The following is a 56,395-nucleotide window of genomic DNA, read 5'->3' as shown; positions in this document are numbered from 1 at the left end:
TCGAGCGCCTCGCGCTTCTGATCGAGCGTCACCAGTTCGAGATTGACGCCCAGCCGGATGCTGCCGCTGTCTGGCTTGAGCTGTCCGGTGAGGATGTTCAGCAGCGTGGTCTTGCCCGCGCCGTTCGGACCGACGATGCCAAGCCGGTCGCCGCGCTGCACCTTCAGGCTGACATCCTGCAGCACGAGCTGATCGCCATAAGATTTCGAAATCCCCTTCGCCTCGACGATCAGCTTCGAAGAGGTTTCGGCCTCACTGACCGTCAGCGTGACATTGCCGGCGACCTTGCGCTGTTCACGGCGCTGCTTGCGCAGATCCATCAGCGCCCGCACGCGGCCCATATTGCGCTTGCGCCGGGCCGAGATGCCGTGCCGCAGCCAGTCGGTCTCGGCGGCGATCTTGCGATCCAGCTTGTGGCGCTCGGTTTCTTCCTGCTCAAGCAAGGCGTCGCGCCAATCCTCGAATGCCGCAAAGCCCTGGTCCAGGCGGCGCGTGTTGCCGCGGTCGAGCCAGATCGTGGCGCGGGTAAGGTTGCTTAAGAAACGCCGGTCATGGCTGATCAGCACGAGCGCCGAACGGATGCGCTGCAGCTCGCCTTCCAGCCATTCGATGGCCGGCAGATCGAGATGGTTGGTCGGCTCGTCCAGCAGCAGGATGTCCGGCTCGGGCGCCAGCACACGGGCAAGGGCCGCGCGGCGCGCCTCGCCGCCGGACAGCTGCTTCGGGCTCTCGTTGCCGGTCAGGCCGAGCGCTTCCAGCAAGGTCCGTGCCCGGTGCGGATCGTCACCCGGCGCCAGCCCGTCAAGCACATAGGACAGGGTGTCGCTGAAGCCGGAGAGATCCGGCTCCTGTGGCAGGTAGCGCATGGTCACGCCGCTTTGCACCACGCGCTCGCCGCTTTCCGGCTGCACCATGCCGGCGGCGACTTTCAGGAGCGTGGATTTGCCCGAGCCGTTGCGGCCGACCAGGCAGAGCCGGTCGCCTTCCGAAACCGACAGTTCCGCCGCATCCAGCAGCGGCGTGCCACCAAAGGTGAGGTGGATGTTACGCAGAATCAGAAACGGGGGTGCCATGGCAATCCTCAATCAGGCCAGCGTGATAGCAACCTCCGCCAGCAGCGGGAAGCACCGGGGGCGGCTGGTCGCGAGGAGAGAGCGCCCGCCAATGGTCCGCACACGTCATCATGATTTTGTATTTATTCATTTCTATCTGTGGTTGCCATTCGATAACGGATCTACCTTAAGCTGCACATTCCTCCGTTACTCCGCCCCAAAACCCAGGCTTTCCCAGCGGTATTCCCAAGGAGGGGATAGTGTGATGAAGAACCTGCGTCTGGCGCCCCGCTTCTGGATCATTGTCGTGATCGGCGTGATCGGCCTTTTTCTGATGGGCGCGCTGGGGCTTTGGCGTCTGCACGGCGTTCTGCTCGAAGACCGCATGATCAAGACGCGCCAGCTCACCGAGGTGGCCCATAGCGTGATCGCGCGCTATCACGCCCGCGTCCAGGCCGGCGAATTGAGCGAAGCCGATGCCAAGCGGCTGGCGCTCGCCGACCTCGAAGTCATGCGTTACGACGAAAAGGAATATTTCTGGGTCAACGACATGGGCCCGGCGATGGTGATGCATCCCTTCGCCAAGCAGCTCAACGGCACGGATCTGCGCGAAAACAAGGACCCGAACGGCAAACGCCTGTTCGTCGAGATGGTCGATGTCGTGAAGAAGGATGGCGCCGGCTATGTCGATTATCTCTGGCCCAAGCCCGGCCTTGATCATCCCGTGCCGAAGATTTCCTATGTGAAGGGCTTCGCGCCCTGGGGCTGGATCGTCGGCACCGGCATCTACATCGACGACGTGGATGCGATCTTCCGTGAGCAGCTGATCGTCAATGGCGTCATCATCGGCGTCGGCATTCTGCTGCTGGTCGGCTTAAGCTGGGTGATGATGCGCAGCATCGGCATTCCGCTGAAGGCTCTGACAGACACGCTGGGCCGTCTGGCCAAGCGCGACTGGCAGGCCGAGGTGGAAGGCCAGGACCGCGGCGACGAGGTGGGCGACATCGCCCGCGCCGTGGCCGTGCTGAAGGAAAACAGCGTCGCGGCCGACCGCCTGCAGGCCGAAATCGAGGCCGAGCGCAAACGCAACGAAGAAAACCGCGCCGCCCAGGAAGCGACGCTGGACCGCGCCATCGGCCAGGTGGTGGCAGCGGCTTGCGCCGGGCAGCTCGATCAGCGCATCGACACCTCGGCACTGGCCGGTGTGACGGCAAAGATCGGCAACCAGATGAACAGCCTGCTGGATACGCTGAGCGAAGCGATTGCCAATGTGAAGGCCACCGTGGCCGCTTTGGCCAAAGGCGATCTGCGCAGCCGCATGCAGGGTCAGTATCAGGGTGTGTTCGCCGAACTGCAAGCCGACCTGAACGGCATGGCCGATACGCTGACCGGCGTGGTGCTCAACATCACGCAAGCCGTGGAGGCGCAGAGCAGCGCAGCAGCGGAGATTTCAGCCGGCAGCCAGGATCTCGCCGGCCGCACCGAGCAGCAGGCGGCAGCGCTGGAGCAGACCGCCGCCTCGATGCATGAAGTCACCACCACGGTGAAGCAGAATGCCGACAATGCGCAGGCCGCCAACCAACTGGCGATGGCCGCGCGCGATACCGCCGAGAAGGGCGGCAGCGTGGTGCAGGAAGCCGTCCAGGCAGTGACTCAGATTGAGGAAAGCGCGCAGAAGATTTCCGACATCGTCTCGCTGATCGACGAAATCGCCTTCCAGACCAACCTGCTGGCGCTCAATGCCAGCGTGGAAGCCGCGCGTGCGGGTGAAGCCGGCAAGGGCTTCGCCGTCGTCGCCCAGGAAGTGCGCGCGCTGGCGCAGCGCTCAGCCAATGCGTCGAAGGAGATCAAGGCTCTGATCACGGAGTCGAACCAGCAGGTGAAAACCGGCGCCGCATTGGTCAATCAGGCAGGCGTGGCGCTGACCGAGATTGTCACTGCGATCAAGAAGGTAAGCGACATTGTCGCCGAGATCGCCGCTGCCAGCCGCGAGCAGGCCACCGGCCTGGAAGAGGTCAATATCGCGGTCGGCAATATGGACGAAATGACGCAGCGCAACGGCGCCCTGGTCGAGCAGACCTCGGCTTCGGCCCAGTCGCTGTCGAGCCAGGCGCGCCAACTGTCGCAGCTAGTCGCTTTCTTCCGCACCGCTTAAGCCTTACAGCCTGGCTGGTCAAAAGCCCGGCTTTGGGGGAACATGGCAGGCAACGGCAACCAGGACCGGAGCCTGCCATGACCGTCGACCTGAAAATGCTGATCGCCAGCGCGGTACTGACCGTGCTGCTGGCCCTGCCATACACTGTGGGTTTCCTGTTCACGCGCGGCCTGTTCGTGATGGCCGGCAACCGCGAGGATTTCCCGCCCGGCAAAGGCTGGATCGGGCGAGCGCATCGCGCCCATCTCAACATGGTGGAGAATATGGTGCCCTTCGCGGCGCTCGTGCTGGCGGCAGCGGCGAGCGGCCGGATGGATGCCTGGACGGCGCTTGGCGCTCAGGTCTTCTTCTACAGCCGGGTCGTGCATGCCGTGGTTTACACGCTTGGCATCCCGTGGCTGCGCACGCTCGCCTATCTGGGCGGCCTGGCCGGCATGGCGATGATCGCCTATGCGCTGATCCGTTGAAGATCAGTCGATCTTCACACGGCAGCTTTCGCCGACTTGTACGTCTGCATTCCTTGCCGGCACCGAGAGGCGGCATTTCAGCCGCCTCTGGGCCGCTTTGGGATTCTCGGAAATCTCAACCATGATGCCCTCGGGCTTGCGCGGCACATAGCAGTAGCGCTCGCCCGGCTTCAGCCCGTAGCGCGCATCGACCGGCATCGGCTGGCCGCCGGAATGGATGTCGATGGGATGCTTGCCGGCATTGACGACGCAGAAGGCGAAAGCTGGGCTGGCGGTGAATGCCGCCAGCAGCGTGACAACGGCAATCGTCAGAACCCCGTCCCGCATAATGCCAATCGTTACAGCTTCGCCGTCGTGCAACTGGCCTGCGCCGGCGTGCCGGTGACGCGCAGCACCTGACCGTTCTTCACGGTCGCCTGGCAGACCTGGCGCGTGGCGCCGCCTGCAGGCTGCGCCTGCACGGAGATCTGGTAACCTGACGGCGACGGGTTGTCCTTGCAGAAGGTCACGCAGCAGGCATTCTGCCCGGCCGGCAACTGCACCTTGGTTGCGGCCTTGCCCGCCTTGATCTCTGCCGTCAGCGGCGCACCCGGAAATTCGTTGACGATGCAGAAGGCCGGGCGCTGCAGCGGCTGGCTGGATTGCTGGGCCCAGCCTGGCGCGATTGAAACGATGACGCCGACGGCCAAAGCGGCGGAAGCCATCAGAAGGCTTTGGGAAACAGGGGAAGCCATTGTTATGTCTCCTTTGGCGCCGCTTCGTATCGCAACGGCGGCCTAGCGTACAAAGCTAAAGCCCCGGCGTCAGCCGACCAGCTTAGTGCAGCATTGTCGCTGCATAAATGGTAGTGCAGCAAAAACGCCGCCGGTCAGGCCGTAAAACCTGCGCCGACGGCGTTTCCGCTTCCCTGGGCCGGCCGGCTGAACGGCCGGAACCAGATAGGATCAGGCTTTCGCGGCCGCGACGGCGGGCGCGTCCGACAGCGGATGCTCCAGCCGCGAGACCATTTCCTTTGGGCAGACCTGCCAGAATTTCGTGCGGGCGGTCTCCCAATCCGCAAAGAGGTTGTTGGCGAAGACCGAATGGGTCTCGCGCACATGCTCTTCGATCATGCCGCGCAGCACGCCTTCCCAGTAGCTGGAGGCCAGCCGCTGGTAGACCACGCTTTCGTCGTTGATCGCGATCGGCAGCAGCTCGTCGGGATCGTAGACGAAGGCCATGCCGCCGGTCATGCCGGCGGCGAAGTTGTCGCCGACATTGCCCAGGATGGCGACGCAGCCGCCGGTCATGTATTCGCAGCCATTCGAGCCGCAGCCTTCGATCACCGCAATCGCGCCCGAATTGCGCACCGCGAAACGCTCGCCCGCCTGGCCGGCCGCAAAAAGCTTGCCGCCGGTAGCGCCGTAGAGCACCGTGTTGCCGATGATGGTGTTTTCGTTGGTCCTGGCCATCAGCGGCGAAGACGGCGACGGCCGGACCACGATCATGCCGCCCGACAGGCCCTTGCCGACATAGTCGTTGGCATCGCCGAAGACTTCGAGCTTCAGACCCTGGACGGCGAAGGCGCCGAGCGACTGGCCGGCCGAGCCGGTAAGACGCACGGTGATATGGCCCGGCTTGAGTCCCTTCATGCCGAACTTGCGCACCAGATGCGACGACAGCCGCGTGCCGATGGCGCGATGCGTGTTCCGGATGTTGTAGGCGAGCTGCATCTTCTCGCCATGGCTGAAGACCGGCGCCGCATCGTCGAGCATCTGCGCGTCCAGCGTATCCGGCACCTCGTTACGGCCTTCCAGCGTGCAATAGCGCGCATAGCCGCCGGCATCGGCCTGGGCGAGAATCGGGTTGAGATCCAGGTCGTCGAGATGCGCCCAGCCGCGGCTGACCTGGGTCAGCAGGTCGGTGCGGCCGATCACCTCTTCCAGCGACCGCACGCCGAGGCTGGCGAGAATCTCGCGCACCTCTTCGGCGATGAAGCTGAACAGGTTGACCACCTTCTCCGGCGTGCCGGTGAACTTCTTGCGCAGGGCTTCGTTCTGCGTGCAGATGCCGACCGGGCAGGTATTGGAATGGCACTGGCGCACCATGATGCAGCCCATCGCCACCAGCGCCGCCGTGCCGATGCCGTATTCCTCGGCGCCGAGCATCGCGGCGATGACGATGTCGCGGCCCGATTTCAGGCCGCCATCGGTACGCAGCTTCACGCGATGCCGCAGCTTGTTCAGCGTCAGCACCTGATTGACTTCCGACAGGCCCATTTCCCAGGGCGTGCCCGCATACTTCACCGAGGTCTGCGGCGACGCGCCGGTGCCGCCGACATGGCCCGACACCAGGATGACGTCGGCCTTCGCCTTGGCGACGCCGGCGGCAATGGTGCCGATGCCCGCCTCGGAGACCAGCTTCACGCAGACCTGCGCATCCGGGTTGATCTGCTTCAGATCGTAGATGAGCTGCGCCAGATCCTCGATCGAGTAGATGTCGTGATGCGGCGGCGGCGAGATCAGCGTCACGCCCGGCGTCGCATGGCGGCGCTTGGCGATCAGCTCGGTGACCTTGAAGCCGGGCAGCTGGCCGCCCTCGCCGGGCTTGGCGCCCTGCGCGACCTTGATCTCCAGCTCACGGCAATTGTTCAGATATTCCGCGGTGACGCCGAAGCGGCCGGAGGCAACCTGCTTGATCGCCGAATTGGCGTTGTCGCCATTGGGACGTGGCTTGAAATTCTCCGGCGCCTCGCCGCCTTCGCCGGAATCCGACTTGGCGCCGATGCGGTTCATCGCGATGGTCAGCGTCTCATGCGCTTCAGGCCCGAGCGCGCCGAGCGACATGCCCGGGGTGATGAAGCGCTTGCGGATCTCGGTGACGCTTTCGACCTGTTCGATCGGGATCGCCTCGCCGGCCGGCTTGATCTCCAGGAGATCGCGCACGGAGATCGGCGGCAGGTCGCGCAGACCGGCAGTGTACTTCTTGAACAGCGCGTAATTCTCGGTGGCGACCGCCGTCTGCATCATATGGATGAGATTGGCTTCCCAGGCATGCGCCTCGCCGCCGCGGCGATACTTGTAGATGCCGCCGACCGGCAGAGCGAGCACATCCGAGCGGAAGGCCTTCTTGTGCAGTTCCAGAACCTTCTTCTGGATACCCAAAAGACCGATACCGGAAATGCGCGACGGCATGCCGGGGAAGAGATCGGCCACCAGGGAGCGCGACAGGCCGAGCGCCTCGAAATTGTAGCCGCCGCGATAGCTCGAGATCACCGAGATGCCCATCTTGGACATGATCTTGAGCAGGCCGCCATCGACGGCCTCCTTGAAGCGGCTGATCGCCTCTTCCGCGCTGAGCTTGCCCAGCAGCCCGCGGTTGACGCGGTCGATCAGGCAGGCTTCGGCCAGATAGGCGTTCACCGTGGTGGCGCCGACCCCGATCAGCACGGCGAAGTAATGCACATCCAGGCATTCGCCGGAGCGCACGGTGAGCGAGGTGAAGGTGCGCAGGCCCTGGCGCACCAGATGGCTGTGCACCGCGCCGGTGGCGAGGATCATCGGGATCGCCGCGCGGCTGTCGGAGATGTCCTCATCCGTCAGCACGATATGGGCGGCGCCGCCGCGCACGGCATTCTCGGCTTCGGTGCGGATGCGCTTTAAGGCATCGCGCAGCGCACCGGGATTGGACTCATCGGCAGGGAAGGTGCAGTCGATGCGGGCGGTGGTCTTTTCCGCATACTTCATCACCTTCGCCAGATCGGCGTTCGACAGGACCGGGCTTTCCAGCAGCAGGATGTGAACCTGATGCGCGTCCTCGTCCAGCACGTTGGTCAGGTTGCCCATGCGGGTGCGCAGCGACATCACGCGCTTCTCGCGCAGGCTGTCGATGGGCGGGTTGGTGACCTGGCTGAACTGCTGGCGGAAGAAATGATGCAGGCCGCGATACTGCTCGGACAGCACGGCAATCGGCGTGTCGTCGCCCATCGAGCCGACCGCTTCCTTGGCGTCCTCGGCCATCGGATGCAGGATCAGCTCCATATCCTCCAGCGTCAGGCCGAAGGCAAGCTGGCGGCGGCGCAGCTCGTCGCGGGTGAAGTCGCGCGCAACGCTTGGCGCATCCTTGATCTTGTCGAGCGTGACGATGTTCTTGACCCACTCGCCGTAAGGATGCTCGGCGGCGAGGCGATCCTTGATCTCGCGGTCGTTGAACATGCGGCCCTTCTTGAGGTCGACCGCGATCATCTCGCCCGGACCGACGCGGCCCTTCTTGACCACCTTGTGCTCGGGCACCGGCACCATGCCGGTTTCGGAGCCGACGATCAGCAGATTGTCGGTGGTGATCGTGTAGCGCATCGGACGCAGGCCGTTGCGATCCATGCCCGCGATGGCCCAGCGGCCGTCGGTGGCGCAGATCGCCGCCGGGCCGTCCCAAGGCTCCATGATCGAGTTGCAGTAGGAATACAGATCGCGATGCGCCTGCGGCATCAGCGGCTTGTTGGATGCGCTTTCCGGAATCAGCAGCGTCTTCACCATCGGCGCGGTGCGGCCGGCGCGCACCAGCACCTCGAAGACGGCGTCCAGCGCGGCGGAATCGGACGAGCCTGACTGCACGATCGGCTTGATGTCGTCGGAGAGATCGCCGAAGGCTTCAGAAGCCATCTTGATCTCGTGGCTCTTCATCCAGTTGACGTTGCCGCGCAGCGTGTTGATCTCGCCGTTATGGGCGAGCATGCGGAAGGGCTGCGCCAGACGCCAGGTCGGGAAGGTGTTGGTGGAATAGCGCTGGTGATAGATCGCAAAAGTCGAGACGAAACGCTCGTCCTTCAGATCGGGATAGAAATTGTCGAGCTGTTCGGCCAGGAACATGCCCTTGTAGATCACCGAACGGCAGCTCAGCGAGCAGATGTAGAATTCGCTGATATGCGCGGCCAGCGCCTGCTTCTCGATGCGGCGGCGAATCAGGAAGAGATCGCGCTCGAAATCATGATCATCCTTGCCGAGCCGGTTCTCGACCAGCACCTGCTCGATTTCGGGCCGCGTCGCATTGGCCTTCTCGCCGATGATGGTGGCATCCACCGGCACCTGGCGCCAGCCATAGATGCCGTAGCCGAAATCGAGGATCGCGGTTTCGACGATGGTGCGGCAGGTTTCCTGCGCGGCGAGGTCGGTCTTGGGCAGGAAGACCATGCCGAGGCCGAGCTTGCCCTCGCCCGGCTCGAAACCGGTCTTGCGCACATATTCGCGGAAGAAGTCCTGCGGAATCTGGACATGGATGCCGGCGCCGTCGCCGGTCTTGCCATCGGCATCCACCGCGCCGCGATGCCACAGGGCCTTCAGCGCATTGATGCCGGCCGCCACCACGCTGCGGCGCGGCTGGCCATCCAGCGAGGCGATCAGGCCGACACCGCAGGCGTCATGCTCTTCCTCCGGCCGGTACATGCCGGCCTCGGAGAGGCGCTTGGTCTCGTCCTGCCATTGCTCGACGTAGGTCTTCAGCATGTCGGTCATGGTCGGACTCCTCTCACTCTGCCGCGGCGGCAGCGGCCGGCTGAGCGGCCTTGGCCTGGATGTATTGATGGATCGCGTCGGCGCAGTCGCGGCCATCGCGGATGGCCCAGACGACGAGGCTGGCGCCGCGCACGATATCGCCGGCGGCAAAGACGCCCGGGATATTGGTCATCTTGCTGCGGCCGCCGATCTTCACGGTGCCCCAGCGGGTGACTTCCAGGTTCGGCGCCTTGAAATGCTGCGGCAGGTCTTCCGGATCGAAGCCCAGCGCCTTGACGACGAGATCGGCCGGCTGGTCGAAATCGGCGCCTTCGATCTCCACCGGCATCTGGCGGCCGGAGGCATCGGCGGGGCCGAGCTTCATGCGGCCGGCATGAACGGCCGTGACCTTGCCTTCGCCGCGGAAGCTTTTCGGCAGGCTGAGCCAGACGAACTCGACACCCTCTTCCTCGGCATTCTTCACTTCACGCATCGAGCCCGGCATGTTCGCCTTGTCGCGGCGATAGAGGCAATGCACCGACGTGGCACCCTGGCGGATCGCCGTGCGCACGCAATCCATCGCGGTATCGCCACCGCCGATGACGACGACGCGTTTGCCCTTGGCATTCAGCGCGCCGTTTTCAAATTCCGCCACCTTGTCGCCAAGGCCATGCTTGTTGGAGGCGGTGAGATAGGTCATCGCCGGCACGATATTGCCAAGGCCCGAGCCCGGCGCCTGGATGTCGCGCGCCTTGTAGACGCCGGTGGCGATCAGCACGGCATCGTGCTTCTTGCGCAGCTCGTCCAACGTGGCGTCGCGGCCGACCTCGAAATTGAGATGGAACTGCACACCCGCTTCGGCCAGCAGCTTGGAGCGGCGCTCGACGACGTCCTTCTCCAGCTTGAAATTCGGAATGCCGTAGATCAGCAGGCCGCCGGGACGGTCGTAGCGGTCATAGACATGCACCTGATAGCCAAGCCGGCGCAGCTTGTCGGCGGCCGCCAGGCCCGCCGGACCGGCGCCGATGATGCCGATGCTTTCGCTGCGCTCCTTCGCCACCGGCTTGGGCGCCTTCACCCAGCCCGAGGCCCAGGCGGTTTCGGTGATGTATTTCTCGATCGCGCCGATGGTGACGGTGCCATGGCCCGACTGCTCGATGACGCAGTTGCCTTCGCAAAGGCGGTCCTGCGGGCAGATGCGGCCACAGACTTCGGGGAAGGTGTTGGTCGCCGAGGACAGCTCGTAGGCTTCCTCAAGGCGGCCCTCGGCGGTCATGCGCAGCCAGTCGGGGATATTGTTGTGCAGCGGACAATGGACCTGGCAGAAGGGCACGCCGCATTGCGAGCAGCGCGAGGCCTGCTCGGCCGCCTTCTGGGCGGCGAATTCCCGATAGATCTCGTCGAAATCGTTGGCGCGTTCCTCGGCCCTGCGCTTCTCCGGCATCGCCTGCGGGGTCTGCACGAATTTCAACATCTTCTCGGCCATGACGCGCGCTCCTCGGGACCAGCGGTTCCGCAGCGGGACTTCCTGCTGGCGAAAGTAGGACCCCAGAGCGACTGGAAAGGACCGCGGCCGGGGCGGAGGGCTACTTTTATTGTTCGAAGCCCCGGCTAGCAAGCAAATTTTTGTCGATAGGTCACGTTTGTTGACCTTTAATTTTATTTCGCGGTCGTTTTAAAGAGCAGGGGGCTAGAGAAGCGGGTTTAAGGAGTCTAAATGGGACCGATTTGGAACTAATTGTTCTATAAATCGCTGAATCTTAACGATTTCAGTTTTGGCTGTGCGCAAGCCGGCTGTCTTCGGGCGCCTCTCCCCGCTCCTGCAGGCTGTAATCGCGCAGTACGCTGGCAACCCGAAGGCGGTAGTCGGCGAAGAGGCAGGCGCGACCGGCAGTCTGGGCGGCGCGATGTTCGGCCAGGTTACGCCAGGCCATTACTGTCGCCTTGTCGCGGAAGAAGGAGAGCGAAAGGATCTTGCCCGGATTGCTCAGGCTCTCGAACCGCTCGACCGAAATGAAGCCGTCGATCTGCTCCAGCTTCGGCCGCAGGCTGGCGGCGATGTCGAGATAGGCCTGGCGGCGGCCCTCGGCGGGGATCACCTCGAAGATCACGGCAATCATGATGTCACCTCCCTAAACAGCGTCTCGTCCTTGAACATCGGAATACGGGCATTGACCGACGGGCGATAGGCCGCAGGCGTCGGCAGCTTCCTTAAATCGAGACCGCCATCCAGCAACGCCTCGGTGGCAGCGGCGGCGGACGCCATCGCGATCCGCTCGCCCGGGCAGGCATGCTGGCCGCGGCCGAAGATGAACAGGCGGCGCGGATTGCGGCCGAGCAGAAAGCGGTCCGGCTCGGCATTCGTGGCCGGATCGCGATTGGCGGCTGCCAGCACGACCAGGATCGCATCGCCGGCTTTCACCGATTGATCCAGGATCATGCCATCTTCGGCAACGAAACGCCGCGTATTCTGGATCGGCGCATCATGGCGCAGGACTTCCAGGATGAAATCGGGCAGCAGGGCGCGATCGTTTATGATGGCACGGCAGAGATCCGCATTGGCATGCAAGGCAAGAAGTGCATTGCCGATCAGCCCGGCAGTTGCATCGTAGCTTTGCATCAGCAGGCCGATGGCATTGGCGGTCACCGCATCGGGACGATCAATGGCTGCATCCTGAAGCCGCCACAGCAATCCGTCGCAAAGACTGGGATCGCGGCTGGCCAGCAAAGCCTCAAACATCCGGCGCAGCTCTGTTACAGCATCGTTTGCCTGCCGCACCGCCTGCGGCGTTGCGTTGGGGGCGACGCCGCGCACGAAGACGCCGGTCCATGCGGCAACTTTTATGCGCAGCCGCTCCGGAATCCCGAGCAAGGCCGCCACCGTATGAACCGGCAGGGCGAAAAGAAAATCATCAAGACTGAGCGCGCCGTCCTTCAGCATGGCGCGCGCGCAGTACCAGGCCTGTCCGGCGATGTAGTCCTGTTGCAGCGGTGAAAGAACGGAAAGGATCGCCTGCTTGATGGCGGCCTGATCCGGTCCATCGGTCATGCGCGCAAGCCGGCCGAAGATCTGCTCTGCCGCGCCGCCACGCAAGCCGTGCGGGATTGGCTCAGCCGGTGGACGCACGCGGCATAAAGGCGACTGCAGCACCGCCTCCACCGCTTCGGCCGAACTCGCGATCCAGAGATTGAGCGCAGGGTCGAAGTGGAACGGCCGCTTTCGTATCAGCTCGGCGTAATAGGGGTAGGGATCGGGATGGGTGACGGCGGCGACGGGATCGGACGGGAGATCCATGGCATTTCAAGCTGAGAATAGACGACGCAGATTGTTGACCCGCGCAATCTAATCCACCTGATCGCTGCGATGTTTCGGTCGCGGCCGAAATATTCAATGCCTACTGCGCGCTGGCACGCCGCAGCCGCACCATTGGCACCTCGGTCCGCAGGCCAAAAAGCGGCCGCAGCCAGCCGATCCGCTTGACGATCTCATAGCCGGCGACGCAGCCGATCGTGGTGACGGCAATCAGCAGCAGGGCTTCGCCTCCAGCCGTCAGTTCAAGGGGACGAAGATGATGCCCTGCCACGACGATGATCGTCTGATGCAGGATGTAGAAGGGAAACACCGCATCGGTGAGATAGCGGCGCGCGGGGCCATCGCGATTGAGCCAGCGCCGCGCAAAACCCAGCAGCATGACGATCCAGACCCACTGATCCAGCGCCCAGACCGCATCGCGCAGCATCCGCCAGGGAATGCCGCTCTGCGGCAGGCCTTGCCAGTTCAGCATCAGCACCACGAGCGCCGCATAGCAGACCACCGCCAGAAGGAGCGCAACATGGCGCAGCCGGTCGATCGCGGCCCAGACCGGCTCGGCCTTGGCGATGCCATAGCCGAACAGGAAGACGCTGAAATAGACCGCGTGCAGATACCAGTCATCCAGCAGTGCATGGGTCTGGCCAAAAACCGGCCGCAAGGTGATCCGCAAAAGGATGAGCAAAGCCGCCGGCCACAGGATCACGCCCCAGCCTGTGAACGGAGCCACGAACCAGGCAGGCGCTTTCCTCAGCCAAGGCTGCAGAAGGATGATCACCATCGTGTAGACCCAGAGATAGGCGACGAACCACAGATGGTTCCAGGTCGGCACGATCAGCAGATTGCCATCGGGGCGCCAGCCATCGAAGCCGGTGGCGTATCTGGCATAGAAGGCAAGCCAGCCTTCACCATAGGACAGTTTTTCGACGATCTCGTAATAGGTCTGCGGCGGCACGATCACAGCCATGCCGAAGACAAGCGGCAGCAGCAGACGCCAGGACCGCAAAGCGGCCAGGCGGCCCGAAGACGTGCGATCCGCCATGTAGCGCGTGGCGATGCCGGCGATCAGAAACAGCAGGGTCAGGCGCCAGGGACTGCTCAGCAGCATCAGCGGTTGAATCGCCGGGCCGGCATACTGGCTTTTGACATGCCAGTCCCATGTGACGAAAAACATGCCGATGTGGTAAAGGATCAGCAGGCCGAAGGCGATGATCCGCAGCCAGTCGAGATCATAACGCCGTTGCGATTTACTCGGGGCGACAGCCATGACGGTCTCCTCTTCCACCTGACCTGCGACCCGATCTGCCACCGATGACAGTACAAGGAAATCGCGCAGGGACCAGCCGCAGGCAGGCTGCCACAAATGGCGGAGGGCCATGAACGGACCTGGGACGAATGGCGGATCGGAAGTGACGAATGGCGGCGCGGAAAACCGCCTTCGCTTCCGGTTTCCGCCCTGGCTCTGGGTGGCTTATGCCTGTGTCCTGATCGCCGTTTCGGCTGTCATCGGCTCATCCTACTGGCTGGAGGCAAGACGCTTCGGCGCCGAGCTGCCGGCCTGGCGCGTTGTCGTCGATGAAGCGACCAGCATCACCGTCGTCTTCCTCATCACGCCGCTCGTCTTTTCCTGGGCCGAGCGGCTGCATCCGCGCCGGATCGGCTGGCTGAAAACCGGCCTTGGCCATCTCGCCGGTCTCGTTGCCTTCAGTGCTGCCCATATCGGTGGCATGACCCTGCTGCGTGTTCTCGTCTATCCGATGTTCGGCGGCAGCTACGGCATCGACTGGTCCAATCTTCCCATCGGGCTTTTTTATGAAGGCCGCAAGGATGCGCTCGCCTATATCGGAATGGTGATCGGCGCCCGGCTGCTGGCCAAGGCCTTGCGCAAGCCGGCGATCAAGGTCGTGCCAGCGCCCGCATCATCACCTGCCACACCTCGCCGGATCGAAATCCGTGACGGCGCGCGGCGCATCTGGGTGGAGCCCGATGAGATTCTATGGATTGAGGCCGCCGGCAATTATGTCGAGCTGCATCTGGCCGGCCGCAGCCTGTTGCAGCGGCAGACTCTCTCGGCGCTGGAAAACGAACTGGCGGATCTCGGCTTCGTGCGCATCCATCGCTCGCGGCTGGTCAACCGCAAGCATGTGCGCGCCACCGCCAGCAATGACAGTGGCGATTTCACCGTCACCTTGAGCGACGGACGCCAGATCGCCGGCGGCCGCCGATGGCGCGATGCAATTACCGACGAACCGACTGGTTAACGCTGTCGGCACTTAGGTGCCAGCTGATATACCACCTTGAATCTATAGAGGCGGCAGCGTCACGTCTGGCATGCTCTTCTAACTCACCAGATGATACTTTTATGTGATTGTACTTAGTCGCACCACCTGAGAGCTTTGCCCGGGAAAGGTACTCCCTTGGCTGGTTCGTTATCTTTCGCATCAACCCTCCTGTTCCTGCAAGGAGGATTTGATCCGAAATGAGCGAGCAGAGCCCACCAAATCGGTTGAATCGCGATCTGGTTCAGCAAGTTAGCTGCATCTGAACTTGGATTGCTGAGATTCTCGATTGCTCGCCAAAAATGCAAAGGGCTCGACCGACCGGCCGAGCCCTTAATTCACTCAAATCCGCGAGACTCAGGTGAGCGCTTCTAGACCCTTCCGGTCAATGAGATCGAGAAGCTTTGCAGCTGCGCCGCTCGGCTTTTTGGTCCCCTGTTCCCAAGCAGCCACAGTCGATTTGCGGACATTCATGAAGGCACCGAACACAGCCTGGCTGGCCTTCACCTTGCGCCGAATTTTCGTCACCTGGGTACTGGTGAATTCTGGGACCGGCGGCAGGCAGAGGGCATCGAACTCGCGCATGGTGAGATCGCTCATGCCCCCAGAGGCATGCAGACCGCGAGCAGTTTCATGAACTGCCTTCAGGATCTTGCTCATTTCTCCACCTCCATCAATTCGCCGTCTTTCAACCACTTTGCCAGGACCGCATCAGTGGAACCTATCAACACATCACCCAACTTATGCAGGGCTTTTAATTCTCTCTCGCCGATATTCTCTCGCTCGTTCTTGTCGAATCCGAACAGAAAGAAAATCTTCGCCCCTTGCCGGTATGCCATGATCGTGCGGTAGCTTCCGCGCTTCCCATGTCCAGGCTTTGCCACTCGCTTCTTGATCAGAAAGCCGCCGAGATTCGCCTCGTATAAGCCATCTTCGACCTCCTGAACCGCCACCTTCAGCATCTTATTGGTGACGCCTTCTTTGCGGCACCACTTATTGAAGTGACGGCTCTTGAAGATCCTGATAGCCATATGTATTACTCCGTTGCATACTACGCAAGAGTATAGTTAGCCAAAATGGATGACAAATACCGCGATGGAATTTAGCGGTTTTTCACCGGATTTTCGATAAATTTTCAGATGACCGCGAACATTGCCAGGCCTTCCGAATCCTCGACGCTCTCGTTTGCCAGATTTGCAGGAAGACTGCCGGTAGCGAATGCAAATTAGCAGGGCTTCCGACCTGACTCCCATCGACCTTCCACCGCGGAAATATGGCCGCTTGGCCATAACATGTTCGGCTGGTACGTGAAGGCGGATATGGCCGATGACCAGGTCGCCGAATGGTGGAGTGAGGCCCTGGAAGCCAACCACAACAAGGAACGCCAGTTGAAGCTGGCGCGCGCCATCCTTGATCGCTGCCCTGAGCAACATTGGCGAACTGACCATCGTCGGATACTGCTGCGATTCCCTGCCCGAGCGCCTGGTAATTCCACGACAGGCGGTCCTTATCGGCACCCGCGTTTGGGCGAAGGCGCTCAGCGGTGAAATCGAGGTCCACTGGTGGAAGGAACTGGGGACGCGGAACTATATGCGAGCGATTGCCACATATGCGGCCACGCTACGCGAAGCTGGTATTCATGCCGATGCAGATCGCTGCTTTGCCAAGTCTAACTGGATGGAGCGTGGCGGTCACCTCACTCAGGAGAATACTTCTTTTCAGTGTGCGGAGTCCAAACAAGCACACCCCAAAACGGATGCCGCTCCGCGTCAGATTTACATCGTCATAAGCCAGGCAATAACATCCGGGGTCCGAGGTTCCGAGGAATAATGACACTGACAGAAGCAATCGAGCGCTATGATCAGATTTCCGACTGTTTCATCGATGTCGAAGCGGAAGAACTGAATCCGAAGCCCGGCGGGATTGGATGGGGCGTCTGGAAGTTCGATGATCGCCATCCGGACATGGATTTCGAGTGGCGGGCGGTGAATAGATGGTCCTTGATCGAATCCGGGAAAATCATCGACTGGCAGACGCGCTTCAGCCGCTCACGGCGCTTCACCGCCACCAGCGGCCGTGGCTTGTAGTCCGAGGCGTACATCAGGATCTCGCGGACCTCCGTGGGGCCGTTGAAGCGACCATCCAGGCTACGCAATGCCTTGTGCAGGCCGGAGATCTTGTTGGAGTTCCTCGCGCTTGCGATCGCGTTCCGCCAGCTCAGTGAAATGGCTGTCGCTCTTGGCCCGCAGGGCCGCAATAATGGCTTGGTCGTCCGGTATTTCCTCGTCCGGGGTGGAGAGGAAAGGATAACTTTTCTCACGCCGCTAGTTTGGTGGCGTTTGCTCGCTCATTTCGAAAAATTCTATCAAAACTATTTTCGTTGCGCATTAGGTGATTAGCTGAAGCGCGGCTGGAAGCGGCCGCCGCCGCGGCGATAGTGGTAGAGATAGCTTTCGATGATGCCCTCAACCGGCACCGGATGATCGATGCCAAGATCGGCCAGGGTCTTCGCGCCGGCGCTGACCACGTTGTCCGACTTCAGCAGCTCGATCTGATCGCGCGTGATCGGCGGCGCGAAAAGCGGCTGCAATTCCATCAGCAAGGCAGCAGGCTTGAGCAGCGCGCCGGGGACCGGCAGCAGCAGGCGCTTCTTCTTGATCTCGGCCAGCGTCAGCTCCATCAGCTCCTTGAAGCTGTAGACCTTCGGGCCGCCGATCTCATAGGTCTGGCCGGCAGCGGCGGGATCGAACAGCGCGCGCACGATGGCTTCCGCCACATCGCCCACATAGACCGGCTGCATCCTGGTGTGGCCGCCATCGACCAGCGGCAGGACCGGCGAAATGCCGGCCAGGCGGGCGAAGCGGTTGAAGAAGTCATCCTCGGGCCCGAAGATCACCGAGGGACGGATAATGGCGGCCTGCGGCATATGGCGGCGCACACCGGCCTCGCCGGCCGCCTTGGCCTTGGCATAGCCCGAGCGGCTTTCCGCATCGGCGCCGATGGCCGAAACCTGAACCATATGCTGAATGCCGGCTTCCTTGGCGCAGAGCGCGACGATCTCGGCGCCACGGCCGACGACGGTGCTGAATTTCTGCGGGCCGCGCTCATAGAGGATGCCGACCAGATTGATCACCGCATCGGCGCCGGTCAGCGCCGACTGCACCGAACGCGGCACCCGCACATTCGCCTGCACGATATCGATCTGGCCGACCGCGCCCATCGGCTTGAGGAACAGTCCCTCATCGGGACGGCGGATCGCCACCCGGACCCGGGCGCCTTGCTGCACCAGGCGCTTGACCACGTAGCGGCCGACGAAGCCGGAACCGCCGAACACGGTGACGAGCTTGGTGTGGAGCGACATGACCCTGTTTCCCTGCCTAAAACGCCAGATGGCCGGACTATACCCATTTCCCGGCCCCAGCCAATGCTTTGCCAGCCAAGGGCTTACAAAACCAGGGGGCTTACAAAACCAGGCCATCCGCTTAAGCTGCGCCCATGGGTGCCGGATTTCCAACCTTGGTCGGCCTGCTGTTGGTGGCGACCGTATACTTTCTGCCCAGCCTGCTGGCCTGGCGGCGGGCCCATCCCTGGCGGCAGAAAATCCTGCTGGCCAATGCCGCCACCGGCTGGACCTTGCTCGGCTGGATCATCTGCATGGTGTTGAGCCTGCGCCAGCCGCGCCGCTGAGCCGGCCTAGTCTTCCAGCTCATCCTTCCAGAAGGGTTTGGTTTCGGTAAAGGCCTCCCAGGCCTCGCCCAGATGGCCAAGCTGCAGTTCCTGCCGTCCGGCGAACCAGGCGATGATGGCGGCTGCCGCCGGATCCCGGTCCGGCGGGCCGAGCACGTCGCGCGTCAGCTCGGCGCCGACCGCAGCGTCGTTCAGCGCGCCGAGGCAATCCTGCAGTTCGGCCAGGGCGGCAAGGAATTTACGCGTCTGCTTGCGCGCAAAAAGCGGGCGGAAGAATTCCGCCGCATAGCGCAGCTTCTTGGTGCGGATGCGCAGCCGGTGCAGCGCCTCGGTATCCAGGCTTTCATGCCGCTTGCCGAGTTTCTTCACCTTCTTGCGCCGGTGTTGCAGCACGCTGGCCGCAAAGCGCGCGGCAGGCAGGCTGGCCCGGGCCTGCAGATCCTCGTCGCCGGTTTCGGCGATCCGCTGCTCCAGGCTGTCGAGGCAGGCGGCGAATTGCAGCCGCCAGGCAGCGCAGCGCGACGAGCGCAGCGCAAAATCCAGCGCCTGCTGCGCCGCCTGCCGGCGGTCTTCGATCACCGTGGTGAGATCCTTCAGCCCCCTGGCGGCGGAATCCGCGCGGCCAAGCGGAGCAAGCGTCTCCGACAGGAAAACGTCCAGATCGCGCTTGCGCCCCAGCGGCGCATTGAGCCAGCGCAGATCCTCCAGCAACGGCGCGACCATCTTGTCCGGCAGGATTGGCGCGAAGACATCCAGCGCAGAGCGCAGACGCCGCAAGGCCACGCGCATCTGATGCACGCCTTCGATATCCTGATTGCGCAGCACCGGCAGCAGATTGGCATCGAACTGTGCCAGGCAATGCCGGGCGACAGCGGCGAAGGCCGCGCTGGCTGTTGGATCTTCTGGCATCGCAAAGGCAACTTGCCCCGCGCGCTGCGGCGCGGGCCGATAGAGATCCAGGTCCGAAGCCGCGGCCAGCAGCGGCAAAGTGCCATGCCATTGCACCGGCAGATCGCGCGCAAGCGCGGCCGCCAGCGCGCTCAGCGGCGCCGCACCGCCATCCTGAGCCCGTAATGCGATTTCCTCAAAACCCGCCTCTGACTTGCGGTGTTGCAGCCGCACCGCGACGAACTGCACCTCCAGGGCATAGCCATCGTATTCCACCTGAACCGTCGCGATGTCGGCGCGGCCTTCGGCCAGCAGTTGCAGCGCGGCCTCGGCCGGCTCGTTTGCTGCGGCGCCGGTCGGCAGCACCTCGCGGCGGACGGAAGCACCCTCTTCCACGCTCAGGCAAAGCCAGTTCGGCCGCGCCGGATCGCCCAAGAGGCGCAGAATCTGTTCGCTGCGGCGCGGCCGCTGCTGCGCAACCAGGAGGGGATGACGCCGGGCCTGCCGCAGGCCATCGGCCGCAAGGCCCAGGCGCAGCATGGCGGGCGTTTCGCTCATGGCTGGGGACTTTATCGGAGGCTCAGGAAAATAGTCAATCAACTCAGTTATTTACGATTGTTACAGTTCTGCGAAATCGAGCACGGTTAAGCTGGCTGCCTCAATTCCGCCCCTTTTGGCTGCGTATAGTTGCCTAACTTAAACAGGCATCCAGTCAGCAGGCCTGTTCGGGCCGCTCGGTCTTCCCCTCCCCCCGGGACCTGCCGAGCGGCCCACCTCCTCTCCGCGTCCTTTCACAGCGCCTTTCACTGCGCCTGTCCCGCGCCGCCATCTCTTTTCGGCTCTGTCCGCATGTTTGCGACGGCACAGGTTTGCGACGCACGGGCGCGTGGCGCGTTTTCTTCCGGCAGCTCGAAAACACAGAAACAGCGAGGCCGCCATGGCAGAAGCGATCGCAGATCAGAAAGACAGGACCAAAGGCGCTGCCCGGGCGAAGCTGGTATTGCGCAACGCCACGCATGGCGACATTCCGGCAATCCGCGCGCTGACCGCACGGGCCTATGCCGCGCTCGGCAGCGACGGCGCCTATTCCGAGGCGCAATTGCGCGGCCATCAGCATCATTTCCCCGAGGGGCAGTTCGTCGCCGTCTATGAGGATGTCATCGTCGGCTATTGCGCCACGTTCCGCATCTCGGAGGATCTCGCGCTCAAGCCGCATGACTGGGAGACGATTACCGGCCGCGGCTATGCCTCGCGCCACGATCCGGCGGGCGAGTATCTCTATGGCATGGAGGTCTGCGTCGATCCCCAATACCGGGGCCTGCGTATCGGCCAGCGGCTCTACAATGCGCGCAAGCAGCTCTGCCAGCGCCTGCATCTGAAAGGCATCGTCTTCGGCGGCCGACTGCCGGGACTGAACCGGCGCTGGACGCAGGTCGGCTCGCCCGAGCGCTATGTCGAACTGGTGCGCGAAGGCCGGCTGCGCGATCCGGTGATGAATTTCCAGCTGCGCAACGGCTTCGAACCTGTCGGCCTGCTGCGCGGCTATCTCGGCTCCGATCATGAATCGCGCGGCTATGCCACCCATATGCTGTGGCGCAACCCGCAAGTCGTCGAAGAAGGCCCTCTGGTCGCCGCGCCGGCCCTGCCGCGCCTCAGCCTGGTGCGGGTCGCCTGCGTGCAGTATCAGCAGCGCGCCGTGGCCTCGTTCGAGGAATTCGCGCGGCAGGTGGAATATTTCGTCGATGCGGTCGCCGATTACAAAGCCGATTTCGTCGTCTTTCCCGAACTCTTCACCCTGCAGCTTCTTTCGATCGAGAACCGCCAGGTGCCGCCGGCCGAAGCGGTTGCTGCACTGACGGCCTATACCGAGCAGATCAAGGCTTTGTTCAGCGAACTGGCCGTCAGCTACAACATCAACATCATTGGCGGCAGCCATCCCCATCGCGACAGCAGCGACGGACAGGTCTACAACACCTGCTATGTCTGCCTGCGCGATGGCGCGATCCACGAGCAGCGCAAGCTGCACCCCACGCCGAACGAGCGCTACTGGTGGAACATCACCGGCGGCAGCACGATGAATGCCATCCCCACCGATTGCGGTCTGATCGGCGTGACGATCTGCTATGATGCGGAATTCCCGGAAACCGCGCGGCATCTGGTCGACCAGGGCGCGCAGATCCTGTTCATCCCCTTCTGCACGGACGAGCGGCAGAGCTATCTGCGCGTGCGCTACTCCGCTCAGGCCCGTGCGGTGGAGAACCAGTGCTATGTGGCGATGGCCGGCAATGTCGGCAATCTGCCGAATGTCGAGAATATGGATATCCAGTATGCCCAGAGCTGCGTGCTGACGCCATGCGACTTTTCGTTTGCCCGCGACGGCATCGCCGCCGACACCACGCCTAATGTGGAGATGGTGGCGATTGCCGATCTGCAGCTCGACAATCTTGCGGCGGCGCGTCAGGCCGGCACGGTGCGCAATCTGAAGGACCGGCGCTTCGACCTTTACACCGTGAACTGGAAGGATGCGCGGCCGGGCTAGAGCCTGCGGCACTCACATCGCCATCCGGCCCAGTGCGACGGCAAGCAGCCAGATCGCCGTGATCAGCATCATGGCAATGGTCAGCGTTATGCCGACGACGCGGCCGAAAGTCAGCCCGGCCGAAGTGGACAGGCCAATCGCATGCAGGATGCGGCCAAGCAGCAGGCAGAGGCCCAGAGCATGCAGAGCCCAGACTGGCGCCTGACGGCTTAATTCCAGCAGGAAGAGCAGCAGCAGCGCCAGCGGCACGTATTCGACGAAGTTGCCCTGCGCGCGGATCGCCTTCTGCAACACCCGCTCACCGCCATCGCCGAGCGCCACTTGCAGTTTGTTGCGCAGCCGCGCGACCCGCAGCGACAGCACAACCAGCAGTATGGCGCAGAGCGCGGCGTATAATGGCGTGACAGCAAATGGCGGCATGACAGGTCCCGTGAGATATCGGTTGCGATCGGGCTTCGGTACGGGGAAGCTTTGCTGGGATTCTTGCTGAAAATCATATCGGATTTACGGCATCCCGGCCATGCGCTTCGCCTTGCAGGCCAGACGAAGACTGCAAAGCTCTGCTTCGGCGCTCCTTGGTAATGCCTGTCTTGGAGTGATGTCCGCGTCTTGGAGTGATGCCCGCGTCCTGGCTTGCGCGTTCCAGGGGCGCATTAAATTTTGATAACCCGGTTTCCGGATTACGCGGCGAAACATGCAGCGATGGCTATTCCTGCATGCTTTCTGCGTTCAAAACAGGCAATTGGCACGCTGCCGCCTGATCAATCAACATCACTGCAAACCTTTGCAGCATCGTCACAATTGCCGCGTGAGCAATCATCGCGTTGCCGATGGACGGCAACATCGTCCGCCAATTCAGGACGGATGACAGCGCTATCGACGACATTTGACGCTAATCAAAAACCCTGAACCTCTACGAACGTAGAGTTGATTTAGATCGAAGTCATCCAGTGCGTATTGGAAGAAGCTTCGATTGTTGATGTCGGAGCTCGTCATGTTGCATTCCATTCGTAATCGCATCCTCATTGCTTTAATGATTCCAAGCTTGGCGCTGCTGGGTTTCGCCGCCGTCATGATCGAAGCGCGGCTGGCGGTGCAGCGCGAGGCGGGCCAGGTGCTGGCTGCAGCAGAAGCCGCTGAGCAATCCGGCATCCTCGTTCACGAGTTGCAGAAGGAGCGCGGCAGCAGCGCGCTGTTCCTCAATAGCGGCGGCAAGCAGTTCCGTACGGAGCTGCAGACCCAGCGCGAGGCAACCGACCGCGCCGTCGGCAACGACATCGCAATGGCGGAGCAACTGGGGTCGATGCGCCGGCGTATCGACAGCCTGTCCGTCCCGCCCTCTGAGTCGTTCAGCTTCTATACCGGCATCATCTCGGCGGAGCTCAAGGAAATCCGCGAGGGCATGGACGCGCAGCGCGATTCCCGCATCGCCCGCGCCGCCAATGCCTATTACGCTGCGCTGCTGGCCAAGGAACTGGCCGGCCAGGAACGTGGTCTGGGCGCCGGCGCATTTGCAGCCGGGAAATTCGTACCGCCCCTGCATCGCCGCTTCGTCTCCCTCGGCGCGCTGCAGGAGCAGTATCTGGACGACATCGCCCAGCAGGCCCGGCCCGATCAGGTCGCCCTGCTGCAGCAATGGCGCAACGATCCGCGCGTGGCCGAAGCCACCAGTCTGCGCCAGATCGCCTATGACAGCGGCTATACCGGCGATACCGGTAATGTCGCGGGGCCGCGCTGGTTCGCCGTCATGACCGGCTATATCGATGGTCTGCGCGTCGTCGAAGAGGCACTGGCGCGCGACCTGGCCCAGCAGGCCGCAGCCCTGCATGCCGGCGCCCGGCGCCAGGTGATGCTGGCTGCTGCCGTAATCGCCGTCCTGCTGCTGGCGACCGGTGTGACGGGCTGGCTGTTCCTGCGCTCGACGACGCGTCCGCTATTGGCGCTGACCGCTGTGATGCGCCGCCTGGCTGCCGGTGAGATCGAAGTCGAAGTGCCGGCGCAGACGCGGCGGGACGAACTGGGCGCCATGGCCAAGGCCGTGGAAGTCTTCAAGGAAAATGCGCATGAGAAGCGCCGCCTGGAGGCCGCGGCCGAGCGCGAGCGGCAGGCAGCCGACGAAGCCCGGCGCTTGCGCGAGGAGCGCGAGGCCAAGGCTGCCGCCGAGATCGCCGCGCTGTGCGAGCAGATCGCGGATGGCGATCTTGCCAGCCGCCTGAGCGAAGACGGCAAGGAGGGCTTCCTGCTGACCCTGAGCCAGCGGCTGAACCAGCTTGCCGCCAGCCTGCAGGGCATCACCAGCGAACTGGCCGACAACATGCAGGCGATGAGCCGCGGCGATCTCACCCGGCAGGTGCGCGGCAATTATCGCGGTGTTTTTGCGGCGCTGAAGGACAGCGCCAATGAAATGGCCGCGCAGCTGACTGCCATCGCGGCCCGGCTGGGAACCAGCGCACATACTGTGCGCGATGCCGCCAACGAGATTTCGGTAGGCAGCCTGGATCTGGCGCAGCGCACCGAAAGCCAGGCCGCTTCCATCGAAGAGACGGCCGCCTCGATGCATGAGATCACCACCACGGTGAAGCAGAATGCCGACAATGCGCAGTCCGCCAGCCGGCTCGCGGCCTCGGCGCGCAGCGCTGCCGAACAGGGCGGCCAGATCGTCGGCGAAGCAGTGACGGCGATGGCCGCCATCGAAAACAGCGCACAGAAGATCGGCGACATCGTCGGCCTGATCGACGAGATCGCCTTCCAGACCAACCTTCTGGCCTTGAATGCAAGCGTTGAAGCCGCGCGGGCGGGCGAAGCGGGCAAGGGGTTCGCTGTCGTCGCCCAGGAAGTGCGTGCGCTGGCGCAGCGTTCCGCCAATGCCTCGAAGGACATCAAGGCGCTGATCCAGCAGTCCAGCGCCCAGGTGCTGGATGGCGCCGGACTGGTGCAGCGCGCAGGCGAGGCGCTGGGCGAGATCGTCGCCGGCATTGCGCAGGTCTCGGATCTGGTGGCGGAGATCGCCACCGCCAGCCGCGAGCAGGCGACCGGCCTGGAGCAGATCAATACCGCCGTCGCCAGCATGGACGAGATGACCCAGCGCAACGGCGCCCTGGTGGAAGAGACTTCGGCCTCGGCACAGGCGCTGGCGGATCAGGCGCGCCAGATGGCCGAGCTGGTTGGCTTCTTCACAATCGCCGATTCGCGCAGCTCGAAGCCCTATCTTTCGCTGGCAGCGGAATGAGCAGAGCCATGCTCATCCGTCCGTCAGTATGCGGTTTTTCGCGAGTCGGTCGATAGAAGTGCCGCTTCTACACGCCAAATGATTCCTAGGAGAAAGATTTCCCAGGCCGGATAAAAAAGCACGATTTACCGCTCCAGCTTTGCAAGTTACGCTAGAAACAAACAGGGGGAAGGGCGTTGATGAAGAGCTGGAAGACTGGTGCCCGGCTGGCTGCCGGGTTTGGCGCCGTATGTATAATCCTGGCTATCGCCGTCGGCGTCGCTTTGTGGGAATCCCGTAAAATCGAGCAGGATGTCGACGCCATCTCAAGGCTGCACCTGCCCTTGACCTTGGCGACGATGGAGGTCTCGGCCGATCTGAACGGCTCGCTGGCCGCGCTGCGCGGCTTCATGCTGACCAATGATCCGCAACTGCGCCAGGAGCGCGCAGCCGCCTGGGCTGCGCTGGACAAGGTGACCGGGCAGGTCGACCAGCTGCTGGCTGAGCAGAAGAACGGCGGCGACACCGCCGCACGCTGGGCGGAGATCAAGCCACTGCTGACGCGGCTGCACCAGGTGCAGGACAAGGTTGAGGAGGCTGCCGGCCGCGGCGAACGCGAACAGGCGACGGCGCTGCTGCGCGGCGAAGCGCTGCCGCTGGTGCGGCAGCTGCAGACGATCCTCCGCGGCGCCAATCATGGGGATGGCCTGCGCGCCGAGCAGCAGAAAGCGCTTTTGAAAAGCAGCGCCGCTGCGCTGGCGAATATCGTGGAGATGAACCGCATCCTGCTCGCTTTGCTGGTGGCCGGCATCCTGCTGGCGATTGGCATCGCCTTCATGATCACCCGCGATATCGCCCCGCCTCTGGCGCGGCTGGCGCAGGCGATCAAACGGATTGCTGCCGGCGCGAGCGATGTCGTCATCGAAGGCAGCGGGCGTCGCGACGAGATCGGCGAGATCGCCAGTGCCGCGATCGAATTGCAGAAGGTGACGGTCATCGCGGCGCAGGCGGAAAGCGCGCTGATCAACGTTACGTCCAGCATCATGATGGCCGACAATGACGGCTGTATCGTCTTCTGCAACAAATCGGCCACCGAACTGTTCAACCGGCTGGAAGCGGAACTGCGCCGCGAAATGCCGGGCTTCGATGCCGCCCGCATCGTCGGGACGAATATCGATCGGTTCCACAAGCATCCGCAGCATCAGCGCGATATGCTGAAAAATCTTTCGGCGCCGCACCGCGCCCGCATCACGCTGGGCGGTCGCAGCTTCGATCTGGTGGTCAGCCCGGCCTACAACAAGCAGGGCGAGCGGGTCGGCAGCTCGGTGGAATGGACCGATGTCACCGAGCAGCTCGCGATCGAGCGGGAAGTGGCAAAGATTGTCGAGGCGGGCGCGGCGGGCGATTTCTCGCGGCGCCTGTCGCTGGAAGGCAAGCAGGGCTTCATGGAGCAGCTTGCAAAGGGCATCAATTCGCTGGTGGATACGACAGAGCGCTGCACCCGCGCGGTGGCATCGTCCGTCGCCGCGCTGGCAAAGGGCGATCTGACGCATGAGATCCAGGAGGATTTCCACGGCCTGTTCGGCGAACTGAAGCAGAATGTGAATTCGACGATCCACACGCTGCGCGAACTGGCCGCGATCCTGTCATCCACCGCAGTTGCCGTGCGCGATGCCTCCGCCGAGATCTCGTCCGGCAGCCACGAGCTCGCGCAGCGCACCGAGAGCCAGGCCTCCAGCCTGGAGCAGACCGCGGCGGCGATGCAGCAGATCACCACCACGGTGAAGCAGAATGCCGACAACGCCCAGGCCGCCAATCACCTGGCGACCGTGGCGCGCGACGCCGCGCAGCAGGGCGGCAGCGTCGTGAGCGACGCAGTGGCGGCCATGACGCAGATCGAGGAAAGCGCGCGCAGGATCGGCGACATTGTCGGGCTGATCGATGAGATCGCCTTCCAGACAAACCTGCTGGCGCTCAATGCCTCGGTGGAAGCCGCGCGCGCGGGCGAAGCGGGCAAGGGCTTTGCCGTCGTCGCTCAGGAGGTGCGCGCACTGGCGCAGCGCTCGGCCAATGCGTCGAAGGAGATCAAGACGCTGATCACGGAGTCGAATTCTCAGGTGAAGACCGGTGCGGATCTCGTCCAGCAGACCGGCAAGTCGCTGGACGAGATCATCACCGCGATCAAGAAGGTGTTCGACATCGTCGCCGAGATTGCGGCCGCCTCGGGCGAGCAGGCGCGCGGCCTGGAGGAGGTCAACGAGGCGGTGGCGCAGATGGACGAGGTCACGCAGCGCAACGGCGCGATGGCAGAAGAAACCTCGGCTTCGGCCCAGGCGCTGTCGGATCAGGCAAAGCGACTGGCCGAACTCGTCAGCTTCTTCCGCACCGAAACGCAGCCCCGCATGGCGGCGTAACCGGATTGAAGCGCCGCCGGGCTTACAGATCGTAGCGCCCGGCACGCTCGGGCTGGTAGGCGACCTTATGCACGGTGATGCGGCGCTCCTCGCCGCTGGCCATGCGCCAGCCGATGCTCTGGCCCTCGCGCAGGCCGATCAGCGCGGCACCGACCGGGGTGGCGACCGAGATCTTCGCCATGTCGAGATCGGCTTCCCCCGGATAGACGAGCGTCAGCCAGTGGCTGCGCTGGTTATGGGCGTAGCCGAAGACGACATGGCTGCGCATCGTCACCACATCGCCCGGCACATCGGTGGGCGGCAGGATGGTGGCGCGCTCGACCTCATCCTCCAGCATGTCGGCGACATGGGGCTGGCGGTGGCGAAGCTGGGCGGCGAGCTGCAGCAGCTTCTCGCTGTCGGGCTCGGTCATCATGATCGGCGGACGCGGATTGATGAATGGCATGACGGTCTCCATGGGATAATGCGACGCCATTCCTCAAAGGAATGCGCCGCTAAATCAGGTTTTGCTTGAAAATGGGGCCTTTTAACGGTCCCGGGTTCGAGCCCCGGGCGTCATGCAGGCGAAAAGCCGCGCACGTCCGGGGCCCAGGCGCCTGCGTGGAGGCGGCTGGCGCGGCAAAACAGGGCGAGATGGCGCGCGCGGATCATGGCTCTAATATGGGCCGCCTGTTGCGGGTGTTCAACACCTATTAGCGGGGCGGCCTTGCCGCCCTCACCCCCAGTCTCTCCCGCCAGCGGGAGAGGGAGCAGAAACCCGCCGTTTACTCGGCCTCTTAACTCCGGCCTTATTCCGCCGCGGCCTTATGCTGCTGGCGGATCATGGCGAGGATTTCGGCCGCAGCCTTCGGGATGTTGGTGCCCGGGCCGTAGATGCCGGCCACCCCGGCGGCCTTGAGGAAATCGTAATCCTGCGGCGGAATGACGCCGCCGGTGATCACCAGAATGTCGCCCGCGCCACGCTCGCGTAAAGCCTTGATCAGCTCCGGCACCAGCGTCTTGTGGCCCGCCGCCTGGCTGGAGACGCCAACCACATGCACGTCGTTGTCGATGGCGTCTTTGGCGGCTTCTTCCGGCGTCTGGAACAGCGGGCCGACATCGACGTCGAAGCCGAGATCGGCAAAGGCGGTGGCAATCACCTTCGCGCCGCGGTCATGGCCGTCCTGGCCGAGCTTGACGACCAGCATGCGCGGACGGCGGCCTTCCTCGGCGGCGAAGGCCTCGATCTCCTTCTGGATGTTCATGAAGCCCTCGTCATTCGCATAGGCCGCGCCATAGACACCGTTGATCGAGCGGATGGTGGCCTGATGGCGGGTGAACACGCGCTCCATCGCATCGGACATCTCGCCCACCGTGACCCGCGCCCGCGCAGCTTCAACGCAGAGCGCCAGCAGGTTTGCATTGCCGCGCGCGCCTTCCTCCAGCGCCTTGATCGCGGCCTCGGCCTTCGCCTTGTCGCGGGTGGCGCGGATCTTGTTGAGCCGCGCAATCTGCTGCTCGCGCACGCGGGTATTGTCGACTTCGAGAATTTCCGGGATGTCCTGCTTGGCCGGGCGGTATTTGTTGACGCCGACGATGACATCCTCGCCGCGGTCCACGCGCGCCTGGCGCCGCGCTGCCGCTTCTTCGATGCGCAGCTTCGGCATGCCGCTTTCGACCGCCTTGGTCATGCCGCCCATCGCTTCGACTTCCTGGATCAGCGCCCAGGCATGGGTGGCAAGCGCATGGGTCAGCGCCTCGACATAGTAGGAGCCCGCCAGCGGATCGACGACCTTGGTGACATAGGTCTCTTCCTGGATGATGAGCTGTGTGTTACGGGCGATGCGCGCGGAGAATTCGCTGGGCAGCGCAATCGCCTCGTCCAGCGCATTGGTATGCAGCGACTGCGTGCCGCCAAGCACGGCCGCCATCGCCTCGATCGCGGTGCGCACGACGTTGTTATAGGGGTCCTGCTCGGTGAGCGACACGCCGGACGTCTGGCAATGCGTGCGCAGCATCAGCGAGCCCGGCTTCTTCGGATTGAACTGCTTCATGATGCGCGCCCACAAAAAGCGCGCTGCACGCAGCTTGGCGATCTCCATGAAGAAGTTCATGCCGATGGCGAAGAAGAAGGACAGGCGGCCGGCAAACGCATCGACATCCATGCCGCTGTTGATCGCAGTGCGGACATATTCGAGGCCGTCGGCGAGCGTAAACGCCAGCTCCTGTACCGCGGTCGCGCCGGCTTCCTGCATATGGTAGCCGGAGATCGAGATGGAGTTGAATTTCGGCATGTGCTGCGCCGTGTAGGCGATGATGTCCGACACGATGCGCATGCTGGGGCCCGGCGGATAGATATAGGTGTTCCGGACCATGAACTCTTTCAGGATGTCGTTCTGGATCGTGCCCGAAAGCTGCTCCGGTCTCACACCCTGCTCTTCCGCGGCGACGATATAGGAGGCCATGACCGGCAGCACGGCACCGTTCATGGTCATCGATACGCTCATCTTGTCCAGCGGAATGCCGTCGAAGAGGATCTTCATGTCCTCGACGGAATCGATGGCAACGCCGGCCTTGCCGACATCGCCGACGACGCGCGGATGATCGGAATCGTAGCCACGATGCGTGGCGAGGTCGAAGGCGACCGAGACGCCCTGCTGGCCGGCGGCAAGATTCTTGCGGTAGAAGGCGTTGGATTCTTCTGCCGTGGAGAAGCCGGCATACTGGCGGATCGTCCAGGGCCGGTTGGCATACATGGTGGCGCGCACGCCGCGGGTGAAGGGTTCAAAGCCTGGCAGCGAGCCGAGCGTTTCCAGCCCTTCCAGATCGGCTGCGGTGTAAAGCGGCTTGACCGTGATGCCTTCGGGCGTTTCCCACAGAAGCTCCGAGAGCGGCTTGTCGCCGAGCTCCTTCTGGGCGAGCTTGGCCCAGGCTTCGGGGAAGGAAATCTGTTCAGTCTTCGACTTCTCGGTCATTGTCGTATCCGCCCTGCACCGGGTCTGGTCACATTCTCTTGCGGTGCAGCATTGAGTATGACGGCGAATGAAGCAGTGTCAATTTGCCGTCCCGATCCTGTTCAACTGGCCTGTTCGGCCTGCCTGCTCAACCCGCCAGCGCGGCCGGCGGCCACTCTATTACAGTCACCCTATATATAACTGTCTTCCAGCAAACTCATCGCCGGGCCTTATTCGGCGGGATCGATTGGCGGCTGGTTTGGTCCCGTTCGAGTTCAGTTCGAGCCTGTTTAAGAACATATGTGGCACAAATGCCCGAAGATCGACGCGCACACCCCGTTATCGGCCAAAAATTGGCCCACCATACTCGGTGTTTTTGCTCAACTGCCTATCGCTCTGCGCGGTTGTTATCCGCCTTTCAAAGACGGAGGGCATCACCGCCGCAGCACGGAAAGCCCCGTCAATCTCGCACCAGACGCCACCGCAATTCCGAGCAGCACTGCCGCAAGGCCCAGCATGAGATCGGCGCCGATGGGCTCATCGAGCAGCAGAAGCCCGATGATCGACGCCGTCACCGGGTTGACGGCCACCGAGACCACAACGAGCGTCGGGGCAGCCCGGTCCAGCGCATAGGCCCACAAAAAGAAGATCAGCGCGCCGCAGATGGCGGCGAGATAGGCCACCGCCGCCCATTGTACCGGTGGCAATGCGGCCAAGCGTGCAAAGCCGATGGCTGGCCCATCCGTCAGCAGCACCAGCAAAGCCAGAGCAGCCGCGCCCACCGCCATGCCAAAGACGGTGAAGACGATCAGGCCTGAGCGCGCAATGAAGGGGCGCGACCACACGTTATAAAGCGCCATGCACAAAGCAGCGGCGATCATCAGCACGTCGCCGCGCCAGGCATCAGGCGGCGCGATATCCAGGCTGGCATTCAGCGCCAGCGCCACGCCGGCAATGGCGATCAGCACGCCGATAAGCTTGCGCGCCGTCGGCGGCTCCACCCGCAGCAGCGCGCCCGCTGCCATGGTGAGCAAAGGCAAGGTGGAGAGCGCCAGCGCGCCGCGCGCCGCCGTGGTGTAGCTGAGGGAGGCATTGAACAGCACCGGAAACAGGCCAAAGAACAAAAGGCCCAGCGCCGCGATGCCGAGCCAGTCGCGCCGCGGCGGCCAGGGTTCGCGGCCCAGCAAGGCGAAAGGCGCCAGCACCAGCACGCCGCCGCCGAAGCGCAGCAGGCCGATGGTGACGGGATCGAGGCTGGCCGCGAGATAACGCGTCGCACCGACCGCCGTGCCGCCCAGGCCTGAGGAGAGGATTGCCGCCAGAACACCCCAAGCCTGCATGCCGCCTTTCGCCTTTCATGTCGCGCCGCGCCTGTAACGGGACCGGAACCCGTTACGGAAGCAGGCTAGAGAGGCGGCCTTCACAAATGAATCGAATAATCCTGATGAAGCTCATAAGATCACATTATGAGTGCGCCGCTTCTCGATCCGGAACTGCTGCAGGCCTTCGTCGCCGTGGCCGAGCGGCTGTCCTTCACCCGCGCGGCCGAGCAGCTCAACCGCACCCAGGCTGCGGTGAGCCTGCAGGTCCGCCGCCTGGAGGAGCGTCTGGGCGTGCCGCTGTTCCGCCGCTCGACCGCGCGCGTCGAACTGACGGCGGCGGGCGAAGACTTCCTGGCCGATGCCAAGCGCATCCTGTCGGTCAACGAGCAGGTGCTGGCGAAACTCACAGGCCGGCAGATGGCCGGCCGCGTGCGGCTTGGCGTGATGGAGGATTACGGCACCAGGCTGCTGCCGAAACTGCTGGCCGATGCGGCGGAGCGCTTCCCGCTGGTGCAGATCGACATGCAGACGGGGCTGACCGCGCTGATGCTCAAACAGATCGGCAAGACCTTCGATGCGGTGATCGCGATGCATCCGGAAGGCAGCCATGACGGCGACCTGATCTGCCGCGAGAAGGCGGTCTGGGTGGCAAGCGCCGGCCACCGGCCGGAAGAGCGCGCGCCGCTGCCGCTTGCGCTCTCGACGCCGGACTGCCTGTTCCGCCAATGGGCGACGCAGGCGCTGGATGAAGCCGGAAGGCCCTGGCGGCTCGCCTATGTCAGCCCCAGCCTTGCCGCCGTCGAGGCCATCGTGCGGCAGGGCCTGGCGGTGACGGTGGTGAAAAGCAGCATGGTGACGCCCGGCCTGCGCATCCTGCCCGAGGGGCTGCTGCCGCCTTTGCCGGGTGCAGAAATCCGTCTGCATCGCGCGGCGGGCTGCTCGGCGCTGACTGATATGATGGCCGAGCATCTGGCGCAGGCCCTGCGCGGGCAGCGGATGCAGCCGGTGCATGCGGGCAACATGAAAGCGGCTATGCTGTAAAGCTGCGGTGTTTGCAAAAATTTCGGTCGCGCCTGTCGGCCCGTGCCGCCCTCATCCGTCTTCCAGACAGCAGCAGCCCGCAGCATGAGAGGTGAGAGATGCGCAAGGTGATTGCAGCCGCTTTCGTCAGTCTGGATGGCGTCATGCAGGCACCGGGCGGCGCGAAGGAAGATACAAGCAGCGGGTTTTCGCTGGGCGGCTGGGTCTGGCCCTATTCCGATGCCGTGACGCAGGCGGCAGTCATGTCACTGTTCGCGCAGCCTTTCGAGCTGCTGCTGGGGCGCAGGACTTACGACATCTTCGCAGCCTACTGGCCGAAGGCGGCAGAGGATCATCCGATCGGCGGGCCGTTCAACCGCACGCGCAAATATGTGGCGAGCCGCAATCCGAAGCTTAAGCTCGCCTGGCGGAACAGCCATGCGCTGATCGATACATCGCGCGGCGCGGATGCCATTGCCGCAGTGCGGGCCCTGAGAAGCGAGGATGGCCCCGATCTGCTGACGCAGGGATCGGCCGATTTCCTCAAGACGCTGTTCCGGCTCGATCTGGTCGATGAAATGCAGGTGATGATCTTTCCCATCACGCTGGGGACGGGAAAGCGGCTGTTCGGCGAAGACGGGTCGCCCGGCGCTTGGCGACTCTTGCGCGCAGAGGTTTCTGGAACCGGCGTTGCCGTTCACCGCTATGCGCGGGCGGGCGCAGTGGTGACCGGCGAAGCGCCTGCGTGATGCCGTTTTCCCCAGCATTATAAAATGGATACGTCCGGATATTCTCTCTGACATCGGCGGCGCGCCAGCCTATTCTGGCTGCGGGGAGGATGAGCCGCGATGAAAGCACCGGCGGGACTGCCGCATTTCACGCTGGAGGTCGGCGCTTGCGAGATCGCCGCCATTCCCGATGCGCGGCTGCGCGAGCTGGCCGCGTACTGGTTTGCGCGCTGTCCCGCGCCCGGCGCCGTGCCGCCGCGCAGCGCCATCGATCCGCTGGATTTCCCCGACCTGCTGCCGAACGTCATGATGGTGGATTGCGTTGCCAGTCATAGGGCCGGCGATGCCGTCAGCGACGATGGCGGCCTGCGCTACCGCTTCCGCCTGGCGGGCGAAGCAGTGACCTATGCGGCGGGGCGCAGGCTGGCCGGACATTTCCTGGACGAGGTGCTGCCGGAAGGCTATCGCGATTATGTCATGCTGCTGAACCGCGTCGCCATCGATCAGAGACGGCCGGTTTATTCCGCCAGCCTGTTCCATGACGAAGGCAATGTGGTGAACGGCCTGACCTACCGGCTGGTGATGCCGCTGTACCGTCCGCCGGATGGCGCTGCGCACACGCAAGCCGACAGGGCACCGAACGCTATTTTCGTCTGCCAGTTCTGGCAGAAGCGCGCCGATGGCGGCTGGTGGGATGGCGACTGGCTTCAGATCAAGCCGGAAATCCACGTGGTCGCGCCGCCGGCATTCAGATGGCGATGACCGCCTCGCATAAGCCCGGACAGCGCATCACGAAACCATCCGGCGCGAGATCGATCTGCGCGGCATAGCCGGTCTGCGGCGATTCATGCCAGATTTCCATCGTGCCGGTGCGGGTGAAAATCTGCGGCGCCTCGATGAGCTGGCCGCTTTCGATATCGAGCCGCGCCACCGGCAGGGTGCGCGTCTCATGCAGCCGCGGCGCGGCGCGCTTGAGCAGCATCAGATAGCTGGCCGGCGTGAAGCCGAGATCAAAATCACACAGATGCTCCAGCCCCGATACGGGCATCTCGTTGAGCAGCCACATGCCTTCATAGCGATTGACGTGGAATTCGATGTTGCGCGCGCCGATCATGCCATAGACCGCCGCCGACACGATTTCCCAGGACGGGTCGCAATCGACCACATAGGTCAGGCTGGCAGGGCCCTGGGGATGGCGGAACACGGTCATGCCGGTCAGGCACCAGCCGACGCCGTCGATCTTCTCGAGCCGGGCGGTATCGTGGCCCGGCAGATCGACGCGGCGCCAGAAGGCGGACGCCACCGGCATGGACATCACCGGGGAGGGCATGATCAAGGTCATTGGCGCGAACTTCCTGGTGTAAGGCTGGCTGGTGGTGAATTGGGTGCAGCGGGTTAAATGGGGACACGCGGTGTAAGTTCGTTACGTAGGGTGAAACCGTGACGCGGTGTGAAATCGGTGAGTCTTTTTCGCACTGCACGGCCGCCGTCATGAAGCGCGGCTTCACGGCAAAAGACATCCCATTACGGTGCGGCAGCGCCATGTCTGACATTCACCGGCGTTAAAAATTGGGCGGCTCCATGCTAGAACCGGTCCGGTGACCGGCATGATGCCGCATGTGACAGGGTGACTACGACGTGTGACATACGACGGCCGGTCCGCGGGACAAGCACGACCTATGAAAGAAAAACGTGACATCTCACACCAGCATGTGACCGGGCGTGTGGCTGGGCGCGGGACAGAGGTGAAGAGCGGCAAATCCAGACGCGCAGCAGCAAAGAAAGCTGCGACCAAGAGTGGTGGATCGAAGAGCAAGACCACTGCCGGCGACGGCGGCAGCCTGCGCCTGCGCCTGATGCTGGGCCGCGAGATCGCGATGGGGCCGGGCAAGGCGGATCTCTTGGACGGCATTGCCGCAACCGGCTCGATCTCGGCCGCCGGGCGCAGACTCGGCATGAGCTACAAACGCGCCTGGCTGCTGGTGGATACGATGAACCGCTGCTTTGCCGCGCCGCTGGTGGTGGGCGAAAGCGGCGGCAAGGCGGGCGGCGGCGCGGCGCTCACCGCTCTGGGCAAAGAGGTGCTGCAGCGCTTCCGCCGCATGCAGGTGATGACGGCAAAAGCCTGCGCCGCTGATCTGAAGGCGTTGCAGGGCAAGCTGCGGAAGGGTTGAGGGTTTCGCTCTTCTGGAGCTCACTCTCCTTACACACTCCCCTCTCCAAGCATCCGCTCACCCTCCCGTTGCTGCCACGATATGCCTCTCCCACCAGCGGGAGATGGGAAAAGAATGATGCGGCTTTCCTTGCCATTTCTTCCTCTTCCGCCAATGGGAAAGCGACACGATGCCGGCCGCCGCCTCCCCCTTCCGCGCCGGCAGGAGAAGGAGGCCGGGAGGGTGAAGGGGGAGAAGTAAAATTTGCACCAATCCGCCCGCGGGATGATTTTTGTCACATTCCGCCTGTTGCGCGGCGTGGCCGCTGCTGCTCCACCATTGCGCCAGCCGTGATGGCATCGTTATAGTCGAAAGGTCATAACGATACCGCCTCATGCCGCATCCATGGAGGCCGCCATGGCATTCCTTTTGCGCCTTGCCGTTCTGCTGCTGGGTCTTGTGCTTTCCCTGCCCGTTCAGGCGCAGGAGCTGCTGATCTTTGCCGCGGCGAGCCTGAAGACCGCGCTGGACGAGATCAATGCGGGCTGGACGACAAGGAAAGGCGGCGTGAAAGCCTCTTACGCGGGCTCGTCGGCGCTGGCGCGGCAGATCGAAGCTGGCGCGCCGGCGGACATCTTTTTCTCTGCCGATCTCGACTGGATGGATTACCTGCAAAAGCGCAGCCTGCTGAAAGCCGGCAGCCGCACATCGCTGCTGAGCAACCGCATCGTGCTGATCGCGCCGGCGGACTCAAAGGCGCAGGTGACAATTGCACCGGGCTTTGCGCTGAGCGAACTTCTGGGCCGCGACGGACGGCTGGCGATGGCCGATGTGAATGCCGTGCCGGCCGGAAAATACGGCAAGGCAGCGCTGGAAAGCCTTGATCTATGGTCTAGCGTGCAGGCGCGGATCGCGCAGGCAGAAAACGTGCGCGCGGCGCTGATGCTGGTATCACGCGGCGAAGCGCCGGCCGGCATCGTCTATGAGACCGATGCGGCGACCGAGAAAAGCGTGCGCATCCTCGATCGCTTCCCGGAAAACACGCATCCGCCGATCATTTATCCGGCGGCCGTGCTGGCTGCATCGCAGCATCCCCAGGCCGTGGCCTATCTGAGCCATTTACGCAGCGCGGCAGGCAGGACGGTGTTCGAGAAACATGGCTTCACTCTCCTGGCACCGCAGGCGGCGGTGAATTGAGAGGACAAGATGCGCCATGCGTCATTATCCTCCTCATGCCATGGCCTGGCCTTGGCACCCACGCGTTCTTTTTCGGTGGCAGCAAAAGCAAACTCGTGGATGGCACGCCTGAAGCGTGCCATGACAGAGTGATGCGGCCAGCCGTGGCATGACGACATGACATAAGACATGCTCCCCCTCTCCCCGGAAGAAATCACCGCGATCCTGCTCAGCCTCAAAGTGGCGAGCGTGGCCACGCTCGGCAGCCTGCCGGTGGCGATCCTTGTTGCCTGGCTGCTGGCGCGGGGCCGTTTTCCGGGCAAGCTGGCGCTGGACACGCTGGTGCATCTGCCGCTGGTGATGCCGCCGGTGGTGACGGGCTATCTGCTGCTGCTGCTGTTCGGGCGTAAAGGCCTGCTGGGCGGCTTCCTGGCCGAGCATCTTGGGATCGTCTTTGCCTTTCGCTGGACCGGCGCGGCCCTGGCCTGTGCGGTGATGGGCTTTCCGCTGATGGTGCGCGCGATCCGCCTGTCTCTGGAAGCCGTCGATGCAAAACTGGAAGAAGCGGCCGGCACTTTGGGCGCAGCGCCGGTTTTCGTCTTTCTCACCGTCACGCTGCCGCTGATGCTGCCCGGCATCCTGGTCGGGATCGTGCTTGGCTTTGCCCGCGCCTTCGGCGAGTTCGGCGCGACGATCACCTTCGTGTCCAACATCCCCGGCGAGACGCAGACCCTGCCGACCGCGATCTATGCCTTCACGCAGGTACCCGGCGGCGATGCGCAGGCGTTGCGGCTGACGGCGATCTCGGTTGCCATAGCGGCAGCAGCACTGATTGCATCCGAGCTGCTGGCGCGGCGCATCGCGAAGCGGGCGCAGGCATGAGCCTGGCGGTCGACATCCATCATCGTCTGGGCGGCTTCACGCTGCAGGCGCAGTTTAAGTGCCAGCCGGGCATCACGGCCCTGTTCGGCCGCTCGGGTACCGGCAAGACGACCCTGATCAATCTGATCGCCGGCCTGCTGCGCCCGCAGCAGGGCCGCATCAGCATCGACGGCCGCGTGCTGGTGGATACAGAACAGCGTGTCTTCGTTGCGCCGCATCGCCGTCGCATCGGCTATGTCTTTCAGGAGGCGCGGCTGTTTCCGCATCTCAATGTGCGCCATAACCTGCTGTACGGACGCTTCTTCGCCCGCCACCGTGCGGACAGGATCGCTTTCGATCATGTGGTCGATCTGCTTGGGATCGCGCCGCTGCTGCCGCGCCGGCCGGCCAATCTGTCCGGGGGTGAGAAGCAGCGCGTCGCCATTGGTCGCGCGCTGCTCTCGCGCCCCGACCTGCTGCTGATGGACGAGCCGCTGGCCTCGCTCGATGCTGCGCGCAAGGAAGAGATCCTGCCTTATCTGGAAAAGCTGCGCGACGAGTGGCGGTTGCCCATCGTTTATGTCAGCCATGCGATTCCGGAGGTGACAAGGCTGGCCGATTCCGTCGTGCTGCTGTCGGACGGCAAGGTGCAGGCGGTCGGCAGCGTTGCCGAACTCAGCGGCCGGCTGGATCTGTTTCCGCTCACCGGCCGCTACGAGGCAGGCGCGGTGCTGGACGCGCAGGTGGCGCGGCATGACGAGGCTTATGGCCTGACCGTTCTGCATTGCGCAGCCGGCGAAATCCTGGTGCCGCGCCAGCCGCGCGCAATCGGCGAGCGTCTGCGTGTGCGCATCCGCGCGCGTGACGTAACCTTGAGCCTGGAGCGGCCGCAGCAGAGCAGCGCGCTTAACATCTTCCCCGGCACGATCGCCGAGATGGCCGGTGATGGCGGGCCGCAGGTGGAGATCAGGCTCGATTGCAACGGCGCCATCCTGCTGGCGCGTATTACCCGCCTGTCGGTCGAGCGGCTGGGCCTGCGGCCGGGCCTTGCCGTACATGCGCAGATCAAGAGTGTGGCACTGGATGGCGGCAGCCTGGGCAGTGCACGGCAGCGCTAGTCCCTAGCCGTCACCGCGGTCGTTCATCCGGAAATGAGATCCCGGCCCGCGCGACGCAAAAGAAGCGCCGCCCGGCCGGGATGACGGTGAGATTTATCGAAAGGGTCTGGAGGCGTTGAGGCCCCTGCCGCCCGCCTTATATACTGGCGGGCAAAACGGAGCCTCCGTCCATGTCCGCCGCCCAACCCAGCCGGGGCCAGATCGATCCGGGCCTGCCTGACTGGGCCAAGTCTTTTGCCGAGAAACTGCTGCGCGCGGTGGATTTCCATCGCTGGGCCGGGCTGGAACTGGTGACGCTTGCGCCTGGCCGGGCCGAACTGGCCTTTGCAGCCGAGGAACGATTGCTGGTTCCCGGCGGCTATATCCATGGCGGCATCCTCAACGGCCTTCTGGAACCGCCTGGCCTGCTGGCCATGCTGGGCCATATGCGGGAGGATGAAACCGCCATGACCCTCGATATCCATGTGCAGCATCTGCGCCCCATCGCCGCCGGCGCCCGGGTTGGCCTGATCGGCCGGATGCTGCGGCGGGGCAGAAATGTCGCCTTCTGCGAATGCGAGGCGCGCATCAATGATCAGCTCTGCACCATTGCCCATATCACCAAGACGATTCAGACAAAGGCAGTTTAAGTGACCGAGATCAAGACCGCCGAGAAGGGCCGCGTGCTGTGCGTTCTGGGCCCGACCAATACCGGTAAGACCCATCTCGCCGTCGAACGCCTGCTGGCGCATCGCACCGGCATCATCGGTTTGCCGCTGCGCCTGCTCGCGCGCGAGGTCTACGACCGCGCGGTGAAGATCAAGGGCGAGCGCCATGTCGCCTTGGTGACCGGCGAAGAGAAGATCCTTCCTAAGGGCGCGACCTGGTTCGTCTGCACCGTGGAAGCAATGCCGCTGGACCGGTCTTACGACTTCCTCGCGGTGGACGAGATCCAGCTCTGCAACGATGCCGAGCGCGGCCATGTCTTCACGGACCGCCTTTTGAACGCGCGCGGCGTGGAAGAGACCATGTTCCTTGGCGCCGACACCATGCGCGGCCTGATCCGCAAGCTGGTACCGAATGCGGAATTCATCGCCCGGCCGCGCCTGTCGGCGCTGTCCTATATCGGATCGAAGAAGCTGTCGCGCCTGCCGAAACGCTCGGCCGTGGTGGCGTTCTCGGCTGGCGACGTCTATGCCATCGCCGAGCAGGTGCGGCGCCAGCGCGGCGGCGCGGCCGTGGTGCTGGGCGCGCTGAGCCCCCGCGCCCGCAATGCGCAGGTCGAGCTGTTCCAGAACCGCGATGTCGACGTGATGGTGGCAACCGATGCCATCGGCATGGGCCTCAACCTCGATATCGAGCATCTGGCCTTTGCCGAAGTGACCAAGTTCGACGGCGTATCCGTGCGCCTGCTGACCCCGGCCGAGATGGGCCAGATCGCCGGCCGCGCCGGGCGGCATCTGCGCAACGGCACTTTTGGCACGACCGCCGATTGTCCGCCGCTGACGCCGGAACTGATCGAGCGCATTGAAAACCACCGCTTCGATCCGATCACCCAGGCGCGCTGGCGCAACACCGATCTTGATTTCCGCTCCATCGACGCGCTGCTGCGCACCCTGGACATGCCGCCGCCGCGCGAGGGCCTGATCCGCGGCCGCGAGGCGGACGACATCCTCGCCCTGCAGGCCCTGAAGCAGGATGGCGCGGTGCAAAGCCGCGCCACCGGCCCCGACCGCATCAAGCTGCTGTGGCATGTCTGCGAGATTCCGGATTTCTCGAAGAGCATGCATGACGTGCATGCGCGCATGCTGACGCAGATCTATGTGCATCTGTGCGACCATGACGGCCGCCTGCCGACCGACTGGGTGGCCGGGCATCTGAAGCAGATCGACCGCACCGACGGCGATATCGACACCCTGTCGCAGCGCCTGGCGCAGATCCGCACCTGGACCTATGTCGCCAATCGCGGCGCCTGGCTGGACAATGCGCAGGAATGGCAGGGCAAGACCCGCGCCATCGAGGACCGCTTGTCGGATGCCCTGCACGAGCGGCTGACCCAGCGTTTCGTCGACCGCCGCACCAGCGTGCTGACCCGGGGCCTGGCTGAGAATCCCGATCTGCTGAACGTGACTTTGGGCGAGGACGATGCGCTGACCGTCGAAGGCGAGATCATCGGCCATGTGCGCGGCCTGCGCTTCCGCCCGGTGGGCCATGACAGCGTCGAGCAGCGCCGTGCCATCCGCGCCGCCGCCAATCGCGTGCTGGGTCCTGCCCTGCAGGAACATGCCGCCAATATTCTGGCCTTGAGCGATGAGCATTTCGCGCTGTCGCCGGAAGGCGGCATCCTGCTGATCACGCCAGAGAAGGACAGCGTGGCGCTGGCCGTGCTGACCAAGGGCGCGGAGATGCTGGAGCCGCGCATCCAGCTTCTGGCCGACGACCTGCTGCCGGCCGAGAGCCGCAAGGCGGTGGAAGACAAGCTGTCCGACTGGCTGCGGCGCTATCTGCGCCAGCATCTGGGCGATCTCTACCGCCTGCGCGATGCCGAGCTGAAATTTGCCGCGCGCGGCGTGGCCTTCCAGCTTGCCGAGAATCTCGGCGCGCTGAGGCGAGAGGATGTCGCCGATCTGGTGCGCGGCATGGGCCAGGCCGAGCGCCATCCCCTGCGCAAGCTGGGCGTGACCTTTGGCGAGACGCATATCCTGCTGCCCAAATTGCTGAAACCCAAGCCGACGCAGCTTAAGACGCTGCTCTGGGCGGTGCATGAGGGCAAGGAGCCGGAAGCGCCGCCGACGCCGGGCCTTACCTCGCTGCCAGTGCTGGAATGGCGCGACGACCGCTGGTGGCTGGCGGCGGGTTTCCTGCGCGCCGGACGCCATGCCTTCCGCCTGGATGTCGTGCAGCGCATCGCCGAGGGTGCGCGCCAGGCCGAACAGACCTCGCGTCAGGAGGCGAAGGAAGCCAAGGACGCGAAGCAGCAGCCGGCTGATGTGCAGGCCGCGAAGGCGGAAGCGCCTGTTTCAGCGGAGGCCCCTGTTTCGGGAGAGCCGCCGATGACGGAGCCCGTGACGGAATCCGTGACGGAGCCGGTGATTGAGGCCGCGCCGCAAACAGACACTGTTGAGGTGACTGCCGAAACGGCTGCCGCCGCACCGGTGGCGGAGACCACACAGACAGAGCCGGCGAGGCAGGAAACACCCAAGCCGAAGAAGCGCCTGGGCCCGCCGGGCAGCTTCCCGGTCAATACCGCCTGGATGAACCTGGCGGGCTGCGGCGCGGAAGAACTGCATCGCCTGCTTTGGGCGCTGGGCTACAAGCCCCTGAGCGCGAAAGACCCCGAAAGCGGCGAGACGGTGACGCTGTATATCCGCTCGCAGAAAGCCATCGTGGCGAAACGCAAGCGCGAGCAGGACAAGCGGCGCGAGGAAGAGGCCAAGATGGCCGACAGTCCTTTCGCGGCGCTGATGAAGCTGAAACAGCAGCAGCAAGGCCGGCGGTAAGCCCGGAGACGTAAGAAAAACAAACTCGTGGATGCCACGGACAGGCCGTGGCAGGACAAGTTCCCTTGATCGAATATCGGCTTACAGCGACGAGGCTTCGCCGCGGCGGGGAGCCGGGGTAAAGCGCAGCCGGCTGGTGGTACGACCGCGGCCGATGCTGAGCGAGATCGCCTGCAGGCTGTTGTTCAGCTCGCGCATGCTGTCGGGATCAACAACCCAGTCCTGCTGGTCATAGGCAAGCGCGCGGTAGACGGCGCGCAGTTCGTCAAGCAGCACCGCGATCAGCGCGATGCGCGACGCGGACGACATGATCGCCAGGCGGCGGTAATCCTGGCCGGTGGCGAAACCGTCGAGCACCTGGCGCAGCAGAGTGCCGCCGCCAAGGCGCTGGCTGGGGCCGAGCAGGTCGGAGGGCTTCACCGGCGCGGAGGCATGCAGACTGGACTGCGCCGAGAGCAGGCAGAGCAGCGCATGGTACATGTTCTCCAGCGCGATGCCCCAGTTCTCAAGGCCGTTGTTATCGATGATCGGGGCCGCGACATCGGCCATGATCGGGCTGCATTCCGCAGCGCCCAGGAAGTTGGCGCCGTCGCGCAGGCTGCTGCGCACAAGATCGACAAAGGATTTTGCCATTTGGGACCTGCCTTCGGGCCGGCAACCGCACCAGCCACCCCGAGAAGCAATGTGCCACGTTGAACGCTAACGGCTAGTTACTTTTCAGATATGCGTCAGGCCGGATTTGCAGGGCAGACATGCAACCGCAGGCGGGGCGGTCCGGGCGGCGGAGGCCGGGGCTGGCGCCGGGCCTGATATCTGGATTGGCGCAGGGGCCGGACGGAAAGCGAGCCCCGCGGCAAGTACTTGGCCGGGTGCCTGGGCAGGTACTGAGGCGGGTTTGGGCACGGCAGCTAAAGCCTTGCCCGGCCTGCCGGTTGCACCCGGGAAAGGCCCCCGCTAGGGTCTGGCCGGCGGGCGAAACACCCCGCCCATAGCCCGGCGTCCCCGTAGCTCAGCTGGATAGAGCGGCTGCGTCCTAAGCAGCGGGTCGGGAGTTCGAATCTCTCCGGGGACGCCAAATTTTCCAGCTTCTTCAAGACATGCCCGCAGCGTCCAGCGCTGCGGGCGTCTTCGCTTTGCGGACGTCCCGGCCTACTGTGCGGCCTCGGCCTTTTCCGGCATCGGCATCTGGGTCATGCAGTTGACCATCCAGGGGATGCCGAAGCGGTCGGTGACGAGGCCGAATTTCTCCGCCCAGAAGGTCTTGTCCAGCGGCATCTGCACGCTGCCGCCCTCTGACAGCGCCCCGAAGACGCGCTCGGCTTCCGCCGGATCGGACAGATTGAGCGTGATGGCGATGCCTTTGGGCGCTTCGTAGTGGCTGGGGGGGCAGTCGCTGGCCATCAGCAGGCTTTCGCCGATTGTGAAGGCAGCATGCATGATCTTGGTATTCCAGCCGTCGGGGACGCCCTGGCAACCGCCGGGCTGTTCGTCCCAGGTCATCCGCGCGGTGATTTTGGCGCCGAGATGGCGCTGGTAGAAGTTCAGCGCCTCCTCGCAATTGCCGGGGAAATTCAAATAGGCATTGACCAGCATGGCGGCCTCCTCTGTTGCCGGGGGTTATGAGAGTTTTGTTGTTATGATTGGCATTGCGGTCATGAGAGCGCGCGCAGATCGGCGCGCAGACGGTCCGGATCGGACTTGCCGAGCAGCTTGTCGATCTCGGCATGGGTGCGCTTCCAGACGGGCAGCGCCTTGATCAGCAGCTTGCGCCCGGCCGGCGTGAGCAGGATGCGGCGGCTGCGCTTGTCGTCCGGATCGGGCTTCACAATCAGCAGGCCGCGGCGCTCCAGCGGCTTGAGCATCGCCGTCACCGTCGTGCGGTCCATCGCCAGCACGCTGGCCACCTGCGCCATGTTCGGCGGCTCGGGCCGATTGAGCGACATCAGCAGCGAGAACTGGCCGTTGGTGAGATCGAGATCGCGCAGGGCATCGTCGAAGCGCCGCGCCAGCGCACGCGCCGCCCGCTGCACATGCAGGCAGAGGCAGGTGTCGCGCACCATCAGCGTGGCTTCGAACGGCAGCAGGTCGATCTTGGACATGCGGCCATTATGTTGATATCAACTTAAGAGTCAAGGAAGGGCAGCGACGCCACCCGGTCGACGACTATGGGGGCGCTTACAGGCGGTCGCGGTCAGCTAAAAGCAGGCGGGCAAGGTACTGGCCGTAGCCGTTCTTGCTGCCATAGGCCTCGGCGATCTTGCGCACCTGAGCGGCATCGATGAAGCCGAGCCGCCAGGCGACTTCCTCGGGTACGGCGATCTTCAGACCCTGGCGCTTCTCCACCGTGGCGATGAAGTTGGAGGCGTCGAGCAGGCTGTCGGGCGTGCCGGTATCGAGCCAGGCGAAGCCGCGGCCGAACAGTTCCACATCGAGCTGGCCGCGCTGCAGGTAGACGTTGTTGAGATCGGTGATCTCCAGCTCGCCGCGGGGAGATGGCTTCAGGCTGGCGGCGATATTGCAAACATTGCGGTCGTAGAAATAAAGCCCCGTCACCGCCCAGTGGGTCGGCGCCGGACTGGGCTTTTCGATGATGGCATGCAGCTTGCGGTCAGCGTCGAAATCAAGCACGCCATAGCGTTCGGGGTCGGCCACCCAGTAGCCGAAGATGACGGCACCGCTTTCGCGCGCCGCGGCCCGGCGCAGCACCTCGGAAAAGCCTTCGCCGTAGAAGATGTTATCGCCCAGCACCAGGGCGCAGCCCTCACCATTGATGAAGTCTCGGCCGATGATGAAGGCCTCGGCAATACCCTTCGGCTCGGGCTGCACGGCATAGGACAGCCGGATGCCCCATTGGCTGCCATCGCCGAGCAGGTTGCGGAAAGCCGCCTGGTCGCGCGGCGTGGTGATCACCAGGATGTCACGGATGCCAGCCAGCATCAGCGTGGTCAGCGGAAAATAGATCATCGGCTTGTCGTAGACCGGCAGAAGCTGCTTGCTGGTCACCAGCGTGGCCGGATGCAGCCGCGTGCCGGCACCGCCGGCCAGGATGATGCCCTTCATGCGCGTTAGCCTGTTTCGCCCGAAACCACTGTAAAGCCGATGAATGTATAGCTGATGGGTGTGGGACCCGAGATTGCCAGCCCAATACATGCCCTGCTGGCTGTGCCCACTTTGTCCCGGCGCCTGCCAGACATCAAGCCTGATATCAAGTGAGCCGCGTCGACGCAAACACGCCGATGCATCACGTTGTCTGGCCGCGCTTCCACGGTTCCCCTTGGAGCGGCGTGCAGGAAATCTGCAAAGGACCGGTGGCAGGCCGAAACCGCCTGAAATCCGCGCTTCTTCGAAAGCTGAAGTCCTGCCGGCTGCCGCGGCGTATGGAACCGCGGCGCGGTCTGGCGCGTTATATGGACGCCACCCGGATTTGCATTCACGGTCTATGCATTCCCGGTATAGCGTCCACTGCGCCATGCCCGCGGACTGAAAAAGCCCGCGGCGCGACAGCCACGATCAAGGAGCCGACCCATGCAGGTGAACGATTGGACCATCGATGTCAGCGCCAAGATCGTCGAGAACGAGGACTATCTCGTCTCCCTTTGCGAGGATGGCAACGGCTATGAGGTAGCCTTCATCCGCCGCAAACGCCCGAGCCTTCTGGCAGGCATGGACAAGATCGTCGAGCGCGAGGCGCTGATCGCCTTCCGTCAGGCGATGCGCGCATCGGCTGCGCGCCGCTGGAGCTAAACCGGCTGCGGGCGCGCCCGCCCGTATAATACCTGCAATAGTTTTTTACAGAAGTTGAAGCGCGTGCCTGGAACAAGGCGCGCGTTTTTGCGTTTGCCGCCAGAGGTCCCAAAGAAACGGACCCATCAGGGGATTCGACGGGAGGACGACATGCAGATGACCGTGATCATCATGGCACTGCTTTTCGGCGGCAATCCGGTCTGGGCCCATAATGCGACGCCGCGAACCGTTGCCGAATGCCGCACGCAGGCGGCCATCGTCGCAGCCGAAAAAACCGACCAGGCGCAAGCCTTGGCGGCCCGCCTCGAGCGGGCCTGCCGCAGCTTGCCGCAGGACGAGAAGCCGAAGGGCTAAAGGGCTAGAAGGGCTAAACGGCCTGCGCTGATTAGCCGGTCAGGAATTAGCCGTTCAGGGCCGCCCACATTTCGCGGTCGCGCTCGGCCGTCCAGATGCGCGGATGGTCGAGACCCATCGCCTCGTCATAGGCGCGGGCGACGTTGAAGGGCTGGCAATGGTCGAAAATCGCGAAATTGCCAAAGCGCGGCCGCATCGCATCGTTGCAGCGGTCAAACGCTTCCTTCAGCGACAGGCCCTTGGCGGCGCTTTCCGACACCGAGCCATAGAGCGTGGTGAGGAAGTCGCGGGTGAGCTTAAGCCCCTCGCCGACTTCCGTCGGATTGGTCAGCGCATCGCCGCGGCCCGGCACCAGGGCCTTCGGATTGAACTCGGCGATCTTGTCGAGCGTCTTCGGCCAGTCCTTGAAATGGGCGTCGCCGCAATAGCAGGCCGAATGGTACTCGACCAGGTCGCCCGAGAACATCACGCCGGCATCCGGCACCCAGGCGATGGTGTCGCCCGCCGTATGGCCGCGGCCCAGATGCATGATCTCCACCCGGCGCTTGCCCATATAGAGGGTGAACTTGGTCGGGAAGGTCATGGTCGGCCAGGTCAGGCCGGGGATGGTATCGGCGGCCAGGAACAGGCGCGGGAAGCGGCCGTATTCCGAATCCCAGTCCTCCTTGCCGCGCTCCACGATCAGCGAGCGGGTAGCATCGGAGGCGAAAACCTGCTGCGGCTGATAGGCCGAGGCGCCGAGCACGCGCACGGCGTGGTAATGCGACAGCAGCACATACTTGATCGGCTTGTCGGTGACCTTGCGGATATGCTCGATCACCTTGTTGGCCATCTTCGGCGTCGCCTGGGTGTCGATCACCATCACGCCGTCATCACCGACGATCACGCCGGTATTGGGATCGCCTTCGGCGGTGAAGGCATAAAGGCCCTCGCCCAGCTGGGTGAAGGAGATCTTCTTCTCGGCGGTATCGGCGGTGGAGGCAAAGGCTTTCGACATGACTAACTCCTTGAATTAACCGAGCAGGACTTGCGGCAGCCAGAGCGCAAGCTGCGGGAAGATGATGGTCAGCAGCAGTGCGATGAGCTGGATGACGACGAAGGGAATGATGCCACGATAGATCACGCGGGTGCCGATCTCCGGCGGCGCAATGCCGCGGATATAGAACAGCGCATAGCCAAACGGCGGCGTGAGGAAGGAGGTCTGCAGGTTCACCGCGAACAAAATGGCGAACCACAGTAGCACCTGTTCCTGGCCGACGCCGAAATCCAGGCCGGCGATGATCGGGGCCACAATGGGCATGACGATGAAGGTGATCTCCACCCAGTCGAGGAACATGCCCAGCACGAAGACGAAGGCCATGATCACGAACATGACCCAGTAGGGATTGGTGCCGGCATCCTCGACGCCGAGCGCATTGGCGATCATCGTGTCGCCGCCAAGCTTGCGGAAGATTACGCTGAAGATGGTGGCGCCGATCATCACGAACATGATCATCGCCGTGGTGCGCGTGGTCTCGTTCAGCACGTCGAGGAACTGCCGCCAGGTGAGCTGGCGCGAAATCAGCGCCAGCAGGAAGGCGCCCAGCGCGCCCAAAGCCGCGGCCTCGGTCGGCGTGGCGACGCCGGCGATGATCGAGCCGAGCACCACCAGGATCAGTGCCATCGGCGCCAGCAGGTCGCGCGCGAGCTGCATCAGCACCTGGCCGAGCGGCAGAGGTACCCGGTCGGCACGCGGCGGCATGCTTTCCGGTTTGAAGATGGCGAGGAAGATCAGATAGACGATGTAGAGGCCGCCCAGCATTAGGCCGGGGATCATCGCGCCGGCAAACAGGTCGCCGACCGAGATGCGCAAGGTGTCGCCCAGGATCACCAGCATGATCGAAGGCGGGATCAGGATGCCCAATGTGCCGGTGGAGGCGATGATGCCGGTGGCGAGTTTGGGGTCGTATTTATTCTCCAGCATCACCGGCAGGGCCAGCACGCCCATCAGCACGACGGAAGCGCCGATGATGCCGGTGGAGGCCGCCATGACGATGCCGATGATCGCCACCGCGAAGGCATAGCCGCCTGGCAGCGGCCCGAGCAGTCCCGCCAGCGAATGCAACAATCTTTGGGCAATGCCGGATTTTTCCAGCATCAGACCCATGAAGACAAACAGCGGCACCGCGATCAGCAGCCAGTTGGCAAGGATGCCCGAGAAGGTGCGCGACACGCCGGTGGACAGGAAAAGGATCGGCACGTCGGCGGCGAAGGCGAAGATGACACCAATGCCCGCCAGGACGATCGCTACCGGATAGCCGGAGAAGATGCCCAGCAGCAGCGCCACGCACATCAGAAGCGGCCAAAAGTATTCCATGGTCTTCAGTCTTTCTGAGCGACGGCGCCGCGGGTGGTGATGAGCTGGATCAGGAGGCGCAGGCTGCGCGCGATACCGAGCAGGCCGAGCAGGCCGAAACCGAGCGGCATCACCGCCTTGATGATCCAGCGGTCGACAAGGCCGCCATAGGACGAGCCTTCGCTGGAGTTATAGGCGGTGATCATGAACTTCCAGGCGAACCAGGTCATCACTACCGCAAAGGGCAGCAGGAAGATGGCATCGCCAAGAATGACGATGATGCGCCGGGTACGTTCGGTGAAATTGTTGGCAAGAAAATCGACGCTGACATGGCTGTCGGTATGCAGCGCATAGACGCCACCCAGCATGACCATGACGGCAAACAGATGCCATTGCAGGTCGTTCAGGCCGTTCAGCGTCAGCTTTTCGCCCAGCAGCGGAATGGCGAAACCCCAGTCGGCGAAGGTATTGACGCGCAGATGCACCATGACAACGCCGATGCAGACGCTGATCACCAGAAGCGGCGTGGCCCAGCCGGTGATGCGACCGAACCAGGCACAGATTTCTTCGATTTTTTTCAGCAGCGCGGTCACGGCACGTCCCCGCCTTGAGAATGACATGCCGGATGCGCCGCGCAAGGCGGCGCATCCGGGCCGTTGCTTAGTTGCGCGGCAGGGCCTGCAGGTCGTTCCAGCGGCCGACGCGCTTGATGTAGGCGGTCAGCGACTGATAGGCCTCGGCGAACAGCGCGTCCTTCTTAGCCTCTTCCTCCATCACCTCGGTCGCGGCCTTATAGAGCGCGTTCAGAACCGGTTCGGGGAAGCGCTGCACCTTCACGCCGGCCTTCTCGATCTGCTCGATCGCGTTCACCTGGGCGTTCAGCTGATCATACCAGTTGTAGGTGATGTTGGCCTGGCAGGCCTCCTGCATGATCTGCTGCTGCTTGGGCGTGAACTTCTTCCACACATCCATGTTGATGATGATCGTGTCCCAGCTCGACGGCTGGTGCCAGCCCGGGAAGTAATAGTACTTCGCGATCTTCTGCAGGCCGAGACCGATATCGAGCTGCGGGGCGGAGAATTCCGCCGCCTCGATGCGACCGCGCTCCAGCGAGACGAAGATTTCGCCGGCCGGCACGAGCTGCACGTTGGCGCCGAGCTTGGCCATCGCCTTGGCGCCGAGGCCGGCGATGCGCATGTTCAGGCCCTTGATGTCGTCGACGGTCTTGATTTCCTTGTTGAACCAGCCGCCGGCTTCCGCCGCCACCATGTGGCAGGGCAGGATCTTCACATTATGCGGGTCATAGGCCTTCTGGATGATCTCCAGACCGCCGCCCTGGAACATCCAGCCAAGGAACAGCTCGGGGTTCGGGCCGAACGGCATCGAACCGACGAGGTTGGCGACCGGGATCTTGTCGGCCCAGTAGCCGACCCAGTCAAAACCCATCGGGATGGAGCCGTTGCTGACCGCGCCGAACACCTCAAACGGCGGCACGAATTCGCCGGCGCCATGCACCTTGATCTTCACTTCGTTGTTGGTCATCAGCGCGACGCGCTCGGCCCATTTCACCGGGCTCTGACCGATCGACGGCACCTGCAGGCCGAACACCGACTGCAGGTCGTAGTCCTTGGCCATCGCCGGCACGCTGGTAAGCGCGGTTCCGGCGAGCATCGCACCGCCGACGGCGAACGCCGCCGCTTTCAAGAAAAGCTGACGCATAAATCCCTCCCCTGGGCCAGCTGGCCCGCAAAACGGCCGCCGGGCCGTGTTCGGCCTGGGCTGGCATTTCCTCCGACAATCGCGACCGCAAGCAGGCTCGAGACATGCCCCCTTGCAATCCGACGGGGGGAAGAATATGAAATAACGAAAGAGTTCGCAATACACGAATTACGGGAGGAGGGCGCGGAATGGCTAACTTATTGATAAACCACGTCGCCATCGTCACCGGCGCGGCTCAGGGCAATGGCATGGCCATCGCTTTGGGGCTGGCCGACGAAGGCGCTGCCGTTGCTCTCGGCGACGTCAATGCCGCCGGCGCGGAGGAAGTGGCAGCCACGATTCGCAGCCGCGGCGGCAAGGCCATGGCGGCCAAGCTGGACGTCGCTGACGCCGCGCAATGCGCCGCTTTTGCCGCGGCCGCCGAAGCCGCGCTGGGACCGGCCAGCATCCTCGTCAATAACGCCGGCATCATCCGCCGCGTTTCCATCGACGATCCCGACTACGACCGTCACTGGCAGGAGACCCTGTCGGTCAACGTCACCGGCATGAAGAACATGGTCCGCGCCGTGCTGCCGCAGCTGCGGCGGACCAAGGCCGCTTTAGGCGGCGCCAGCATCGTCAATCTCGGCTCAATCAATTCCTTCGCCACAGGCCCGCGGGCAACGACCTATACCGCCAGCAAGGGCGCGGTGCTGCAATTCACCCGCGCGCTGGCCGCCGAACTCGCGCCTGAGGGCATCCGCGTCAACGGCATTGCGCCGGGCGTGATCGACACGCCGATGACGGAAGCCACGCGCAATGATCCCGCCGCCATCGGACGCTTCATGGCGCATACGCCGATGGGGCGCACCGGCAAGCCGGAAGAACTGGTCGGCCCGGTCGTTTTCCTTGCTTCGTCCATGTCCAGCTATGTCACCGGCGCCATGCTGCCGGTGGATGGCGGTTTCCTCACGCTTTGATTCCCCAGACGATTGGAGTTGCGCAGCCATGAACGCGTTGAACACTTCCATCAAAACCCATGACTGCGACCTGCTGGTGGTCGGCAGCGGCGCCGGCGGCATGGCCGCGGCGATCACCGCCAAGCTGCATGGCCTGGACGTGCTGATCGTTGAGAAAGAGTCCGTCTATGGCGGCACCACAGCGCGCTCTGGCGGCTGGCTGTGGATTCCGGCCAATCCGCTGGCTGCGCGCGAGGGCATCAAGGACAGCAAGGAGGCCGCGCGCACCTATCTGCAGCACGAGGCCGGCAATCATTTCGATGCCGAGCGCGTCGATGCCTTCCTGGAGAACGGCCCGCGCATGGTCGACTTCTTCGAAAGCAAGACGGCGGTGAAATTCGTGCTCGGCCCGCAATTCTCCGACTACCATCCGGATGCGCCGGGCGCGCTGCCGGGCGGGCGGTCGATCTGCGCCGAGCCTTTCGATGGCCGCGAACTGGGCGACAAGATCAAGACCCTGCGTCCGCCGCTGGCCGAAATCACCTTCGTCGGCATGATGATCGGCTCGGGCAAGGAACTGCTGCATTTCTTCAACGTCACGCGCTCGGTGGTCTCGGCCGCTTACGTCGCCAAGCTGCTGGTCAAGTATGGCCGCGATCTGCTGACCCATGGCCGCGCCATGCGGCTGACCAACGGCAATGCCTTGGCCGGACGTCTGGCGAAGACGGCCTTCGATCTTGGCATTCCGCTGTGGCTGAACGCGCCGGCGGGCGAGCTGATCAAGGAAGGCGACCGCGTCGCCGGCGCCATCGTGCAGACCCAGGATGGTCCGGTGCGCGTGCGCGCCAAGCGCGGCGTGGTGCTGGCCACCGGCGGTTTCCCGCATGATATCGCGCGCCGCGCCAAGCTCTATCCGCATGCGCCAACCGGCGCCGAACACTGGTCGCCGACGCCGGAAGGCAACACGGGCGATGGCATCAAGCTGGCCGCCTCACTCGGCGCCACGACCGCCGACGAACTGCCCAATGCTGCCGCCTGGGTGCCGGTCAGCCGCGTACCGCGCCGCGACGGCAGCTTCGGCGTCTTCCCGCATTTCATCGACCGCGCCAAGCCCGGTGTGATCGCAGTGACCCGCGCCGGCACGCGCTTTGTCAACGAAGGCAACTGCTATCACGATTTCTGCCAGGCGCTGGTGAAGGCGCATAAGAATCTGCCCGGCGAAATCTGCGCCTGGCTGATCTGCGATCATCCAACGCTGCGCCGCTATGGCCTGGGCCATGTGAAGCCCTTCCCGGTGCCGATCGCGCATCAGCTCAAGAACGGCTATCTCAAGCGCGGCAAGACGCTGGCCGAACTTGCCAAGGTCTGCGGCATCGATCCGGTTGCCTTCGAGCGTACCGTGGCGGAATTCAACAAGCATGCCCGCAAGGGTGAAGATCCGCAATTCGGCAAGGGCAGCACGGCCTATAACCGCTATCTCGGCGATCCGACCGTGACGCCGAATCCCTGCGTCGCGCCGGTGGAGACCGGTCCGTTCTACGCCGTGCAGCTTGTGATCGGCGATCTGGGCAGCTTCGCGGGCCTGAAGGCCGACGCGCAGGCCCGCGTGCTGGATAGCACCACCGGACAGCCGATCCCCGGCCTTTATGCCGCGGGCAACGACATGGCGAGCATCATGGGCGGCAATTATCCCGGTGGCGGCATTACGCTGGGTCCGGCGATGACGTTCGGCTATATCGCTGGCCGTCATGCCGCCGGCGTCACCGACTGACAGACCGGGAGCGAGTGACAGAAGCCCTGCCAGCCGGTATTGATGCGAAAAACAGGGCAGGTACCACGACGAATGTCGGATAAGGCGGCTTCATCCTCGCAGCCCATATGGCTGTATAGCGACGACGAGGCGGACGCGCGCGCGCGCATCGGCGGGCGCAGCGTCCAGTCGGTTGAGATCGGCGGACGGCTGCTGGCGATCCTCGCCAATGCCAGCCAGCCGATGATGCTGCGCGATCTCGCCGCGCAGGCCGAACTCACGCCCGGCCAGGCACATGCCTACCTCACCAGCTTTCGCAAGCTGGAACTGGTCGAGCAGGATGCCGCCTCGGGCCGCTATCATCTCGGGCCGTTTGCCCTGCATCTTGGTCTCGCGCGACTGCGCAGCACCGATCCGTATCGCCTCGCATCCGAGGCGGTGATCGGTCTGGCGGAAGAGCTGAACCTGATGGTGGCGATCACCGTCTGGGGCACGCACGGGCCGACCATCGTGCTGGTGCAGGAATCCTCCAACTACATCCATGCCAATGTCCGCCCGGGCGGCATGTTTACCGTCACCGGCACCGCAACAGGCAAGATTTTCGCCGCCTTCCTGCCGCCCAAGCTGGTGGCGCCGGTGATCGAGGCGGAATTGCAGGCGCCGCAGAAGGGCTGGAACAACAGCGGCGCGCTGGCAGGTGAAGCTTTGGAGCGCGAGATCGAGAAGACGCGGCGCAACGGCATTGCGGCGACCGCCGACCTGCCGCTGCCCGGCATCAGCGCTTTGGCTGCGCCGATCTTCAATCACAGCGGCCATCTGCAGCTGGCAATCACGCTGATCGGCCCGACACCGAAGGTGGATGTCAGCCTCGACGGCCCGCATGCCGAGGCGCTGCTGGCGTTTACGCGGCGGATTTCCGCGCAATTGGGCTACGTGCCGCCGGCAGCCTGATCGGGAACAAGCCTCGTCCTGACCGGTTGTCCTCCATCACCGCAAACAGTGAAGGAGAACACGATGCCGAAGATCCAAGACACCCGCATTTTGATCATGGCGACCAACGGCGTCGAGCAATCCGAATTGCTGGTGCCGCGCGATCAGTTGCGCGGCAAGGGCGCCAAGGTGGATGTCGCCTCGCCGAAAGCCCAGCCGATCCGCGCCTGGCAGATCGACGACTGGGGCGAGACGGTGAAGCCCGATTGCGACCTCGACAGCGTCAATCCGGCCGACTACGCCGCCCTGGTCATACCCGGCGGGCAGATCAATCCCGATCTGCTGCGCGTCAATCAGAAGGCGATGGGCATCGTCAAATCCTTCCTGGAGTCAGGCAAGGTCGTGGCGGCGATCTGCCACGGGCCCTGGCTGCTGGCGGAAGCCGATGCGCTGCGCGGCCGCGAGGTCACGTCGTACAAATCCATCCGCAAGGATATCGAGAATGCCGGCGGCCGCTGGGTCGACCGCGAGGTCGTGGTCGACAAGGGCATCGTCACCAGCCGCTCGCCCGACGATCTGCCTGCTTTTGTGGCCAAGATCGTGGAAGAAGTGCAGGAAGGCCAGCATAAGCGGGCCGCCTGACACGGTTATGCGCCCCATATTTAGTCTGCAGGCGATGCATAGCTGGTAAGACATAAATGCAATATTCCCACCCGCGCTGAGCGGCCATAAAGTGCGCGCCGCAACCGGGCATCTGCGTTTCCCGGTTTGCGGCGCCTCCCGCGGGAAAGGGAGAGCCTCCCCTGGCCCATGCGGCGTTGGTTTTGTTACCCGGCCAGCGCCACCTGCATGGGCCTTCCTCTCAATTTGTAAACTTGAGAACCCGTCCGCCAGAACGGGACCGGAGATGTCATGCGTTTCCTTTCGCGGCTGAAGATTGGCCCCCGCATTTATATCGTCCTCGCCATCATGACCCTGCTTACCGCCGGCATTGCCTGGATGGGCGTCGATGCGATGGACCGTTACGAGCAGCGCACCAGCCAGATGAGCCAGCTGACCGAGCGCGCCCTGCTGAGCGAGCAGGCCAATGTGCTGCTCACGCAGACCGTGGCGCTGACCGCACAGATCTACAACGCTAGGAACAGCCTGGAGATCAGCGAAAAGGCTGACGCCATGGCCCAGGTCATCGACGAACTCGACACCAAGATGATCTTCTGGGAGGGCCTGCTGCCCCCAGAGATGCAGAAGAGCTTCCGCGAAGAGATCAAGCAGCCGCTGGACGCCTATTTCCAGAGCCGCCGGGCGCTGACCGCCGCAGCTCTCACCGAAGGCCCCGAAGCCGCCCGCGCCATCGGCGATCAGAAATCCATTGTCGAAACCCGCCAGAAGGTGGTTGCCTCCCTGCAGGCCGCCGGCGTGCGCAACGCCAAGGCGGTCGAGAACATGTCCCACGAGCTGTCCAGCTTCTATCAGGCCCAGCGGCCGATGATGATCGGCATCGCCGCCACCGGCCTGGTGATCTGCCTTGTGCTGGCGATTGCCATCGTCGTGCTGACGGTGACGCGTCCGATCACCCGCATCACCGGCACGATGAGCAAGCTGGCCGATGGCGATCTGGAGGTTGCCATCGACGGCGCCGAGCGCCGCGACGAGATCGGCGCCATGGCCAAGACCGTGCAGGTATTCAAGGACAACATGGTGGCCCGCGCCGAAGCCGAACGGCAGATCGAGGCGCAGCGCCAGCATGAGACGGCGGAACGTGAAGCCCGCGAGGCGCGCGAGCGTGCCGCCATCGCCGAAATCTCGGAACTGTGCAACCGCATCGCCGCTGGCGATCTGGAGATGCGCCTGGACGAGAGCAACAAGGAAGGCTTCCTGCTGACCATGAGCCAGCGCCTGAACGGCCTGGCCGCCATGCTGCAGTCGATGACCGGCGAACTGGCCGCGGTAACCGCAGCGATGGCGGAAGGCGATGTCACCCGCACCGTCACCGGCGATTATGCCGGCGTGTTCGGCGCGCTGAAGAACAGCGTCAACCGCATGGCCGCGACCTTGAAGGATCTGGCCGGCCGGCTGCGCGTCAGCGCCGCCGCGGTGCGCGATGCCTCGGGTGAAATCTCCGCCGGCAGCCAGGATCTGGCGCAGCGTACCGAAAGCCAGGCTGCTTCGATCGAAGAGACTGCCGCATCGATGCACGAAATCACGGCGACGGTGAAGCAGAACGCTGACAATGCGCAGGCCGCGAACCAGCTCGCGATCGCCGCGCGCGACACCGCCGAGAAGGGCGGCACGGTCGTGGCCGACGCCGTCGCTGCTGTCAGCCGCATCGAGGAAAGCGCGCAGAAGATCAGCGACATCGTTTCGCTGA

General features: G+C 63.8%; 52 protein-coding genes and 1 tRNA gene (1 of these 53 cut by a window edge). 26 read left to right on the top strand and 27 right to left on the bottom strand.

What is annotated here, in order from left to right; all coding sequences use genetic code 11:
• A protein-coding gene (locus Q0603_RS18525; RefSeq protein WP_298728496.1) for an ATP-binding cassette domain-containing protein crosses the window boundary here: on the bottom strand, window positions 1-1,073 show its 5' portion. It extends 739 nt beyond the left edge of the window; 1,073 of the gene's 1,812 nt are visible here — the first part of the coding sequence; the start codon lies at window positions 1,071-1,073; its stop codon lies off the left edge, out of view.
• Between the two features lie 244 nt (window positions 1,074-1,317).
• Between Q0603_RS18525 and Q0603_RS18520 the strand changes: the two genes are divergently transcribed.
• On the top strand, window positions 1,318-3,207 hold the full coding sequence (locus Q0603_RS18520) for a methyl-accepting chemotaxis protein (protein WP_298728494.1): 1,890 nt from the start codon (window positions 1,318-1,320) through the stop codon (window positions 3,205-3,207).
• A gap of 77 nt (window positions 3,208-3,284) precedes the next feature.
• Window positions 3,285-3,674: an MAPEG family protein gene (locus Q0603_RS18515; protein WP_298728492.1), complete on the top strand. Its 390-nt coding sequence runs from the start codon at window positions 3,285-3,287 to the stop codon at window positions 3,672-3,674.
• A gap of 3 nt (window positions 3,675-3,677) precedes the next feature.
• Here the strand turns inward: Q0603_RS18515 and Q0603_RS18510 are convergent, their stop codons facing one another.
• From Q0603_RS18510 to Q0603_RS18480, 7 genes are all read right to left on the bottom strand, one after another.
• Window positions 3,678-4,001 carry a hypothetical protein gene (locus Q0603_RS18510; protein ID WP_298728491.1) on the bottom strand — a complete coding sequence of 108 codons (324 nt, stop codon included), beginning with the start codon at window positions 3,999-4,001 and terminating at the stop codon, window positions 3,678-3,680.
• Window positions 4,002-4,012: 11 nt separating this feature from the next.
• Window positions 4,013-4,408, bottom strand: coding sequence for a hypothetical protein (locus Q0603_RS18505; protein WP_298728489.1), 396 nt, complete (start codon window positions 4,406-4,408; stop codon window positions 4,013-4,015).
• A gap of 210 nt (window positions 4,409-4,618) precedes the next feature.
• Window positions 4,619-9,154, bottom strand: coding sequence for a glutamate synthase large subunit (gene gltB, locus Q0603_RS18500; RefSeq protein WP_298728778.1), 4,536 nt, complete (start codon window positions 9,152-9,154; stop codon window positions 4,619-4,621).
• Between the two features lie 22 nt (window positions 9,155-9,176).
• Window positions 9,177-10,628, bottom strand: coding sequence for an NAD(P)-dependent oxidoreductase (locus Q0603_RS18495; RefSeq protein ID WP_298728487.1), 1,452 nt, complete (start codon window positions 10,626-10,628; stop codon window positions 9,177-9,179).
• Window positions 10,629-10,911: 283 nt separating this feature from the next.
• Complete coding sequence (locus tag Q0603_RS18490; RefSeq protein ID WP_298728486.1) at window positions 10,912-11,262, bottom strand: antibiotic biosynthesis monooxygenase; 351 nt, start codon at window positions 11,260-11,262, stop codon at window positions 10,912-10,914.
• Entirely contained in the window at window positions 11,259-12,437 is a 1,179-nt protein-coding gene (locus tag Q0603_RS18485; protein ID WP_298728485.1) for a cytochrome P450, read from the bottom strand. Before Q0603_RS18485 ends, Q0603_RS18490 begins: the two co-directional genes overlap by 4 nt.
• A 100-nt stretch (window positions 12,438-12,537) precedes the next feature.
• Window positions 12,538-13,719, bottom strand: coding sequence for an acyltransferase family protein (locus Q0603_RS18480; protein ID WP_298728483.1), 1,182 nt, complete (start codon window positions 13,717-13,719; stop codon window positions 12,538-12,540).
• A 109-nt stretch (window positions 13,720-13,828) separates the two neighbouring features.
• Here Q0603_RS18480 and Q0603_RS18475 point away from each other — a divergent pair, with 109 nt between their 5' ends.
• A complete protein-coding gene (locus Q0603_RS18475) occupies window positions 13,829-14,713 on the top strand; it encodes a LytTR family DNA-binding domain-containing protein (RefSeq protein WP_298728481.1) in 885 nt (294 codons plus the stop codon).
• A 375-nt stretch (window positions 14,714-15,088) separates the two neighbouring features.
• On the opposite strand, the gene Q0603_RS18470 is transcribed toward Q0603_RS18475, so the two are convergent.
• The 3 genes from Q0603_RS18470 to Q0603_RS18460 are packed head-to-tail and all read right to left on the bottom strand — an operon-like array spanning window position 15,089 to window position 16,179.
• A complete protein-coding gene (locus Q0603_RS18470) occupies window positions 15,089-15,391 on the bottom strand; it encodes a DNA-binding transcriptional regulator (RefSeq protein ID WP_298728479.1) in 303 nt (100 codons plus the stop codon).
• Window positions 15,388-15,762 (bottom strand): type II toxin-antitoxin system RelE/ParE family toxin, encoded by a 375-nt coding sequence (locus tag Q0603_RS18465; RefSeq protein ID WP_298728477.1) that lies wholly within the window; start codon window positions 15,760-15,762, stop codon window positions 15,388-15,390. The genes Q0603_RS18470 and Q0603_RS18465 overlap by 4 nt, the downstream gene beginning before the upstream one ends.
• Before the next feature lie 36 nt (window positions 15,763-15,798).
• A complete protein-coding gene (locus tag Q0603_RS18460) occupies window positions 15,799-16,179 on the bottom strand; it encodes a hypothetical protein (RefSeq protein WP_298728475.1) in 381 nt (126 codons plus the stop codon).
• Window positions 16,180-16,560: 381 nt separating this feature from the next.
• On the opposite strand from Q0603_RS18460, the gene Q0603_RS18455 reads away from it, so the two are divergent.
• Together Q0603_RS18455 and Q0603_RS18450 are read left to right on the top strand one after the other, a co-directional pair.
• Window positions 16,561-16,818, top strand: a complete 258-nt coding sequence (locus Q0603_RS18455) for a hypothetical protein (protein WP_298728474.1) — start codon at window positions 16,561-16,563, stop codon at window positions 16,816-16,818.
• Window positions 16,819-16,911: 93 nt separating this feature from the next.
• On the top strand, window positions 16,912-17,130 hold the full coding sequence (locus tag Q0603_RS18450; RefSeq protein WP_298728472.1) for a hypothetical protein: 219 nt from the start codon (window positions 16,912-16,914) through the stop codon (window positions 17,128-17,130).
• Here Q0603_RS18450 and Q0603_RS18445 read toward each other — a convergent pair.
• On the bottom strand, window positions 17,127-18,092 hold the full coding sequence (locus tag Q0603_RS18445) for a complex I NDUFA9 subunit family protein (RefSeq protein ID WP_298728470.1): 966 nt from the start codon (window positions 18,090-18,092) through the stop codon (window positions 17,127-17,129). The two genes, Q0603_RS18450 and Q0603_RS18445, sit on opposite strands and share 4 nt — an antisense overlap.
• A 134-nt stretch (window positions 18,093-18,226) precedes the next feature.
• Here Q0603_RS18445 and Q0603_RS18440 point away from each other — a divergent pair, with 134 nt between their 5' ends.
• Complete coding sequence (locus tag Q0603_RS18440) at window positions 18,227-18,418, top strand: superinfection immunity protein (RefSeq protein ID WP_298728468.1); 192 nt, start codon at window positions 18,227-18,229, stop codon at window positions 18,416-18,418.
• Between the two features lie 6 nt (window positions 18,419-18,424).
• Here Q0603_RS18440 and Q0603_RS18435 read toward each other — a convergent pair whose 3' ends face one another.
• A complete protein-coding gene (locus tag Q0603_RS18435) occupies window positions 18,425-19,864 on the bottom strand; it encodes a CHAD domain-containing protein (RefSeq protein WP_298728466.1) in 1,440 nt (479 codons plus the stop codon).
• A gap of 379 nt (window positions 19,865-20,243) precedes the next feature.
• Between Q0603_RS18435 and Q0603_RS18430 the strand changes: the two genes are divergently transcribed.
• A complete protein-coding gene (locus Q0603_RS18430; protein ID WP_298728464.1) occupies window positions 20,244-21,845 on the top strand; it encodes a carbon-nitrogen hydrolase family protein in 1,602 nt (533 codons plus the stop codon).
• 12 nt (window positions 21,846-21,857) lie between these two features.
• Here Q0603_RS18430 and Q0603_RS18425 read toward each other — a convergent pair whose 3' ends face one another.
• Window positions 21,858-22,265: an MAPEG family protein gene (locus tag Q0603_RS18425; RefSeq protein WP_298728462.1), complete on the bottom strand. Its 408-nt coding sequence runs from the start codon at window positions 22,263-22,265 to the stop codon at window positions 21,858-21,860.
• 286 nt (window positions 22,266-22,551) lie between these two features.
• Window positions 22,552-22,689: a hypothetical protein gene (locus tag Q0603_RS18420; protein ID WP_298728460.1), complete on the bottom strand. Its 138-nt coding sequence runs from the start codon at window positions 22,687-22,689 to the stop codon at window positions 22,552-22,554.
• Between the two features lie 150 nt (window positions 22,690-22,839).
• Between Q0603_RS18420 and Q0603_RS18415 the strand changes: the two genes are divergently transcribed.
• The gene (locus tag Q0603_RS18415; RefSeq protein WP_298728459.1) at window positions 22,840-25,074 is read left to right on the top strand and encodes a nitrate- and nitrite sensing domain-containing protein; all 2,235 of its coding nucleotides are present in this window, start codon (window positions 22,840-22,842) and stop codon (window positions 25,072-25,074) included.
• 179 nt (window positions 25,075-25,253) lie between these two features.
• A complete protein-coding gene (locus Q0603_RS18410; RefSeq protein ID WP_298728457.1) occupies window positions 25,254-27,467 on the top strand; it encodes a methyl-accepting chemotaxis protein in 2,214 nt (737 codons plus the stop codon).
• A 22-nt stretch (window positions 27,468-27,489) separates the two neighbouring features.
• Here the strand turns inward: Q0603_RS18410 and rnk are convergent, their stop codons facing one another.
• From rnk to Q0603_RS18395, 3 genes are all read right to left on the bottom strand, one after another.
• The gene (gene rnk, locus Q0603_RS18405; protein WP_298728455.1) at window positions 27,490-27,912 is read right to left on the bottom strand and encodes a nucleoside diphosphate kinase regulator; all 423 of its coding nucleotides are present in this window, start codon (window positions 27,910-27,912) and stop codon (window positions 27,490-27,492) included.
• A 343-nt stretch (window positions 27,913-28,255) separates the two neighbouring features.
• Entirely contained in the window at window positions 28,256-30,421 is a 2,166-nt protein-coding gene (scpA, locus tag Q0603_RS18400) for a methylmalonyl-CoA mutase (protein WP_298728454.1), read from the bottom strand.
• A gap of 413 nt (window positions 30,422-30,834) precedes the next feature.
• Entirely contained in the window at window positions 30,835-31,740 is a 906-nt protein-coding gene (locus Q0603_RS18395; protein WP_298728451.1) for a DMT family transporter, read from the bottom strand.
• A 126-nt stretch (window positions 31,741-31,866) separates the two neighbouring features.
• Between Q0603_RS18395 and Q0603_RS18390 the strand changes: the two genes are divergently transcribed.
• The 3 genes from Q0603_RS18390 (at window position 31,867) to Q0603_RS18380 (ending at window position 34,232) form a co-directional block, all read left to right on the top strand.
• Complete coding sequence (locus Q0603_RS18390; RefSeq protein WP_298728449.1) at window positions 31,867-32,763, top strand: LysR substrate-binding domain-containing protein; 897 nt, start codon at window positions 31,867-31,869, stop codon at window positions 32,761-32,763.
• 98 nt (window positions 32,764-32,861) lie between these two features.
• Window positions 32,862-33,491, top strand: a complete 630-nt coding sequence (locus Q0603_RS18385) for a dihydrofolate reductase family protein (protein ID WP_298728447.1) — start codon at window positions 32,862-32,864, stop codon at window positions 33,489-33,491.
• Between the two features lie 99 nt (window positions 33,492-33,590).
• Window positions 33,591-34,232: a PAS domain-containing protein gene (locus Q0603_RS18380; RefSeq protein WP_298728445.1), complete on the top strand. Its 642-nt coding sequence runs from the start codon at window positions 33,591-33,593 to the stop codon at window positions 34,230-34,232.
• Here the strand turns inward: Q0603_RS18380 and Q0603_RS18375 are convergent.
• Complete coding sequence (locus tag Q0603_RS18375) at window positions 34,219-34,812, bottom strand: putative glycolipid-binding domain-containing protein (protein WP_298728443.1); 594 nt, start codon at window positions 34,810-34,812, stop codon at window positions 34,219-34,221. The two genes, Q0603_RS18380 and Q0603_RS18375, sit on opposite strands and share 14 nt — an antisense overlap.
• Window positions 34,813-35,149: 337 nt before the next feature.
• Here Q0603_RS18375 and Q0603_RS18370 point away from each other — a divergent pair, with 337 nt between their 5' ends.
• The 6 genes from Q0603_RS18370 (at window position 35,150) to Q0603_RS18345 (ending at window position 42,257) form a co-directional block, all read left to right on the top strand.
• Window positions 35,150-35,644, top strand: a complete 495-nt coding sequence (locus Q0603_RS18370; RefSeq protein ID WP_298728441.1) for a LysR family transcriptional regulator — start codon at window positions 35,150-35,152, stop codon at window positions 35,642-35,644.
• A gap of 396 nt (window positions 35,645-36,040) precedes the next feature.
• Window positions 36,041-36,820: a molybdate ABC transporter substrate-binding protein gene (modA, locus tag Q0603_RS18365; protein WP_298728439.1), complete on the top strand. Its 780-nt coding sequence runs from the start codon at window positions 36,041-36,043 to the stop codon at window positions 36,818-36,820.
• Between the two features lie 168 nt (window positions 36,821-36,988).
• Entirely contained in the window at window positions 36,989-37,681 is a 693-nt protein-coding gene (gene modB, locus Q0603_RS18360; RefSeq protein ID WP_298728438.1) for a molybdate ABC transporter permease subunit, read from the top strand.
• The gene (gene modC, locus Q0603_RS18355; RefSeq protein ID WP_298728436.1) at window positions 37,678-38,778 is read left to right on the top strand and encodes a molybdenum ABC transporter ATP-binding protein; all 1,101 of its coding nucleotides are present in this window, start codon (window positions 37,678-37,680) and stop codon (window positions 38,776-38,778) included. The genes modB and modC overlap by 4 nt, the downstream gene beginning before the upstream one ends.
• A 170-nt stretch (window positions 38,779-38,948) precedes the next feature.
• Window positions 38,949-39,407 carry a PaaI family thioesterase gene (locus Q0603_RS18350; RefSeq protein ID WP_298728434.1) on the top strand — a complete coding sequence of 153 codons (459 nt, stop codon included), beginning with the start codon at window positions 38,949-38,951 and terminating at the stop codon, window positions 39,405-39,407.
• Complete coding sequence (locus Q0603_RS18345; protein ID WP_298728432.1) at window positions 39,408-42,257, top strand: helicase-related protein; 2,850 nt, start codon at window positions 39,408-39,410, stop codon at window positions 42,255-42,257.
• A gap of 81 nt (window positions 42,258-42,338) precedes the next feature.
• Here the strand turns inward: Q0603_RS18345 and Q0603_RS18340 are convergent, their stop codons facing one another.
• Entirely contained in the window at window positions 42,339-42,890 is a 552-nt protein-coding gene (locus Q0603_RS18340) for a hypothetical protein (protein ID WP_298728430.1), read from the bottom strand.
• A gap of 365 nt (window positions 42,891-43,255) precedes the next feature.
• On the opposite strand from Q0603_RS18340, the gene Q0603_RS18335 reads away from it, so the two are divergent.
• Window positions 43,256-43,332, top strand: a tRNA-Arg gene (locus tag Q0603_RS18335).
• A gap of 74 nt (window positions 43,333-43,406) precedes the next feature.
• Here Q0603_RS18335 and Q0603_RS18330 read toward each other — a convergent pair.
• The 3 genes from Q0603_RS18330 to rfbA form a co-directional block, all read right to left on the bottom strand.
• Entirely contained in the window at window positions 43,407-43,850 is a 444-nt protein-coding gene (locus Q0603_RS18330) for a VOC family protein (RefSeq protein ID WP_298728429.1), read from the bottom strand.
• Window positions 43,851-43,909: 59 nt separating this feature from the next.
• Window positions 43,910-44,356, bottom strand: coding sequence for a MarR family transcriptional regulator (locus Q0603_RS18325; RefSeq protein WP_298728428.1), 447 nt, complete (start codon window positions 44,354-44,356; stop codon window positions 43,910-43,912).
• Between the two features lie 76 nt (window positions 44,357-44,432).
• The gene (gene rfbA, locus Q0603_RS18320) at window positions 44,433-45,317 is read right to left on the bottom strand and encodes a glucose-1-phosphate thymidylyltransferase RfbA (protein ID WP_298728426.1); all 885 of its coding nucleotides are present in this window, start codon (window positions 45,315-45,317) and stop codon (window positions 44,433-44,435) included.
• Between the two features lie 465 nt (window positions 45,318-45,782).
• Between rfbA and Q0603_RS18315 the strand changes: the two genes are divergently transcribed.
• Together Q0603_RS18315 and Q0603_RS18310 are read left to right on the top strand one after the other, a co-directional pair.
• The gene (locus Q0603_RS18315; protein ID WP_298728424.1) at window positions 45,783-46,001 is read left to right on the top strand and encodes a hypothetical protein; all 219 of its coding nucleotides are present in this window, start codon (window positions 45,783-45,785) and stop codon (window positions 45,999-46,001) included.
• A 150-nt stretch (window positions 46,002-46,151) separates the two neighbouring features.
• Window positions 46,152-46,355 carry a hypothetical protein gene (locus Q0603_RS18310; RefSeq protein ID WP_298728422.1) on the top strand — a complete coding sequence of 68 codons (204 nt, stop codon included), beginning with the start codon at window positions 46,152-46,154 and terminating at the stop codon, window positions 46,353-46,355.
• Between the two features lie 46 nt (window positions 46,356-46,401).
• Here Q0603_RS18310 and Q0603_RS18305 read toward each other — a convergent pair whose 3' ends face one another.
• The 4 genes from Q0603_RS18305 to Q0603_RS18290 form a co-directional block, all read right to left on the bottom strand.
• Window positions 46,402-47,352 carry an MBL fold metallo-hydrolase gene (locus tag Q0603_RS18305; RefSeq protein WP_298728420.1) on the bottom strand — a complete coding sequence of 317 codons (951 nt, stop codon included), beginning with the start codon at window positions 47,350-47,352 and terminating at the stop codon, window positions 46,402-46,404.
• Between the two features lie 15 nt (window positions 47,353-47,367).
• Window positions 47,368-48,711 (bottom strand): TRAP transporter large permease subunit, encoded by a 1,344-nt coding sequence (locus tag Q0603_RS18300; RefSeq protein ID WP_298728418.1) that lies wholly within the window; start codon window positions 48,709-48,711, stop codon window positions 47,368-47,370.
• Window positions 48,712-48,716: 5 nt separating this feature from the next.
• Window positions 48,717-49,283 carry a TRAP transporter small permease subunit gene (locus Q0603_RS18295; RefSeq protein ID WP_298728416.1) on the bottom strand — a complete coding sequence of 189 codons (567 nt, stop codon included), beginning with the start codon at window positions 49,281-49,283 and terminating at the stop codon, window positions 48,717-48,719.
• 67 nt (window positions 49,284-49,350) lie between these two features.
• Entirely contained in the window at window positions 49,351-50,409 is a 1,059-nt protein-coding gene (locus tag Q0603_RS18290; protein WP_298728414.1) for a TRAP transporter substrate-binding protein, read from the bottom strand.
• 188 nt (window positions 50,410-50,597) lie between these two features.
• On the opposite strand from Q0603_RS18290, the gene Q0603_RS18285 reads away from it, so the two are divergent.
• The 5 genes from Q0603_RS18285 to Q0603_RS18265 all read left to right on the top strand — a co-directional run.
• Window positions 50,598-51,368 carry an SDR family oxidoreductase gene (locus Q0603_RS18285; RefSeq protein ID WP_298728412.1) on the top strand — a complete coding sequence of 257 codons (771 nt, stop codon included), beginning with the start codon at window positions 50,598-50,600 and terminating at the stop codon, window positions 51,366-51,368.
• 28 nt (window positions 51,369-51,396) lie between these two features.
• Window positions 51,397-53,118, top strand: coding sequence for an FAD-dependent oxidoreductase (locus Q0603_RS18280; protein ID WP_298728410.1), 1,722 nt, complete (start codon window positions 51,397-51,399; stop codon window positions 53,116-53,118).
• A gap of 72 nt (window positions 53,119-53,190) precedes the next feature.
• Window positions 53,191-54,048, top strand: a complete 858-nt coding sequence (locus tag Q0603_RS18275) for an IclR family transcriptional regulator (RefSeq protein ID WP_298728408.1) — start codon at window positions 53,191-53,193, stop codon at window positions 54,046-54,048.
• Between the two features lie 63 nt (window positions 54,049-54,111).
• On the top strand, window positions 54,112-54,669 hold the full coding sequence (locus tag Q0603_RS18270; RefSeq protein WP_298728406.1) for a type 1 glutamine amidotransferase domain-containing protein: 558 nt from the start codon (window positions 54,112-54,114) through the stop codon (window positions 54,667-54,669).
• Between the two features lie 270 nt (window positions 54,670-54,939).
• A partial coding sequence (locus Q0603_RS18265; protein WP_298728404.1) for a HAMP domain-containing protein occupies window positions 54,940-56,395 on the top strand: 1,456 nt, incomplete at its 3' end.

Source organism: uncultured Ferrovibrio sp. (assembly GCF_937960835.1).
In the GTDB taxonomy this organism is placed as follows: Bacteria; Pseudomonadota; Alphaproteobacteria; order Ferrovibrionales; family Ferrovibrionaceae; genus Ferrovibrio.
Note: the sequence above shows the minus strand (reverse complement) of the source record. Positions and strands in the feature narration are given on the sequence as shown.

Bases quoted from the DNA above. Each gene is read 5' to 3' on its own strand.
- modB (WP_298728438.1), top strand. From the start codon at position 36,989: ATGCTCCCCCTCTCCCCGGAAGAAATCACCGCGATCCTGCTCAGCCTC.
- Q0603_RS18390 (WP_298728449.1), top strand. From the start codon at position 31,867: ATGAGTGCGCCGCTTCTCGATCCGGAACTGCTGCAGGCCTTCGTCGCC.
- Q0603_RS18285 (WP_298728412.1), top strand. From the start codon at position 50,598: ATGGCTAACTTATTGATAAACCACGTCGCCATCGTCACCGGCGCGGCT.
- Q0603_RS18435 (WP_298728466.1), bottom strand. From the start codon at position 19,864: ATGAGCGAAACGCCCGCCATGCTGCGCCTGGGCCTTGCGGCCGATGGC.
- Q0603_RS18385 (WP_298728447.1), top strand. From the start codon at position 32,862: ATGCGCAAGGTGATTGCAGCCGCTTTCGTCAGTCTGGATGGCGTCATG.
- Q0603_RS18315 (WP_298728424.1), top strand. From the start codon at position 45,783: ATGCAGGTGAACGATTGGACCATCGATGTCAGCGCCAAGATCGTCGAG.
- Q0603_RS18470 (WP_298728479.1), bottom strand. From the start codon at position 15,391: ATGAGCAAGATCCTGAAGGCAGTTCATGAAACTGCTCGCGGTCTGCAT.
- Q0603_RS18495 (WP_298728487.1), bottom strand. From the start codon at position 10,628: ATGGCCGAGAAGATGTTGAAATTCGTGCAGACCCCGCAGGCGATGCCG.
- Q0603_RS18490 (WP_298728486.1), bottom strand. From the start codon at position 11,262: ATGATTGCCGTGATCTTCGAGGTGATCCCCGCCGAGGGCCGCCGCCAG.
- Q0603_RS18425 (WP_298728462.1), bottom strand. From the start codon at position 22,265: ATGCCGCCATTTGCTGTCACGCCATTATACGCCGCGCTCTGCGCCATA.
- rfbA (WP_298728426.1), bottom strand. From the start codon at position 45,317: ATGAAGGGCATCATCCTGGCCGGCGGTGCCGGCACGCGGCTGCATCCG.
- modA (WP_298728439.1), top strand. From the start codon at position 36,041: ATGGCATTCCTTTTGCGCCTTGCCGTTCTGCTGCTGGGTCTTGTGCTT.
- modC (WP_298728436.1), top strand. From the start codon at position 37,678: ATGAGCCTGGCGGTCGACATCCATCATCGTCTGGGCGGCTTCACGCTG.
- Q0603_RS18270 (WP_298728406.1), top strand. From the start codon at position 54,112: ATGCCGAAGATCCAAGACACCCGCATTTTGATCATGGCGACCAACGGC.
- Q0603_RS18480 (WP_298728483.1), bottom strand. From the start codon at position 13,719: ATGGCTGTCGCCCCGAGTAAATCGCAACGGCGTTATGATCTCGACTGG.
- Q0603_RS18410 (WP_298728457.1), top strand. From the start codon at position 25,254: ATGAAGAGCTGGAAGACTGGTGCCCGGCTGGCTGCCGGGTTTGGCGCC.
- Q0603_RS18350 (WP_298728434.1), top strand. From the start codon at position 38,949: ATGTCCGCCGCCCAACCCAGCCGGGGCCAGATCGATCCGGGCCTGCCT.
- Q0603_RS18440 (WP_298728468.1), top strand. From the start codon at position 18,227: ATGGGTGCCGGATTTCCAACCTTGGTCGGCCTGCTGTTGGTGGCGACC.
- Q0603_RS18340 (WP_298728430.1), bottom strand. From the start codon at position 42,890: ATGGCAAAATCCTTTGTCGATCTTGTGCGCAGCAGCCTGCGCGACGGC.
- Q0603_RS18505 (WP_298728489.1), bottom strand. From the start codon at position 4,408: ATGGCTTCCCCTGTTTCCCAAAGCCTTCTGATGGCTTCCGCCGCTTTG.
- Q0603_RS18430 (WP_298728464.1), top strand. From the start codon at position 20,244: ATGGCAGAAGCGATCGCAGATCAGAAAGACAGGACCAAAGGCGCTGCC.
- Q0603_RS18420 (WP_298728460.1), bottom strand. From the start codon at position 22,689: ATGTTGCCGTCCATCGGCAACGCGATGATTGCTCACGCGGCAATTGTG.
- Q0603_RS18375 (WP_298728443.1), bottom strand. From the start codon at position 34,812: ATGACCTTGATCATGCCCTCCCCGGTGATGTCCATGCCGGTGGCGTCC.
- Q0603_RS18325 (WP_298728428.1), bottom strand. From the start codon at position 44,356: ATGTCCAAGATCGACCTGCTGCCGTTCGAAGCCACGCTGATGGTGCGC.
- Q0603_RS18475 (WP_298728481.1), top strand. From the start codon at position 13,829: ATGAACGGACCTGGGACGAATGGCGGATCGGAAGTGACGAATGGCGGC.
- Q0603_RS18380 (WP_298728445.1), top strand. From the start codon at position 33,591: ATGAAAGCACCGGCGGGACTGCCGCATTTCACGCTGGAGGTCGGCGCT.
- Q0603_RS18465 (WP_298728477.1), bottom strand. From the start codon at position 15,762: ATGGCTATCAGGATCTTCAAGAGCCGTCACTTCAATAAGTGGTGCCGC.
- Q0603_RS18300 (WP_298728418.1), bottom strand. From the start codon at position 48,711: ATGGAATACTTTTGGCCGCTTCTGATGTGCGTGGCGCTGCTGCTGGGC.
- Q0603_RS18395 (WP_298728451.1), bottom strand. From the start codon at position 31,740: ATGCAGGCTTGGGGTGTTCTGGCGGCAATCCTCTCCTCAGGCCTGGGC.
- Q0603_RS18520 (WP_298728494.1), top strand. From the start codon at position 1,318: ATGAAGAACCTGCGTCTGGCGCCCCGCTTCTGGATCATTGTCGTGATC.
- Q0603_RS18290 (WP_298728414.1), bottom strand. From the start codon at position 50,409: ATGCGTCAGCTTTTCTTGAAAGCGGCGGCGTTCGCCGTCGGCGGTGCG.
- rnk (WP_298728455.1), bottom strand. From the start codon at position 27,912: ATGCCATTCATCAATCCGCGTCCGCCGATCATGATGACCGAGCCCGAC.
- Q0603_RS18455 (WP_298728474.1), top strand. From the start codon at position 16,561: ATGACACTGACAGAAGCAATCGAGCGCTATGATCAGATTTCCGACTGT.
- gltB (WP_298728778.1), bottom strand. From the start codon at position 9,154: ATGCTGAAGACCTACGTCGAGCAATGGCAGGACGAGACCAAGCGCCTC.
- Q0603_RS18445 (WP_298728470.1), bottom strand. From the start codon at position 18,092: ATGTCGCTCCACACCAAGCTCGTCACCGTGTTCGGCGGTTCCGGCTTC.
- Q0603_RS18305 (WP_298728420.1), bottom strand. From the start codon at position 47,352: ATGTCGAAAGCCTTTGCCTCCACCGCCGATACCGCCGAGAAGAAGATC.
- Q0603_RS18370 (WP_298728441.1), top strand. From the start codon at position 35,150: ATGAAAGAAAAACGTGACATCTCACACCAGCATGTGACCGGGCGTGTG.
- Q0603_RS18415 (WP_298728459.1), top strand. From the start codon at position 22,840: ATGTTGCATTCCATTCGTAATCGCATCCTCATTGCTTTAATGATTCCA.
- Q0603_RS18275 (WP_298728408.1), top strand. From the start codon at position 53,191: ATGTCGGATAAGGCGGCTTCATCCTCGCAGCCCATATGGCTGTATAGC.
- Q0603_RS18485 (WP_298728485.1), bottom strand. From the start codon at position 12,437: ATGGATCTCCCGTCCGATCCCGTCGCCGCCGTCACCCATCCCGATCCC.
- Q0603_RS18515 (WP_298728492.1), top strand. From the start codon at position 3,285: ATGACCGTCGACCTGAAAATGCTGATCGCCAGCGCGGTACTGACCGTG.
- Q0603_RS18280 (WP_298728410.1), top strand. From the start codon at position 51,397: ATGAACGCGTTGAACACTTCCATCAAAACCCATGACTGCGACCTGCTG.
- Q0603_RS18510 (WP_298728491.1), bottom strand. From the start codon at position 4,001: ATGCGGGACGGGGTTCTGACGATTGCCGTTGTCACGCTGCTGGCGGCA.
- Q0603_RS18330 (WP_298728429.1), bottom strand. From the start codon at position 43,850: ATGCTGGTCAATGCCTATTTGAATTTCCCCGGCAATTGCGAGGAGGCG.
- Q0603_RS18460 (WP_298728475.1), bottom strand. From the start codon at position 16,179: ATGGTCAGTTCGCCAATGTTGCTCAGGGCAGCGATCAAGGATGGCGCG.
- Q0603_RS18310 (WP_298728422.1), top strand. From the start codon at position 46,152: ATGCAGATGACCGTGATCATCATGGCACTGCTTTTCGGCGGCAATCCG.
- scpA (WP_298728454.1), bottom strand. From the start codon at position 30,421: ATGACCGAGAAGTCGAAGACTGAACAGATTTCCTTCCCCGAAGCCTGG.